This is a genomic window from Rahnella sp. NRRL B-41462, from assembly GCF_003263525.1.
Taxonomy (GTDB): Bacteria; Pseudomonadota; Gammaproteobacteria; order Enterobacterales; family Enterobacteriaceae; genus Rahnella; species Rahnella aceris.
In genome coordinates this window covers 1-43,176 of sequence record NZ_JYDF01000083.1, presented here as the reverse complement: position 1 = coordinate 43,176, position 43,176 = coordinate 1, and the positions used below count along the sequence as shown (strand labels likewise).

Annotated in this window: 46 protein-coding genes; 43 read left to right on the top strand and 3 right to left on the bottom strand. The window is 54.7% G+C overall.

The window, feature by feature from the left end:
* The first annotated feature begins 158 nt into the window (after positions 1-158).
* The 3 genes from UC14_RS19260 to UC14_RS19250 all read left to right on the top strand — a co-directional run bounded on the left by UC14_RS19260 (position 159) and on the right by UC14_RS19250 (position 1,796).
* The gene (locus tag UC14_RS19260; protein ID WP_112198226.1) at positions 159-530 is read left to right on the top strand and encodes a hypothetical protein; all 372 of its coding nucleotides are present in this window, start codon (positions 159-161) and stop codon (positions 528-530) included.
* A gap of 93 nt (positions 531-623) precedes the next feature.
* The gene (locus UC14_RS19255; RefSeq protein ID WP_112198225.1) at positions 624-1,448 is read left to right on the top strand and encodes a DUF932 domain-containing protein; all 825 of its coding nucleotides are present in this window, start codon (positions 624-626) and stop codon (positions 1,446-1,448) included.
* 57 nt (positions 1,449-1,505) lie between these two features.
* The gene (locus UC14_RS19250; RefSeq protein WP_112198224.1) at positions 1,506-1,796 is read left to right on the top strand and encodes a DUF5983 family protein; all 291 of its coding nucleotides are present in this window, start codon (positions 1,506-1,508) and stop codon (positions 1,794-1,796) included.
* Positions 1,797-1,923: 127 nt separating this feature from the next.
* Here the strand turns inward: UC14_RS19250 and UC14_RS19245 are convergent, their stop codons facing one another.
* Entirely contained in the window at positions 1,924-2,466 is a 543-nt protein-coding gene (locus UC14_RS19245) for a lytic transglycosylase domain-containing protein (RefSeq protein WP_112198223.1), read from the bottom strand.
* Between the two features lie 804 nt (positions 2,467-3,270).
* Here UC14_RS19245 and UC14_RS19240 point away from each other — a divergent pair.
* The gene (locus UC14_RS19240) at positions 3,271-3,660 is read left to right on the top strand and encodes a relaxosome protein TraM (protein WP_112198222.1); all 390 of its coding nucleotides are present in this window, start codon (positions 3,271-3,273) and stop codon (positions 3,658-3,660) included.
* A 43-nt stretch (positions 3,661-3,703) separates the two neighbouring features.
* On the opposite strand, the gene UC14_RS19235 is transcribed toward UC14_RS19240, so the two are convergent.
* Positions 3,704-4,264, bottom strand: coding sequence for an Arc family DNA-binding protein (locus tag UC14_RS19235; RefSeq protein ID WP_224266910.1), 561 nt, complete (start codon positions 4,262-4,264; stop codon positions 3,704-3,706).
* A 253-nt stretch (positions 4,265-4,517) separates the two neighbouring features.
* Here UC14_RS19235 and UC14_RS19230 point away from each other — a divergent pair, with 253 nt between their 5' ends.
* The 39 genes from UC14_RS19230 (at position 4,518) to UC14_RS19035 (ending at position 42,404) form a co-directional block, all read left to right on the top strand.
* Positions 4,518-4,943, top strand: a complete 426-nt coding sequence (locus UC14_RS19230; RefSeq protein ID WP_112198227.1) for a type IV conjugative transfer system pilin TraA — start codon at positions 4,518-4,520, stop codon at positions 4,941-4,943.
* A gap of 8 nt (positions 4,944-4,951) precedes the next feature.
* On the top strand, positions 4,952-5,254 hold the full coding sequence (gene traL / locus UC14_RS19225; protein WP_112198220.1) for a type IV conjugative transfer system protein TraL: 303 nt from the start codon (positions 4,952-4,954) through the stop codon (positions 5,252-5,254).
* 51 nt (positions 5,255-5,305) lie between these two features.
* Positions 5,306-5,905 carry a TraE/TraK family type IV conjugative transfer system protein gene (locus UC14_RS19220; protein WP_112198219.1) on the top strand — a complete coding sequence of 200 codons (600 nt, stop codon included), beginning with the start codon at positions 5,306-5,308 and terminating at the stop codon, positions 5,903-5,905.
* A 4-nt stretch (positions 5,906-5,909) separates the two neighbouring features.
* Positions 5,910-6,641: an F-type conjugal transfer protein TraK gene (gene traK, locus UC14_RS19215; protein WP_112198218.1), complete on the top strand. Its 732-nt coding sequence runs from the start codon at positions 5,910-5,912 to the stop codon at positions 6,639-6,641.
* Complete coding sequence (gene traB, locus UC14_RS19210) at positions 6,638-8,029, top strand: F-type conjugal transfer pilus assembly protein TraB (protein ID WP_112198217.1); 1,392 nt, start codon at positions 6,638-6,640, stop codon at positions 8,027-8,029. The genes traK and traB overlap by 4 nt, the downstream gene beginning before the upstream one ends.
* Positions 8,030-8,043: 14 nt before the next feature.
* Positions 8,044-8,583: a transcription/translation regulatory transformer protein RfaH gene (rfaH, locus tag UC14_RS19205; protein ID WP_112198216.1), complete on the top strand. Its 540-nt coding sequence runs from the start codon at positions 8,044-8,046 to the stop codon at positions 8,581-8,583.
* 12 nt (positions 8,584-8,595) lie between these two features.
* Complete coding sequence (locus UC14_RS19200; RefSeq protein ID WP_112198215.1) at positions 8,596-8,799, top strand: hypothetical protein; 204 nt, start codon at positions 8,596-8,598, stop codon at positions 8,797-8,799.
* A gap of 7 nt (positions 8,800-8,806) precedes the next feature.
* Complete coding sequence (locus UC14_RS19195; RefSeq protein WP_157962132.1) at positions 8,807-9,193, top strand: hypothetical protein; 387 nt, start codon at positions 8,807-8,809, stop codon at positions 9,191-9,193.
* 138 nt (positions 9,194-9,331) lie between these two features.
* Positions 9,332-9,718, top strand: a complete 387-nt coding sequence (locus tag UC14_RS19190; RefSeq protein WP_112198213.1) for a hypothetical protein — start codon at positions 9,332-9,334, stop codon at positions 9,716-9,718.
* A complete protein-coding gene (locus UC14_RS19185) occupies positions 9,715-10,104 on the top strand; it encodes a hypothetical protein (protein WP_112198212.1) in 390 nt (129 codons plus the stop codon). The genes UC14_RS19190 and UC14_RS19185 overlap by 4 nt, the downstream gene beginning before the upstream one ends.
* Positions 10,101-10,775, top strand: coding sequence for an adenylosuccinate synthase (locus UC14_RS19180; RefSeq protein ID WP_112198211.1), 675 nt, complete (start codon positions 10,101-10,103; stop codon positions 10,773-10,775). Before UC14_RS19185 ends, UC14_RS19180 begins: the two co-directional genes overlap by 4 nt.
* A 116-nt stretch (positions 10,776-10,891) precedes the next feature.
* Positions 10,892-11,458 carry a type IV conjugative transfer system lipoprotein TraV gene (gene traV / locus UC14_RS19175; RefSeq protein WP_014695879.1) on the top strand — a complete coding sequence of 189 codons (567 nt, stop codon included), beginning with the start codon at positions 10,892-10,894 and terminating at the stop codon, positions 11,456-11,458.
* A 109-nt stretch (positions 11,459-11,567) separates the two neighbouring features.
* Positions 11,568-14,237, top strand: coding sequence for a type IV secretion system protein TraC (traC, locus tag UC14_RS19170; protein ID WP_112198210.1), 2,670 nt, complete (start codon positions 11,568-11,570; stop codon positions 14,235-14,237).
* Complete coding sequence (gene trbI, locus UC14_RS19165; protein WP_112198209.1) at positions 14,230-14,664, top strand: type-F conjugative transfer system protein TrbI; 435 nt, start codon at positions 14,230-14,232, stop codon at positions 14,662-14,664. Before traC ends, trbI begins: the two co-directional genes overlap by 8 nt.
* Positions 14,661-15,281, top strand: coding sequence for a type-F conjugative transfer system protein TraW (gene traW, locus UC14_RS19160; protein WP_112198208.1), 621 nt, complete (start codon positions 14,661-14,663; stop codon positions 15,279-15,281). Before trbI ends, traW begins: the two co-directional genes overlap by 4 nt.
* The gene (locus tag UC14_RS19155; RefSeq protein ID WP_014695883.1) at positions 15,278-15,553 is read left to right on the top strand and encodes a hypothetical protein; all 276 of its coding nucleotides are present in this window, start codon (positions 15,278-15,280) and stop codon (positions 15,551-15,553) included. Before traW ends, UC14_RS19155 begins: the two co-directional genes overlap by 4 nt.
* A gap of 111 nt (positions 15,554-15,664) precedes the next feature.
* Complete coding sequence (locus tag UC14_RS19150) at positions 15,665-16,060, top strand: hypothetical protein (protein ID WP_224266913.1); 396 nt, start codon at positions 15,665-15,667, stop codon at positions 16,058-16,060.
* A 118-nt stretch (positions 16,061-16,178) separates the two neighbouring features.
* Positions 16,179-17,171: a conjugal transfer pilus assembly protein TraU gene (gene traU / locus UC14_RS19145; RefSeq protein WP_112198206.1), complete on the top strand. Its 993-nt coding sequence runs from the start codon at positions 16,179-16,181 to the stop codon at positions 17,169-17,171.
* Between the two features lie 9 nt (positions 17,172-17,180).
* Positions 17,181-17,807 carry a type-F conjugative transfer system pilin assembly protein TrbC gene (gene trbC, locus UC14_RS19140; RefSeq protein WP_112198205.1) on the top strand — a complete coding sequence of 209 codons (627 nt, stop codon included), beginning with the start codon at positions 17,181-17,183 and terminating at the stop codon, positions 17,805-17,807.
* Positions 17,807-19,645: a type-F conjugative transfer system mating-pair stabilization protein TraN gene (gene traN, locus UC14_RS19135; RefSeq protein WP_112198204.1), complete on the top strand. Its 1,839-nt coding sequence runs from the start codon at positions 17,807-17,809 to the stop codon at positions 19,643-19,645. Before trbC ends, traN begins: the two co-directional genes overlap by 1 nt.
* The gene (traF, locus tag UC14_RS19130; RefSeq protein ID WP_112198203.1) at positions 19,645-20,442 is read left to right on the top strand and encodes a type-F conjugative transfer system pilin assembly protein TraF; all 798 of its coding nucleotides are present in this window, start codon (positions 19,645-19,647) and stop codon (positions 20,440-20,442) included. The genes traN and traF overlap by 1 nt, the downstream gene beginning before the upstream one ends.
* Positions 20,443-20,456: 14 nt before the next feature.
* The gene (locus tag UC14_RS19125) at positions 20,457-20,717 is read left to right on the top strand and encodes a hypothetical protein (protein WP_112198202.1); all 261 of its coding nucleotides are present in this window, start codon (positions 20,457-20,459) and stop codon (positions 20,715-20,717) included.
* Positions 20,718-20,813: 96 nt separating this feature from the next.
* A complete protein-coding gene (locus tag UC14_RS19120; protein ID WP_198670090.1) occupies positions 20,814-21,227 on the top strand; it encodes a hypothetical protein in 414 nt (137 codons plus the stop codon).
* Positions 21,220-21,432, top strand: coding sequence for a hypothetical protein (locus UC14_RS19115; protein ID WP_112198200.1), 213 nt, complete (start codon positions 21,220-21,222; stop codon positions 21,430-21,432). Before UC14_RS19120 ends, UC14_RS19115 begins: the two co-directional genes overlap by 8 nt.
* Entirely contained in the window at positions 21,429-22,070 is a 642-nt protein-coding gene (trbB, locus tag UC14_RS19110; protein WP_112198199.1) for an F-type conjugal transfer protein TrbB, read from the top strand. The genes UC14_RS19115 and trbB overlap by 4 nt, the downstream gene beginning before the upstream one ends.
* Before the next feature lie 163 nt (positions 22,071-22,233).
* Entirely contained in the window at positions 22,234-23,601 is a 1,368-nt protein-coding gene (gene traH, locus UC14_RS19105) for a conjugal transfer pilus assembly protein TraH (protein ID WP_112198198.1), read from the top strand.
* Positions 23,594-26,848, top strand: coding sequence for a conjugal transfer mating-pair stabilization protein TraG (traG, locus tag UC14_RS19100; RefSeq protein WP_112198197.1), 3,255 nt, complete (start codon positions 23,594-23,596; stop codon positions 26,846-26,848). Before traH ends, traG begins: the two co-directional genes overlap by 8 nt.
* 21 nt (positions 26,849-26,869) lie before the next feature.
* Positions 26,870-27,439, top strand: coding sequence for a hypothetical protein (locus UC14_RS19095; RefSeq protein WP_112198196.1), 570 nt, complete (start codon positions 26,870-26,872; stop codon positions 27,437-27,439).
* 126 nt (positions 27,440-27,565) lie between these two features.
* Positions 27,566-28,300 carry a complement resistance protein TraT gene (gene traT / locus UC14_RS19090; protein WP_112198195.1) on the top strand — a complete coding sequence of 245 codons (735 nt, stop codon included), beginning with the start codon at positions 27,566-27,568 and terminating at the stop codon, positions 28,298-28,300.
* Positions 28,301-28,522: 222 nt separating this feature from the next.
* The gene (locus tag UC14_RS19085; RefSeq protein WP_112198194.1) at positions 28,523-28,870 is read left to right on the top strand and encodes a hypothetical protein; all 348 of its coding nucleotides are present in this window, start codon (positions 28,523-28,525) and stop codon (positions 28,868-28,870) included.
* A 103-nt stretch (positions 28,871-28,973) separates the two neighbouring features.
* On the top strand, positions 28,974-31,634 hold the full coding sequence (gene traD, locus UC14_RS19080; RefSeq protein ID WP_112198193.1) for a type IV conjugative transfer system coupling protein TraD: 2,661 nt from the start codon (positions 28,974-28,976) through the stop codon (positions 31,632-31,634).
* Entirely contained in the window at positions 31,631-37,426 is a 5,796-nt protein-coding gene (gene mobF / locus UC14_RS19075; RefSeq protein WP_112198192.1) for a MobF family relaxase, read from the top strand. The genes traD and mobF overlap by 4 nt, the downstream gene beginning before the upstream one ends.
* Before the next feature lie 78 nt (positions 37,427-37,504).
* Positions 37,505-38,299, top strand: coding sequence for a DsbA family protein (locus tag UC14_RS19070; RefSeq protein WP_112198191.1), 795 nt, complete (start codon positions 37,505-37,507; stop codon positions 38,297-38,299).
* Between the two features lie 60 nt (positions 38,300-38,359).
* A complete protein-coding gene (locus UC14_RS19065; RefSeq protein WP_112198190.1) occupies positions 38,360-38,629 on the top strand; it encodes a hypothetical protein in 270 nt (89 codons plus the stop codon).
* Positions 38,630-38,649: 20 nt separating this feature from the next.
* Positions 38,650-39,165, top strand: a complete 516-nt coding sequence (locus UC14_RS19060; RefSeq protein ID WP_224266917.1) for a phospholipase D family protein — start codon at positions 38,650-38,652, stop codon at positions 39,163-39,165.
* A 157-nt stretch (positions 39,166-39,322) separates the two neighbouring features.
* Complete coding sequence (gene repA, locus UC14_RS19055; protein ID WP_112198188.1) at positions 39,323-39,574, top strand: replication regulatory protein RepA; 252 nt, start codon at positions 39,323-39,325, stop codon at positions 39,572-39,574.
* Positions 39,575-39,860: 286 nt separating this feature from the next.
* The gene (locus UC14_RS19045; RefSeq protein WP_112198187.1) at positions 39,861-40,925 is read left to right on the top strand and encodes a Replication protein; all 1,065 of its coding nucleotides are present in this window, start codon (positions 39,861-39,863) and stop codon (positions 40,923-40,925) included.
* A 952-nt stretch (positions 40,926-41,877) separates the two neighbouring features.
* The gene (locus UC14_RS19040; RefSeq protein ID WP_167686178.1) at positions 41,878-42,135 is read left to right on the top strand and encodes a type II toxin-antitoxin system RelB/DinJ family antitoxin; all 258 of its coding nucleotides are present in this window, start codon (positions 41,878-41,880) and stop codon (positions 42,133-42,135) included.
* A 2-nt stretch (positions 42,136-42,137) separates the two neighbouring features.
* Complete coding sequence (locus UC14_RS19035) at positions 42,138-42,404, top strand: type II toxin-antitoxin system YafQ family toxin (RefSeq protein ID WP_112198185.1); 267 nt, start codon at positions 42,138-42,140, stop codon at positions 42,402-42,404.
* Positions 42,405-42,732: 328 nt separating this feature from the next.
* Here the strand turns inward: UC14_RS19035 and UC14_RS19030 are convergent.
* Positions 42,733-43,176 (bottom strand): transposase (locus UC14_RS19030; protein ID WP_157962130.1); only part of this gene is annotated, 444 nt, incomplete at its 5' end.

The window sequence follows — 43,176 nt, the reverse complement described above, 5'->3', positions numbered from 1 at the left end:
CGCGGAGGGCTGGGTGTAGCACCGCCGCCCAGGTTAACGCAAGGGTGAAATGCACGCCTGCGGCGCCCTTGCGTTCCCCCGTGCGTCGTCGCTACTTCGCCCTTTGCCGCGAAAGAACTCACCGAGAGATGACATTTAACCTGAAGGGGACCTGAAGAATGCACACACAAAACGTCAAGACCGCCGCTCCTGAATCTTCCGAAAGATGGGGGGCGAAAAGCACGTCCCTGCGCATGGACGGCTTTATCACTGATATTTCGTCAACGCATCCCTTCGATGTGATCCGCGCCGATGCGGTCATTTCCCGCCTGAGTGAAAAAGCCCATCAGGGCTGCGGCCTGCACGCCGAAATCTATGAATACAACCTGATCGTCAGCGCAATGGCGTACCTCAAGCGTCTGCCGGAAAAAGACCATCCGGCCTTTGTACAGGCGGCGGAAAAACAGGGCCTGACGCTGACGGACGCGGCACTGGTACGCAGTGCAAACGCCTACTGCGACCTGCGAAATGAATTGTTTGAAGAGGACTAGCCATTGTGACCGGGCGGCGAAACTTACCGTCCGGTGTTTCCTGCATCACGCCATCACTGACTTAGCATCATCACAAACATCGAGGATATCATTATGCGTTTAGCTTCCCGTTTTGGTTCCAAAAATCAGATCCGCCGCGACCGTCCGCTGACCAATGACGAGCTGGCCAGCGTCGTCCCAAGCGTTTTTTCTGAAGAAAAACACGATTCCCGCAGTGACTGTTATACCTATATTCCCACCATCGAGCTGCTCGACAGCCTGCGCAAAGAAGGCTTCCAGCCGTTCTTTGCCTGTCAGACCCGCGTCCGGGATGAGGCCAGAAAAGGCCATACCAAACACATGCTGCGCCTGCGCCGCGAGCGCCAAATCACCGGCAGCGAAGTGCCGGAAATTATCCTGCTCAATTCACACGACGGCAGCAGCAGTTATCAGATGCTGCCCGGTATTTTCAGATTTGTATGCGCGAACGGCATGGTGTGCGGTGAGGACTTTGGCGAAGTCAGAGTTCCGCACAAAGGCGATGTGACCGGGCAGGTTATCGAGGGGGCGTATGAGGTGCTCGGCATCTTTGACAAGGTCGAGGAGCACATGAATATCATGAAAGACATGCCCCTCAACCGGGATGAACAAGACCTGTTTGCCCAGGCGGCGCTCATGTATCGCTACGGGGAAGACGATAAAAAAATCCCCGTTACCCCGGCGAGTGTATTAATGCCGCGCCGCAGAGAAGACTGCCAAAATGATTTGTGGGTGACCTTTCAGCGGGTGCAGGAAAATATGATCCGGGGGGGATTAATCGGCCGCACCGAAAAAGGAAAGCGCACCACGACGCGTGCGATTAACGGTATTGACGGAGACGTGAAATTAAACCGGGCGCTGTGGATGATTGCCGAACAGTTTAAAAAAATGAAGGCGTAACACTCCGCATTTAAATTAGGGAGGGTGTTCGCTCTCCCTGTGCATAAGGTCAACAGTATGGAAAAGATTAACGGCATGACATGCAGCACGGCACATATAACGCCGGGCGATGGAGAAATTTTATCGCAATACGTCAACGAAAAATTCCCCTGGGTATTTGACACCGGCTATGGCTATCTTTTAATGCTGCGTGAATACCGGTATCCGGTATTGAAATTAAAAGACATGGGGATTTCAAAGCCCGTGAGGACGTTGGTTTTTTGTATGCGCAAACAACACCAAATCGGGATGATCTGTTTTGACCCGGACGCTGATACTCTTGACGGGTACGATGTTTTTGAATGGTAGCGCTTTATCCATCCGGCGCTATTGAAGAACGCCGGATATTTCCCATAATTCCCCGATTATTCCCAAGAGTTATTTCCCTTCCCGCGTCATAAAATCAAAAAACGTATACGCACGCCTCCTGGTTACATTATTGATTGTTTGCTTTAGTGTCTGTATTGGCTGATGCCGTTGACCTGGCCAGAAGCGGATTTTCGTCACGCTGGGCGATTTGTTTATTTTGAATCATTTGTGTGGCCAGCAGGATGCGATATATATTTTTAATAGCGGTTGCGTAGGCGCGTCGTTGCACGATGAGCTTCGGTGACGGACCGGTGTTATACATGCCGACGCTGTCCCAGTTTTTACCGTAAGCCCGGAAATTGTGTGCGAGTACCCAGGCACCGGTGTAAATACAGGTACAGGGTTCTTTCAGTAACCGTTCACGAGTAATATCAAATTTTCGCAGCGCCGCATAATGTGAACTGTTAACCTGCATGCCGCAAACATCTTCTGTTTTATTACGGTTACGGTCATTGATGGCGTCCATTCTCAGCCGCGACTCTTTTATTGAAATTGCGGTCAACAAAAGGGGATCAATACCGTAATCGCGTCCCGCTTTGTTAAAACACATTTCCGGGCTGGCCTGGGCAGAAAACACCGCCGCCAGCGTGAGCAGAGCATACCATTTCATTATTTTATATTCCCCAGGAATGCGCCGGATAAGCGCGGCGTGATTTCTGGCGAAAATACGCTTTCACCTTTCCCGATGCAAGATAATTAGTTACAGACGCGCACAGGGCGCTCTGCGAACGCCTTCTGATGTCACCACGGAATTAAATAAATCAACAGAATAGGGATATTTCACCAGGCCGCTTTTTCTTACAACTTACATCACACCCCACGCAAGATTTCATCTTGCAGTTTTGTTGTTGTAATTCATGATGTTAACTGTAATTTTTAATGAAATTTTACAAGTGTCACTGAAAGAGTGTGCTAATTAGCACACTTTGCAGTGCTGGATGGTGTGTTAGTGAAGTGCCGTATTGTGTGTGATTACAGTGCCTGATAGTGTGTCAATCCGGCACCCTAACCAGCACTGCATGGTGTGATAATAGTGTGTTTAGTTAAATATCAATAAATTAAATATCACCTAATGGTGTGTAGTGCCTAATCAACACACCATTATAATTGAGGTGGTGCCTAATTAACACACATCAAAATACCCGTCAGTGCTGGCGAATACGCCTAAAACGGCATGCGGTGCCTGATTCACACACATGAAATTCTTCCACGGTGCCGGATTAACACACCCAAGCCAAACCGGACAATGTTAATTTGCAGTGCCGTATTGACACACACTGAGTTTCGGCAGAATAATCGCCAGCAACAGAATAACACCTTTCGCTTTATCCTACCCATGCGATTGACTAATACATCGGGAAATAACGCGAACATTACCGGCAATAAATCCCTGCCGGACACACAGGAAAAAGAGATGGCCAGACGCAATATTTATTTCAAAGAAAAAACCGAAAGGGAAGTGCTGGAGCTGGTGCAGATTGAGTTGCAAAACGGCGCCACGCACGGCGAGGTGAACTTTTCCTCCGTGGTCAATGAACTGGTTAACATCGGGCTGATGGTGAAAAAACACCAGGGAGAAGGAAATAGCTTTGACCAGGAAGGGTTTAACCGGGACTTAATACGCAAAGTTTCCGGCAGCCGTGAAGGCATCAGCATTATGATGGCCATGATGTCAGAAATGTATTTGCAGCTGCGCGGTGAGAGCGGGAATGAAAAACTGGAGGAACTACTCGACAGAAATCTCTCCGGCATGAGCGCCGCCGAAGACAGGTCAGAGTCAAAACATTTTATCGCAGAAGAGTGAAGTTTATGCCGGGCTGGTTGCCCGGCATATCTTGTCAGGATAACTAAGATCCCGATTCGTTATTTTCCTTATTCGTTAACGGGTTCTCCGCTACCGCCACCTTCGACACAATGAATTCATCGAACAGCATCGCCAGCGAACGCAGTCGTTTTATTTCCTCATTTTCGGGCAACTGCTGCTCAGTGAAATAATTGAGTGACCCTAACAGGCGCTGAACGATTTCCTGATTCATACTGCGCTGATTAAACCGTGCGCTGATTTCCATGTCCTTTTTTAAATTCACCGGAAAACTGCTGCTGAAACGCCGCATTTTACCGGCCACAAACTGCCGATTTTCATCCACCACCGGCGCTTCCTGGGCATATTTTTCCCGCAGCATATCCAGGTGCGACTGAATAAACTCATCAAACAAACGGGCCAGGGCTAATAACCGCTCTCCCTCTTCCGTTTTAATAATGGGTTTTTTCGGGGTGAAATCCAGCGACTGAATCAGCCGGCCCACCACCTCATCGTTCATGCTTACCCCGCGAACGCGGGCGGCAATACGCAACTCCAGTAGCAGATTTTCAGGCGCCCAGAGTACGCGGTAACGCACTTCGCCCATTGTATATTTTCTCGGACGGCCGCGCCGTTCGTATATCTTCTCTTTTACTTTCATATTTTTGTGCCTGATTGAAATAACACAGGAAATGAGAGTGTGAGCCTACTACCGGTGAATGATAAGAAATATCTTAGAAACCGAAAAAACTGTGACTTGCGTCACAGTTTTTTTTTTTTTGACTCAATGTAAGATAGGGGAGCGTTACGTCTGTTTACGCACGCTGACATTTTTATTACTCAAATCGAGGTTTTTTATAATGAAATCAGTGATGACCGATTCCGGTATGACGGAAGGGGTAGCGGTAGCTTTGCCTGAAGGGGGACATAATCTCCAGAGGGGGGTTATCGGCACTCTCCAGTTTAACTTTAATGTTTTTTATTCTCGTCGTGTTAAACCTATTATTCCGCAGTCTCCCGCCGCCCGGCGAACTCTTATTTTCTTTGCACTGGCCCTCGCGGTGGTTATTTCTCCCCACCTGGTTCACGCAACAGATTTAATGGCTACGCAAAAAGCGGATGCCAATGATACTTTTGGTCACGGCTCGACGGTGGAATGGGTGTTATATGTGGCTGAAATTATCGTGTCGGTGACCGGTTTTATTAAAACCCGTAACCCGATGGTATTTGCCGGCCTTATTATGCTCATCCTTATCACCCGCGCTTTCTTCGCCCTCATCAATTAATTCCTTCTATGGACCAGGACTCGTTGAAATATCGATTCCCGGAAACCCTCAATCAGCAAAAACGCGTTGCCGGACTGCCACCCGAGGAAGCCTTTGTGCTTTTTGCTTGTGGGGTGACGGGGTTCTTCTGCGACATTTTTATCGTGATGCTGTGCGTGGGTGCCGTCCTTTGGCTGCTTATCCGACACCTTAAAAAAGGTCAGGGCTCATGGTGGCTCTTAAACCTTCTTTACTGGTATCTGCCAACGGTGCTTTTCCGGGTGCAGTTCAGGCGGGTGCCTGATTCAGGCAACCGTCACTGGATGCAATAGCGAATGCGCCACTTTCGAGTGGCGCCTTTTCCCTGCCCGAAGGAAGAAACGATGAAGTATCAAGTGAAAGAAACGCGAAACCGGGTGACGTTGCTGGCTCTGGCGTCACTCGGTTCGCTCCTTGCTCTGAGCCTGGTGGGCACCTGCATCACCGGTGCCATGGCCTGGCATTTTGCGACCACGCAAAAAACCATCACCACCCCGATGTTATTTGACCGGTCATTCACCTCCGACGCGTCGCAGGGGGATGCCAACCTGAACAACATGCTGGTGCGCTCGTTTGTTAACTTACGCCTGAGCGTGACGCCTGACACCGTTGACAGTCAGCACGCCGCCCTGTTGCGCTGGGTGCCGCCCGAAGCCCGGTCTGAGCTGAAAAAAGCGCTGGCCGTCGAGGCGGATTACATCAAGAAAAACGGCATTTCCACGGTGTTTCGCATCGAGGATGAAGCGTTCGACCCCGCGACCGGTGACATCATCGTCAGCGGCACGCTCTCTGCCAGTACCTCTAACGGCAGCCTGAAGTTAGACATCCCCGATGTGCATAAAGCCTACCGGCTCAACGTGAAATATGTGGACGGCATTATCCGTCTGACCGCCTTCCCCGAAGTGCAGCCCTCTCAACCCGTGTCAAAACAGCATCAGGGATAACCGCATGAAAGCACGACTTCTTGCCGCGTTCGTCGCCGGCCTCTGCCTCGTACCGGCTGCGATGGCCGACGTCAGCGGCCCGGCGGGCACCGTATTTGAAAATGATGCGCACCTGAAAGCGCAGCTGAGCAATACCAGCCCGAACAAAATTGTCATTGAGGGTGAGCTTATCACCCGCGTCACCGGTCCCGACGGTGCCTTTACCCAGGAAAACACCGAAGACGGGGCACTGCTTATCACGCCGCTGACCGGTCAGAACTTCACGCTCTTTCTGGAAACGGCCAGCGGTATCGGCGCCTCTCTTGACGTGACGCCAAAACCGGGCAGCGGACATACGCTGCACCTTATCCCTGCGTCGGTGCCGATGAAGGCTAATCCGGATGCGAAAGCCTGGGAAGAAAGCCAGCCGTGGGAGAAAACGCTGGTGAGCGTGGCCCGCACGGTGGTGAACGGCGGCGTACCTGACAACTATATCGAAGCCAAAGCGGCGCGCGGACCCGCCTACAATCCGCTGCCGGGCGTCCTGTTGACACCTGAACGTCAGCTGGTTGGCTCGCACCTGCTGGTCATGCGCTATCGCATGAAGAACACCGGTTACATCACGCGATCGCTTTCAGAGAAACAGTTCTGGCAGAAGGGTGTCCGTGCCGTGATGTTGTCCACCCATAACCTTTATGCCGGCGGTGAAGGGTACGTGTGGGTTATCTTCTCCACGGCGACGGAGGGCGGGGTATGAGTAACATCAACACCACGACCCGCCGCAAACAGTGGGTCGTAACCGGCGTGTGTGTCGCGGTGGCTCTCGGCGTCGGGGGCGGGATATGGGCATACACCCACCATCAGGCAGAACTGAAGAACCCGACCAAACCCAAAGCTGTCGATATGACCGGCGGCGTGGTCACCAGCTCCTTTACCGACAACCTGGCGACTGCGGCGCTGGCTCAGCAGCAAAACAAAACGTCGGCGCTGGAAAGCAGCGTGAACCAGCTCAAAACCGACCAGCAGCAGCAAAATGAAGCCCTCAAGCAACAGCTTTCCAAAATCATGGACGCCATGAGTAAGCTGCAAAGTCAGCCGCAGGCGTCGCCTGTGGCCAGCGCACCGCCATCCGGGCCAGCCAACGGCCCCGGTGCAGGCACGACCGGCCCGGTTGCCACCGGCCCTGCTAGCCCCGCGCAGTGGAACGTCACCGACCCCAACCGTGGGCCGGGTGCCGGGCAGGGCTATCCGGGGCAAGGTCAGGGGCAGGGTGCCGGTTTTTACCCCGGCACCGGCTCGGGCCATCTGGGAGGCATGACCAGTAAAACCTTCAGCTATACCTCACTGCAGGCCAAAAAAACCAAACTGCCGTGGATACCGTCCGGCTCCTTCTCGGAAGCGGTAATGATTGAAGGGGCGGATGCCAACGCCAGCGTGACCGGTCAGCAAAACACCTCTCCCGTGGTCATCACCCTGATTGGTGATGTCTCCATGCCCAACGGTAAAACCTACAACATGGACCAGTGCCGCGTCACCGGCGAAATCTGGGGGGACATCTCCAGCGAACGCGGTGAGGTCAGAACCAAAAACATCAGCTGCATCCTGAAAAACGGCAAGCATATCGACATGCCGTTTGACGGACATGTGGCATATCAGGGCAAGCAGGGTATTCGCGGCAAGCCGGTGATGCGTAATGGTCAGATCATCGGCTACGCCGGTATGGCAGGGCTGCTCTCTGGCTTCGGGGAAGGCATCAAGTCAGCCGCCACGCCGTCAGTCGGACTGGGGGCTACGGCGTCAGTGGGTGCCGGCGACGTGTTTAAGCAGGGGATTGGGGGCGGTGCCAGCAAGGCGGCTGACACGCTCAGCCAGTACTGGATAAAACGGGCTGAGCAGTATCACCCGGTAATTGATATCGGCGCGGGTAACAGCGTGACCGTGGTCTTCCAGCAGGGCTTCCGGCTGGAAACCATTGAAGACATTGAAGCGGATAAAGACAAAAAAGGGGACGCACAGAACAACGTGCAGCAGGTGGCCGGTAATGCATCCACGCAGGTGAATAACGTCACCCGCGCTGCTGTCCTCAATCCTGATGACGTGTTGCGTCAGGCGAGCCAGCTGAAACTGGGCGATACCATTAACTGACAGGGGGACGGGATATGGAACACTGGTACGTTGCACAGACGCAGTATGCACAGGAAAAACGCGCACAACAGCATTTGGACAATCAGGGGGTGACATGTTTCCTGCCGCTTTATACGGCACAAGTCATCACCCCCATGTTACTCGGCAGCCCGCAGATTAAAACGGTGTCACCTCAGGCACTTTTCCCCGGTTACATCTTCGTGCGTTTTGATCCGGAGGTCATTCACACCACCACCATCAAAAGCACAAGAGGTGTGTCGTCATTAATCAGTTTTGGCGGCATGCCATCAGTGGTGCCCGATGAGGTGGTGGAGCGGCTGAAAACCCATGACTGCCTGTCACCTGCACCGACGATGCCGATGCACGGTGACCGGGTGGAGGTTCTCAGCGGGGTGTTTGAAGGGCTGGAAGCCGTTTGGGACGAACCCAACGGAGCCAGGCGAGCCATGCTGATGCTGACGCTGATGAATCAGGTTGTACGGGTGCCGGTCTGCGGGCGTCGGGCACCGGAAACGCTGCGTGTACGGGTATTGGGGCGGGGAGCAGCGGCATAAAAAGGGGGGTGTGTGGTGAAAAATCGGGAACAACGTATCCGGCTCGGCGCATTAAAAGTGCGTTACCGCCAGGCCTGGAAGCGCAAAGCGTCATCCTGCGAGTTGTCGGCACTGCTCAGTGACATTGAAAAACTTGAGCACGGCCAGTCTGATGCCGACGCCGGGAATGCGACGCAGCCAGCCAATGGGTTGGGAAATCTCAATCCGGATTTTTGAGGAGAACATGATGTTTCTGAGTGATTGTAAAAACAACCGTATTCCCTATGTCATCCTTTGTCTGATAACCCTCGGATTTTATGGCGTCTGGGCATACGAATTACACCATACAACACAGGCCGACTGGAGTGATTGGCGCTTTGCCCTCATTGCCGGCGCACTTTATCTGTTTCTGATTTATGGCAGCGCGATTGATTTTTCGGTCATCAATACGCTCTGCATGATGGCCGCGCTCTGGGGCGTGATGGCTGTCTTGTTTGTGATGTCTGCCTTTGTCGCCTGGAAATTACCTCATCTCGGCCCATCACAGATTAACGAAATTTTAATGACGCATTGCGCTATTTCACTGATGAGTGCCGTGGGGGGCCGAATGTTTCAACTCGTGCAGTATTAACCAGATGAAATAAGGGGATCGTGATGAAGCTGAGTAAAAACAACCTGTTGCAGCGCCGTGGCCAACGTAACCCAGACGACGTTTTGCGTCAGGCCAGAGTGCTGCATTTGGGCGACACCATCAACTGAGGAGCGCGTAATGAGAGCGGTTAAGGCGTTGTACCGGCCGTCATTTGTGATCTTCGTGCTGTTGTTGGTTACCCAACTGGGGTGCTGGGCAAAATTGATGCACATCGGGGTCATGCCTGCTGAATGGATCATGTGGCGGGTGATCGCCATGCTCACCTGTTTTTTGATCATTGTGGCGTGGGCACTGGCTTACGATGAGTCAAGGGAAGAGCTGTACCCTGAGATTGCCTTTTTTATCGCCCCCTGGGTGCTCTATCTCATCGGTTTTGTGCTATGCAGCATTGCACTCTGGCATCCCTATACAGATATGGTGACGGCCGGTTTTTTTTATGCCGCCGGTGCTATTTCTTATGGGCTCATTCTCATGGGGATGCTTGCTGTAAGGTGGGATGAATGACGTTTATTAGCAAAAACAACCTGTGGCCCTTTGCCATTCTTGTCCTGGCGTTTATCGCCTATTTTGGCGGCTGGGCCGCTATCAATCATTTCGCTCATATACGGGCAGAATGGAGCATATGGCGGTGCACGCTGCTTTTGGGGGGTATTTATCTTGTCAGTGTTTTTTTCGCCGCCAGACGAAAATCATTCAACGGAAAAATCATTCTGACTGCACTCGGGTTCCCCCTGGTGTTGGGCCTATTGGGTTTTACCTTTTGGATCATCGTGGCCTGGCGTCTCCCCGTATTAAACTCTGACGATATCAACGCCCTCTTTTTGATAGAAGCCTGCTGCGTGTTAACGGGGGGAGTGGTGGCAAAGTTATACGAGGTTTTTGGCGTATGACACATAACGAACTGAACGCGATTGCGGCGAAGTGGTGTAAGCGTCCGGCGAGCGGTAATGGCCCCGGCTGTCAGGTGGCATTAACGGAAGTAGGCGGACTGTACGGTGGTGAGCGAGCAGATGTCTTTGCGTACCGGTGGGGGTTTGACGGCGGTTCGGTGGTGGTGGAGTCCAAGGTCAGCCGCTCTGATTTTCTGGCTGACCGGGCAAAACCCCACCGCAGTGGCGAGATAACGGGCATGGGCACTTACCGGTATTACATTTGTCCGGAAGGGTTGATCGACCTTAATGATCTTCCCGACCGTTGGGGACTGCTGTGGGTGAACGCGCGCGGACACGTCAGGGTGAAGGCCGGTCATATTTGTGGCTGTCTCGCATGCGGGTATCTGGGTCACCAGTTGTCGCCGTTCTGGCAACATCCGGCAGACCTGCGTTTTGAACTGGATATGCTGGCTTATGCATTGGCGAAATTTGCTGATCCAGAGGGCGCTAAAAAGGTCGTCCGAAAAGCGGTCAGGGAAAAATCTCGCTTAGCCAGCGAGTGTGACCATTTGCGTCAAAGCCTCAAGAAAACGGAAACAGAAGCATATACGCTCCGCCGCCTGGTGCAACGATATGAAGAAACGTTCGGCCCTCTGCCCGCAATTCCCGCATATGTTCTATCCCGTTAACCTAAGAATCGCGCACCCGTAATTCAGAACACAGAAAGTCCCCCCACTGCACTGCCTACCATTCACTCATTTTTTCTTTCACAAAAGGCGGCATCGCCGCATCCGGAGTAAACACCATGTTCAAAGTCCTTCCTGCCGTGCTGCTGTGCGGCATGCTGACCGGCTGCGCCGGTATGAATTCCGATTTCGACTGTAACAAGACAGCCACTGATCAATGCCTGTCCATGTCAGACGCCAGTCACCTGGCCGCCAAAGGCAAAAGCCTGGACGACCTGACGGCGGAGGCGCAAACCGTCCCAAAGCCTGCCGCTGAGTCACTGGCTTCCACAACAAACATCAAACCCAACGTGTCTCCCGATCGCCCCATCAGCGTCGCCGGCCTGGCCCCCCGGCCGATAGCCGGCACGCCAGTATCCAATAACGACGCCATGCTGCGGGCGTCAACCATTCCGGTTGCAGGCAGTAACACCCGCTCTCTCTCGGCCATCCGCCCCATTACGCCGGCTGACTATGCCGGTCCGGGACAGGTGGACGCCCGTCGTATTCCCGATGCCACGCAGCGTCTGTGGATCGCCCCCTGGGTGGATGAGCAAGACAGCTTCCATCAGCCCGCAGTGGTCGAGTTCGTGAAGAACAAATCCCGCTGGGATGCAGATTTTCGCGTGATCAGTGAAGGGGAATGAGGCCAATGAAGCGGACCTTAACGCCCGAATTTATTGACGCGCAGCCCGTGCCTGCGTCATCCCCGCATCCTCTTTGTTATCCACAACGCATTGAAAAAATGGGGGCGTCATGAGCGATTCCTGGTTAGACCAGCTGGCTAACATTTTTGCCGGTAGTAAAGATGAAGGCGGGGCAAAGACGGCGGCTGACATGTTGCAGCAAAGCCTGAGCTATCCGTCCATCACCAGCCTGTTGCCCTACCGAATGTATGATGAAAAAACTGAACTGTTTATCAACAGTCGATCCATCGGTTTCATCATGGAAGTGGCCCCGCTGGCCGGGGCCAATCAACAAGTTGTGCAGGCTCTCGATGACCTGTTGCGCAAAAAAATGCCCCGCAAAACGCCAATTACTGTGCTGATGGTGGCCAGTAAGTGCGTGGGTGAGATGCTCGACAATGGTCTCAGCAAGGACATGTGGAAAGGCAGCATGTCAAAACCGCTTAACGCCATCACCAAAGCCTACTGGGAGCGGGCGGCTCTGAAGGGGCTCAGTAACGACCGAGAATACCCGCTTTATCTGCGTAACTACCGCGTATTTCTGGTGTATGCCCGCTCAGGGCGAGGCGGTATCCGGGCAATGGACTCCGTTGTGCAGCTGCGGGAGACGCTGCGCGTCTCTCTGATGTCCGCCCATATGGAAACCCGCCGCGTCGGTGCCCCGGAATTCCTGTCGGTCATGCGGGAGCAGCTTAACTACCGGCCTGGGCAGGTGACCCGCAGTCCTGATCACTGGAACACCGACCAGGAACTGCACCGCCAGTGCGTCGATCACAGTACCGAAATGGAAGTGCGTCCGGGCTATCTGCGGCTTACCACCGCGCGTCAGCCGGAGGACCGTATCCTCGGGGACAGCCGCGATACCGCCGTCGCCAGTACTCGTATTGTGAATATGCAGCTGACTAAAGCCCCGGCGAGGTTTGCGCTCTGGCAGGCGTCAGACAATCTGCAGAACATGCGTTTTCCCGATCTGGGTATTCCCTGTCCGTTCATCCTCAGCTGGACGGTATCCGTGGAAGATCAGGTAAAAAGCCAGAACGACGCGTTTCGTAAAGAGCAGGACCTGGGTAAGAAAGCCGGCACGTCCTACGCCAAGCTGTTCCCCGGCACCCAGCGGGCATATGAGGAATGGCGAGACCTGCGGCAGGGGCTGGCCAGTAACGAAATTGCCATGTGCAATTTCTCGCTGAACCTGACCCTGTTCACGCCGGATGACGCCAGCGAACAACAGTCGTGTGAGCTGGCGGCCATCAACGTCTTTCGCAAAAATGATCTGGAAATCTCCGCCCCGCGCTTTCAGCAGTTGCGAAACTGGATCAGCTCCTTCCCCTTCATGATGCAGGAGGGGCTGTGGGAAGACATGGTGGTGATGGGTTCGACGCTGCGTTGTAAAAGCTTTAACGCCGTCAACCTGATGCCGGTGGTGGCTGAGCGGCAAATGTCACCGATAGGCAGTCCGTTGCCGACCTACCGTAACCAGCTGGCATTTTTCGATATGTTCAGCGAAACCAGTGGCAGCACCAACTACAACATTGCGGTGACGGGGACCACCGGCGCGGGCAAGAGCTTCTTTATTCAGGAAATCCTGCGGCAGGTGCTGAACTCCCACGGCTTCGCCTGGGTTATCGACATGGGGGCGAGCTACAAAAACTTCTGTAAACAAGCCGGCGGGAAATACCTGGACGGTGCCACCCTGCGCTTTAATCCCTTTGCTAACGTGGTGGACATTAAAGAGTCGGCAGAAGGCATCACTGGCCTGCTGACCGTACTGGCCAGCCCTAACGAGCCGCTGGATAAGGTCAGCGAAACCATTCTGCTAAAAGGCGTGGTCGCGGCCTGGGAAGCGAAAGCCAACAAAGCCCGAATTGATGACGTGGTGGCGTACATGATTTCGCGAGAAGTCACGACCACTTACGACTCCCAGCCGACCATCCGTGACCGTATTAACGAGCTGGTTCTGCTGCTCGACCGCTGGTGTACCTGGGGGGCGAACGGAGAATACTTTAACTCCGACAATCCGACGCTCGATGGCGAAACACGCTTTGCCGTGCTGGAGCTGCTGAGCCTGGAAAACCAGCCACACCTGCTGTCTGCCATCCTGTATTCGCTCATTCTGGCCATACAGGAAAAAATGTACCACTCGCCGCGTGACCTGAAAAAAGTGGCCATTATCGACGAAGCCTGGCGTCTTTTCAGCGGCTCTAACCCGCATGCCGCACGCTTTATCGAAACCGGCTACCGGACGGTGCGTCGTCACCGTGGGGCCTTCATCACCATCACACAGGGGATTAAGGACTTCACCGGTACCAAAGACCAGGCCGCACCGCCGGCGGCGGCCGCAGCCTGGGATTGTAGCGGGACGAAGGTGACGCTGTTGCAGGATGCCAAAGCCTTTAAAACCTACCTCAATGCCAACCCTGACCAATTTACCGAGCTGGAAACGCAGGTCATTCGCGGCTTCCAGCCGGCGAAAGAAACGGGCTTCAGTTCGGTGATGATTTCGACCGGGGAAAACAGTTCCTTCCATCGCGTTTTCGTCGATCCGGTCACGCGGGCGATGTTCAGTACGCGCGGGCAGGATTTCCAATACATGAGCGAGGCGCAGGATGCGGGGGCCACCAGTGAAGAGGCGGCCTACCTGCTGGCCTGTGAACCTGACATGTATCAGGACGAGATCCGCGAGCTGGAAATTTGGGCAGGGTTGAGTGTGAAAGAAACCGAGGAAATCAACCGTGAATGAAACCGATATCGATGCGCAAAACGTCAGGCAGAGCATCAGCATAACACCGGCCAGTAAGGCCGGTTTTTTCCACAAGAAATTCGTGCGGGCTGGGGCGGTGGCACTGTTGCTGACACTGCTGCTGGTCACGGTGTGTGCCGGTATCAGCGCACTGGTCGCTCAACAATTTCAGCGACGGACGGTGGTCTTTGACATGAAGGGCACTATCGATCTGTTTATGCAGCAGTCGGCTAAAAAACAGTTGGATGAGAACAGCGCACGGGTGTTGACCACCCGGTTTGATCAGGCACTTAAAGCCAGCCTGAACGACTGGCAGCAGGCGCACGATGACTTGATCCTGGTGCCGCCGGCGGTGGTGATGCCCGTACTGGACATCACGCCTCAGATCCAGGCGGACATTGCCCACCGCATGCAGGAGGCACCATGACATCACGGTGGGTTATCTGCCTGCTGGCAGGCTTATTCAGCCTGTCAGCAGGGGCAAAGGATCTCGGCACTATTGGTCATTTGTTTCCGATAGCCGAGCCTGACTTGCTGGATTTTATCGGTCAGCGCCTGCAGGGCATGAAAGACAGCGGTGAGATGGACAGGATCCAGCGCGAAGCCGAAGCCCGGGTGAAAGCCCACGCCGTTCGTCCCGATCCGGTAGTGGGCCTGACCCCGGCGAAAGCCGACCGCACGCTGCACTATGACCCGACGTTTACCGTGCGTGAAACTATTCGTGATATGCGCGGTAACGTGATCGCCCGTGCCGGTGATCAGATCAATCCGCTGGATAAAGTGCCGTTTAGCGAAACCCTGTACTTCATTGACGGCGACAACCCCGCGCAGATGAAGTGGGTGAAACAGCAGCTGGCCGGGCAGGTTAATTTCAAAGTCATTCTGGTGAACGGCAATATCCGGGACAGCAGCAATGCGCTGGATGAACCGGTGTACTTCGACCAGTACGGCACCCTGACAACAAAATTTGGCTTCGAGCATACGCCGGTACGTATCAGCCGCGACGACAGGACGCTCAAGGTCGAGGAGGTGGCACTGAAATGAATCACTGCGTTAAAGACAATCACGACGCGGATAATATCAAACGCTTTGCCACCACCGTGCGGCTTGGCGACACCGATAAAAACGGCCTGCGGGCCATGACCGAAGAACACCCGCTTTACACCGAATCGGTGGTTATCCGCGCGGCTTTGCAGACGCTGCTGGCCCTGAGCGCCGAACTTCGCACCTCATTGATTCTGGCATCACTGAATGAGCACGATATTCGCACGGTACTCCAGCGTCACGGCCCACTGTCTAAAGAAAGGAGTGTGTGATGGAAACGCTGACATACATCATGACAAACCACCGGATCCTTTTGCTCCTTATGGGTTCCTCTTCCTTTCCCCCCTGTCTTTTGACCGACGGACGCGTCCGGGGCGAACATTGTGAACCTGATTAAATCGTGGCTGAAGCCCTTACTGACGTGCGTTATCGGTCGGCATGAAGGCGGGGCGGATAGCGGCGGGCAGGAAGAGGCGCTTTATCTGGCGATGGCCCTTGATTTGGAGCACCTGCTTAAAGACCACGGACTTTTCCTGAGTACCAACCCCCGATTCGAAATCACTGTGCCTGAAATCGTGCTCACACAGCTGGCTAACCTGCTGCTTGACACCTGGATTGGCACACTTCCTGCCCACATCAAACACGACGAGAAAATTGTCCAAATCCGGATGGAGATCGCTGCCGGTGAAAGTGCACAGAAGGTGCACCGGATGCTCAGGCGATTACGTCAGCGCGGATTATACGTGGCCTCTTTCTCACCTTATCAGGAGGTTGAATAAGCATGAGATTATTTGCATTTATCGAATTACTCACACCGACGTTTCATATCCAGCTGATTGACAGCTGTGAACGGCCGGGCGGGAAGGTTATGCCGGTTGTCAGGGAACCGGAGGACGAATGCGCAAGCTCATTCTCTGCCTTACCTTAATCTGGACGGCCTTCCTGTGCACGCCGGCACAGGCGGCCAGTACGAACGCCGGAGACGGTCGCTGGGTAAACCCTATCAGTGACGTCTGCTGGAAATGCCTGTTTCCCATGACGCTCGGCAGCATTCAGCTGGCTTCCGGTTCACACCCGGACACCCCCAATCCGGCATCGCCTATCCAGCTGTGCCCTTACGGCATTTTTTACCGACTGGGGCTGGCCATCGGCTTCTGGGAACCGGTAGCCCTCACAGACGTCACCCGTGAACCCGGCGTGATGGTCAATATGGGCGGGTTTAAAATTGACCTCGGGCGGACAGGAACTGGCACCGGCGGGCAGAGTGACAAGCCGTCACCCGGCGCGTTCTACCATGTGCACTGGTATAAATATCCGCTGATTTACTGGCTGAATATCATCACCAGCACCGGCTGCATGCAGACCGGCGACATGGATATTGCTTACCTTTCCGAGGTTGACCCGCTGTGGAATGACAGCACGCTGTCGATGATCATCAACCCGGAAGTGAGCCTGTTCTCTAACCTGCTGGCACAGGGGGCCTGCGCCGCCGACTCGATTGCCTCTACCGCCGGTGTACCGCTGGATCCGCTGTTCTGGTGTGCCGGTGCGCAGGGGTCGATGTACCCCTTCACGGGCTACACCAGCAACGAGTTTTCGCCGCTTGAGGCGTCCGTACTGGTCAGCGAACGGATGGCGTTCAAACTGCATCGGGAGGGACTCGTGATGGAGACGGTCGGGGCGGACGTGGCGGTGTGCTACGAGTATCCGTCCCCGATTATCCCGAAATCCCGCTGGCGATATCAGATGGTCAACATGTACCCCGAAGCCAGCGACTGCCACCCCTTTGGCACGACCACGCAGCTGTGGGGCTCGGTACATAACGCCCCGACATCCAAAAAGAACTTCGGCTACCTCCTGTGGCGAAAGCGTAACTGCGCTTATCTGTAAGGACCTTCTATGAACAGACCCCTGATGACGGTGCTGACGCTCAGCGCCGCGCTGCTCTGCGCGCAATCCGTGCAGGCAGCCGAGCAGCCCACCGTGTCCGCCGGTGATATGGCGTACATGAAACAAAAACAAACCGAGCTTGAGCAGTTCCAGGCGCAGCTGAAGGGCATGAACATTACCCTGCCACCGGCACAGCAAAATAAGGTGTCTCAGCTGCAAAACGAAATTGCCGCGTCCCAGGCTGACCAGAACAGCGCTGACCGGCCCACGCCGCAAGCGCTTTATTTTGTGAGCCTGGGCATTCCGGAAGAAGGGTTACTGCCCATGCTCGCCGATGCCCGCCGTTTTGGTATACCGGCGACGCTGCGTGGCCTGCTAGATAACGATTTTCGCAAAACGGCCTCGGTGATGTTTGATCTCTCCAAGAAGGACAAAGAGGCGGGGGTGCAAATTGATCCGACGCTGTATCAGCAATACGGCATCAAGGCTGTGCCCGCCCTGGTGGTCACCTGCCAGGGCAACTATGACGTGCTTTACGGCAGCCTGCCGGTTAAGCAGGCACTCGAAGAAGTCGTGCGCCGGGGAGACTGTGCGACCACGGCCACACAGCTGCTGAAAACGGCGGAGGGGAAATAATGAAGCGATTGCTTTTGTCACTGTTGCTGCTGTGTGCCCAGGGGGCACAGGCCGATGCCGTCAGCGATGCCTACAACGCCGGTTCCAGCTACGGAAAATCTAACAGCGGTCAGGGCACCTCGGGGATGAAAAACACCTCACCCTCGACCGTCATTCCAGGGTACACCGCCAATCCGTCGCAGAGCGGTTATTACGGGGGTGTGCAGGGTGGGGACGGCGGTATCAGTGACAAAGGACAGACCGAACTCGGCCAGAACAATGCCGGGCAGGCTGTTATCAGCTCCGGCACGACCAATCCGGCGGTGACCATTGACCCCAAGGCACCGTTCATTACCAACGGCAAGGATGCTGAGAGTACTGCCGGCACGGTCGTCAACGGCACCTATGACCAGTGTACGGACAAAGTCGTCAGTAAAAGCACCTTCCAGAATTACACCTGCGACAAAGATGTGGCGGTGACCCAAAGCTGTAACCGGGCCGTCACGATAGGCGGGACGTATGTGACGACGCAAACCAATCAGACAGCGGTAATAAATACCGGGGACTTCACCTACTCCCGCGACAATCTGACGGTTTATGCGACCTTCATCGCACCTTTTACCGGCGACCTTCAACTGGCTAATTTCAATATGTCGGGATATTTGGCCCGGACAGTGACATGGAGCGTGTTAGGGGACTCAATGGTTGTACCGGACAGGATTTCGGGGACAACGCAAAAGAATCTGTCTGTTTCTGGCTATCACATGAATCAGGGAGAGACAGTCACGCTTTCTTTAACGATTGGGTCAGTGAATCACCAGACGACTTTCCTTGACGGCATCATTAGTGGTTTTGGTAACGGATCTGCGTCCCTGACGCTCAGCATGACGGCTGTCACGACCGTACAAACGTATCAACCCCAGACCAACGTTCAACAGGCGTGTGATGACCAGAGCGTGGGTGGCCAGTTAATCAGCACGCAATGCACGGTGGGCGGTGGCGACAGAACAACCACCGTGAACGGACAGACCTACACCGTTCACAGCGACTGCTGGCAGTACACCGATACCTATCTGACGACGCCAGCCAGTAACGGTAACTGTGCCGCTTTAATGTCTGATGCCAGCTGTACCGTCGTCGGAAGTCACTGTACTGAACAAACGGCAGGGCAATGCTCGCACCAACAGGTCACGTATCAGTGCCAGAAGACCTACACCTCCACGGGCAAACTCTGTGGCGGCAATTACCTGTGCATGTCCGGGGACTGTGACGATACCAACGGCGCCGGAGACAGCGGTTTTGACACGGCGGTGGCCAAACTCGCGGGACTGGCATCAGCCGGTGATGATGTCGTCAACGACCAGATCAACATCAAAGCCTTTACCGGTCAGGCGATGTCCTGTCGCAAGGCAATGGCCGGTTTCTCCAACTGCTGCGTGGATTCCGGCTGGGGGAACAACGCCGGGCTGGCGAACTGCAACAGTGATGAAATGGCCATCGGCAAGGCCAAGGCGAAAAAGGTGGTGGTCAGCGTCGGTGAGGCGTGCAACCGCGCCGTGCTGGGCGTCTGTATTCAGAAAAAACAGGTGTATTGCGTGTTCGGGGGCAAGCTGGCCCGCATTATTCAGGAGCAGGGGCGGCGCGATCAGCTGGGTGTGAGTTTTGGCAGCGGTGATTCACCGAACTGCCGGGGGATCACCGTGCCTGAGCTGCAGGCCATCAACTTTGACCTGATTAACTTTGCCGATTTCTACAGCGACCTGATGACCAACCAGAAAATCCCTAACTCGTCGGTGATGGTTCAGCAGGTGAAAGACCGGATTGCGGCGCAGGTTAACGCGCAGGGCGGAGGGAAATGATGAAAACACTGTGGTTTGCCTGCCTGCTCAGTCTCACAATACCTGCGTGGGCGGACGGTACAGACACACCGGCCGATGCGGTGGTGACACCGGCGGATCCGTTTACCGGCTGGCACTGGTACAACGAACCGAAGAAGCCGGCAAATACGCCGGCCCCAAAACCGGTACCGGCCCCTCAAGTGCCTGATTTTAGCAAGCTGTCACCGTCAGAGCAGGCGGCGGTGCTCAAAGGGTACACGAAGGAGGCGCTGGACCGGGCCATTCTTAATCCGACGAGCGAAAATACCGCCACCTTCCTGCGCTGGCAGAAGTTCTGGACGGACAGGGCATCGTTGTTCAGCCAGTCGTTTGCGGTGGCTCAGCTGGATCATCCCGATCTCGACTACAACCTCGAACACCCACACTACAACAGTACGGCACCGCTACAGCAGGCCAGCGACCAGGCCAAACAGACGCAGGCCATCAGCGAACTGTCCGCCCAGTACGGGATGTTTTACTTCTATCGCGGCAGTGACCCGATTGATGCACAGATGGCCGGGGTGGTGGCTGACTTTGCACGCACGCGGCATATCTCGTTAATCCCGGTGAGCGTGGACGGCCAAATATCCCCGCAGGTGCCGGACAGCCGCCAGGATGAAGGGCAAAGTGCCCGGATGGGCATCAGCCATTTCCCCGCCTTATTCCTGGTTAACCCGGCCTCCCGCGACTTTCGCCCGCTGGCCTATGGCTTTATGACACAGGATGATCTGGCCAGGCGTTTTCTGAACGTGGCAACCGGCTTCAAACCTAACTTCTAAAGTAAGACCCCATTATGCAAAGCATTGTTCTTAATATTGAAAGCATCAGGGATGGTGAAACGTTCACCGGCATTGAGTATGACTTTGTGACATTTTCAACGCTGCCCGGACTGGACTGCGAGAGGCTGGAAAGTGCTTTACAGGCCCACTTCAGGGACGACATGCTGAACTTTAACTATTGCCCACAGCAGGGAACGGGCGATTTCATCTTGCTCTGCACTTTCCTGACTGTCGGTGAACGTATCGTGCCTTACACGGCAGACATCACCGAATAACCCCCCCGTTTACCCCTTCTTCAGAACCAAGGATTTCTCATGCAATGTTCAGCACTTAAATCGGGTGCCGGCGCCTGCTGGGCGACGGTCAGGCTCATGATTGACGTATTGGTCATCGGGCCGGCGTTTCTTTTTTCTCTCTTTATAGTGGTTAATGTCTGGCCTTCACCGGGGGCATTTGTCATCCGTCAGGCCGAAGGGCTGGTGGAGGGTGCCGCGCCGGGTAACGTATGGGGATGTGCCGCTCTCCCGGCGACAGTCAATGAACGGGCGCTACCGCAGTCGGTAACACCGTCACCTAACTTGTGTTTACTCGAACAGGTGAGTCGTGAAACCTATATCACGGGGTTTAATCATAACCTGCTTACTCTCTACGGCCTTATCACCACGCTTTACGCGTGTGTCTATTTGGCCGCACGCTGGCTGATGGTGGGACGTAAAGGCCGGATGCCCCTTGTGGCTTTTGGCATGGTGGTTCAGGACGGGAAACAGGAGCAAAAACATGAATAATTTGCCCGTCGTGGCCGTGTTATTTCTGCTTGGCATCATCGCTAACTGCCTGAGTGAGTTGTTGGCCTATTCGGCGACGCTGACGCGACAGGTGTTGGTTTTTTCAACCTTCACCTGCCTGATTCTGTCGCTGGTCGTGCTCATCGCGTCTGAATACCTCGCACACCGTAAGGCGCGCAGGAAGAACCGGGAGGCAAAATTGTGAAACTCACCTTTCTGTTGCCTTTCTTTTGCCTCATGGCTCCGCTGGCCGTGCAGGCAACCGTGGCCGACCAGATAGCGGCACTGGAAAAGTCCAAGACACAAACCAACTGGTCACCGGCGATGCCTGACCTGGGATTACCGCAGGCGCGTACTCCTTCAGACCGTGCGCCGCACATAATGACGCTCACTGATGGGCGTGAGGTAAACCTGAACAACTACGCCATCGTGGTATTTATGCAGCGGGGGTGTCAGTACAGCGCGAAATTCGACCCGAAGTTAAAGCAGTGGTCAGATGAGGTCGGCATCAAGGTTTATCCCTATACGCTTGACGGCTATGGCGATACGTCCTTTCCGGTGGCCCTTATTCCCCGTAAACGCGGCGCAAATGAGCCGCTGGCGGGTGAAATCATGACGTTTTTTGGCAACGGTCTGCCCATCGCCACGCCCACCACGTTTCTGGTTAACGTCGCCACACCGCGTCCGGACAATACCATTGCGGCTTTTCCGCTTTATCAGGGGGATACCGACATGGGCACCCTGAGCCAGCGCGTCGCGCTGATGATTGAGGCGGATATTGACAAGCTGCCTTCCGACACGCTGGGTCCCGTTCCTTCCAGTCAGGCCGTCACGGCACAGTAAACACTGCCCATCTTTCCGACAATTTTCCCGCAGTAAAATTTTCTGACGCCGTTAGCTGCGCGGGATGTTTCTGCGTTTAACCGTTTGAGTCGGAATAATTTCTAAGATTTAACGGAGTTAACCTCATGACACTCAGTAAGTTGACCGACGGGAGCCTCTCCTCATGAAGCTACGGAAAATAGTAATGTGCACGCTTGCTGCCCTGTGCTTCAGTGCGCCGGCGCTGGCCGACGTACAGGGCGACCTGAACGGTTATTTCGGCAGTCTGGGCTATGACGGCAACGTCTCCAAGGCGCAGGCATGGCAGGGGCAGGCCGCAGGCTACATGACCGGCGGCTCGGTGTATCTGCGAAATCCGGTGAAACAGGTACAACTTATCTCGATGCAGGTGCCTTCCCTGAATTCGGGCTGCGGCGGTATTGATGCCTATCTGGGGGCCTTCTCGTATATCAATGGGGAGGAAATACAGCGCTTTGCCAAGCAAATTATGAGTAATGCGGCGGGCTATGCGTTCGACCTGGCTTTGCAGACGATGGTGCCTGAACTGAAACAGGCCAAAGACTTTCTGCAAAAACTCGCCTCTGACGTTAACTCCTCAAACATGAGTTCATGCCAGGCGGCGCAGGGGATCATCGGTGGCCTCTGGCCCGTTTCTCAACTTTCCAACCAGAAAATCTGCCAGGACATTGCTGGTGACGACAATATTTTCTCTGACTGGGCCGCCTCGCGTCAGGGGTGTACTGTCGGGGGGCAGGGTGACAGCGTCACGGGACGGGCCAGCGACAATGAGAAAGACCAGGTGCTGAAGAACAAAAATCTCATCTGGGATGCACTCGGGCGCAATCACCTTTTCGACGGGAACCGCCAGCTGAAAGAGTTGGTGATGAGTATCGTCGGATCCATCATTTTTAACAGCGCCGGGCAGGTAACTATCCTGACGCCGATGGTGGATAACCGGGACGTGATCACCGTGCTGATGCGCGGCGGAACGGCCAAAATTTACGGCTGTGATGAACCGGACCTTTGCCTCGGACCGACGGTGGCAAACGTCACCATCAGCAGCAATAACGCGCTGGTCACGCTGGTCCAAAACATCATGTTATCCATGAACCAGAAGCTGACCGACGATACCGGTTTATCCGATCAGGAAAAAGGGTTCCTCAACACCACCTCTGTCCCCGTTCTGAAATACCTGACCAACTCTCAAAGTATGGGACAAAGCCCGACCTACCTCATCCAGGTGGCGGATTACATCGCGCAGGATTTAATGATCCAGTACCTGCAGGAGCTGGTGAAGCAGGCCAGTCAGTCGCTGGCCGGGAAAAACTTTCCGGAACAGGCGGCGGGAGAGCTGCGGCAGAACGTGGCCCAGGCACAGCAGCTACTGGCCAACATGAAGCTGCAGTCGGCGGCCGATCAAAACGCGCTGGACGGTATTGACCGCAACATGCAGTACCTCCAGCAGCAGGTCTCGACAATTATTTCAACGTCATACCAGGGCAACTACCGTTGGGGGACAAGCAATGACTGAAATGTATACGATATACGGTGGGGACATGTGGCGGCAGGTGTTAAACGGCGTCGTCACTATTCTGGGTGCCGATACGTTTGATACCTTGCTTCGCATTGTCAGCACGTTCGGCGTGCTGGGGGTGATGGTGTCCTTTATCAAGACCCGTGACCCGCGCGTGTTTATGCACTGGCTGGCCGTATTTATGTTTATTACGTCCGTGTTACTGGTGCCAAAACGGTCGGTACAAATCTTCGATATCACCGATCCGGCCGCTGTGTACGAGGTGGACAATGTTCCGCTGGGGCTGGCCATGATCGCGGGGCTGACCACCGGTGCGGGATTTGGGGTGGCACAGTTATACGATTACACCTTATCGCGTCCGGACTCGCTGACCTATACCAAGAGCGGCATGCTGTTTGGTTCTCAAATCGTGGCGCAAACCTCCGATTTTCGTACGCAAAACCCGCAGCTGGCACAGATGCTGACGGACTATGTCGAAAACTGCGTGATAGGTGACATTCTGCTTAACAACAAATACACCATTAACCAGTTGCTCAACAGCACCGACCCGCTGACGCTGATTACCAATAACCCGAGCCCGTTGCGGGGGATTTACCAGACGGTCAGTGGTGTGAAGCAGTTTGTGACCTGCCAGCAGGCCGCCACGACCATCAGAACGCTGATGGGGAGTGATATTTCCGTAGGGGGTGTCAGCTGGCACGATATGGCGACCCGCATATTCGGCAGCAAGGTGAACGCGGATTCACTGTTGAGTAATGCGATGGATGACAGCTATGGATTTTTCTATGCCGGTGGGTTAAGTGCCTCGCAGATTATGCGTAACAACGTGACCAATGCCGCCATCCGCGACGGCTGGAAAGGGTTTGCCGCCCGCTCCTCGGATACGGCAAACCTGGTGAATCTGGCCACGGAATCGACCCTGACCAAACAGCGCCTGAGCTGGGCGGCGGGCGGGGCGATTGCCTCACAAACGTTACCGATGTTCCAGTCTCTGATGATGCTTATTTTGATTGGTCTTTTCCCGCTGGTGATTGCGCTGGCCCTGGTCAACCACACCATCTTCGGGCTGAATACCCTCAAGCTGTACGCCGGCGGGTTCTTGTATTTCCAAATGTGGCCGGTGATGTTTGCGATTTTGAATTCTCTGGCCAACTTCTACCTCCAGTCAAAAACCGGTTCAACGGCGTTGGTGCTGGCGAATCAGGATCGCATTGCCCTACAGCATTCTGACGTGGCCAATATCGCAGGCTATCTCAGTATGTCGATACCGGTACTGTCCTTTTTCCTGACGAAAGGCGCAGCTTCGGTGGCGTCACAGGTGGTGGGCGGGGTGATGAGTTCTGCTGCGTTCTCTGCGAGCGGGCAGGCATCCACGACAGCTGACGGGAACTGGTCGTTTAACAACATGTCGATGGATAACGTTAATGCCAACAAATTTGACACCAACCTGTCGCAACGTATGGGTCAACAAAGCCACCAGATGGAAAATGGCGGGATGCGCACCCTGACGGCTAACGGTCATAACGTCTATGACACGTCTCAGGCCATCTCTAACCTGCCGGTTAACATGCGACTCAGTTCACTGGCGAGCAGCGGTTTCCAGGAGCAGTCGCGGCAGGCGCAGCAGGAGGCGCAAACGGCGCTCGATGGCTATAACCACAGTGTCACCAGCGGCTTCCAGCAACTGAACCAGCTGACCAGCCAAAGCGGTAACAGCGCCTCCATGACGCAGGGCAGCGAAAACACGCAGGCGACCAATGCGACAGTGGGGGCAAGTAAGATGATGTCGGCCGCTGAAAGCTATGGTAAAGCGCATAACATCTCTACTCAGGAGGCCTACAACCAGCTGATGGACATCACCAATCAGGGTTCAGGGGGGGCAGGTATGTCGGCGAATGTTAAGGTGGATTCTGGCGATCAGCTCGTCGGGAAAGTGGGTAAATGGGCCTCGGGTGTGAGTGTCGGTGGTGAAGCACACGTCAATGCCGATTGGAGACATACCTCTGGCAGTGCACACGGTACGCAGGATACCAACTCGGAAGGAAAAGATTTCCGCCATGACGAAAACAGCCAGACGGTTAAAGATTTCCGTCAGGGTATGGATATGGTGACGTCAGCACGCGTAAGCGAGTCTGGCAACCAGACGGATAACCAATCCAACTCTCAGGTTGAGCAGTATGCTGCGACCCTGAATGATGCCAAAAGTCAGTATCATCAGTACACCGACAGCAGTACCAAAAGCCAGGAATTCAGCCGGATGGCCACGTTGGCACAAAACGAAAGTGCAAGCCTGGATGCCAATTACAATCAGGAATTCGTGGACTGGACGACGGCTAAGTTTGGTAATAATGCGCAGGGTATTCTGACTAACGTTAATTCCGCGCGTGAAGCGGCTACGGAGTTTATGAAGGAGCGTCTGGAACCAGAGATTATGCAAAACTATGGTGCACGGACGGATCAGACAAACACACAACCTTTAACACCATCAAATTCGTTAGAATACGGTGCGGTCACTGAGCAACATACCGCTGCAGGCGACCCAATCCCTGTGCCTTATGGAGCCAGTGCGGTGGTGGGCAGTCAGCAGAACGTTGTAACTGGCTCTCGCGGTGTTACGGAAACTGACCCTAGAGGAACATTAACAACAGGGAACGCTCCGGGGACTACAGCAAGTGGGGGTGCAGATGAAGTTCACGTTACATCTCCGGTACGGGGACCCGGTCCATTATTGACGAGCGGGGGTGAGGAAAACCTGCATAATCAGGAGAGAAATCTTCATGAACCGAGTGAGGTTCACGGTACGTCTCCAGTACGTGGGGCCGGCCCATTACTGACAAGTGGGGGTGAGGTAAACCTACATAATCAGGAGAGAAACCTCCATGTACAAGGTGGCCCACCGTCAGCGTCAATGGAAGATAATTATAATGCAGCTGCTGAGAAAGTGAGGGAGCACGCTGAGGGTGCTGGTATCCCTAATAACGTGGCAGGGCAGGTTGCAGCACAAAGATCTGCTAATTCTAATGTCATTAGAGAAAATGGCGGGAAAATCGATCAAAACGAAACCCCTGTTCAGGCATCCAGTGATATACTCAGAAATGAGCATCAAGGTGCAGTGAAAGGCCAACAGATTGGACGCACTGAAGAAGATATTAGGCAGACTAAACCAGGTTTTGATCACGCAGAAACTAAGAATTTTGAGCAGAAGCTCAAAGAGCTTCGGGAACAGCAGAGAAAAGCCTCGTGATATATTTAAGGAAGAACAGAGATGGGAAACCTAACTGCAGCACAAATAGAAGCAGATGTTAACTTTCTAATAAACGGCTTAGATGCTGGGCGTCGACAAATTCCATCAGCAATGGAATTGATGAAAAGGAGTGCTGCGATTCCTTTTTTTTCTGTTTTATTGAGTATATTGAGCACTGTAATTTTCTATGCCTCTTTTGATAAAGATGACGCTTCAATTAATGGATTCGTAAATTTTCTTATATCAGAAGGCTGGTACTTATTGGCAATAACTGCAGCAGTAGGTCTGTTGGTTTTTTTAATGACGTATAATAACCAACTTACATATATGTCTTTGCCCCTAGAAGTTAGAAGCAATTCGTTGCTCGTAAGCCATCTTGCAAGAATTGTTCGCAAATCGATCATCACATTTTGCACTTTGATGATTATAAGTTGTTTGCTTTCTGGCTTATCTGCTTGGTTTGCCATAGCGGTACCTGTGCTGTTGTTATCACTTTTTTTTGTATCTAGCATATTAGTGTCATTTGAAATCAATCGTTTGGGTGCTGGTCTGGCCCTCGAAAAAATCAGCAAACTGATCAAAAAGATTTAAGTTAAATCCCCTGCTGCCGATAACCCTTCTGTCATTCTAACGGAAGGGTTTCACCCTCCAGATTTATATCTAAATAGCCAATATTTCGGGGCGCGCCTGCCCCATTTTTTGACAAGGAAACAGTAAATGAAAAACCGCAATTCTCTTGTGGCGGCTGTGGTCGTCTCATGTCTGGTACTTTCCGGTTGTAGCGCGATGGGCACTGCCATCAAAAAACGTAACCTCGATGTGAAAACACAGATGAGTCAGACCGTGTGGCTGGAGCCATCCAGCGAAAAAACGGTCTATATCCAGATCCGAAACACCTCTGACAAAGACATGAGCGACCTGCAAACGCTATTAGCACAGGATTTGCGTGCTAAAGGCTATAACGTCACGTCGTCACCGGACTCTGCATATTACTGGATCCAGGCCAACGTCCTGAAGGCCGAGAAAATGGACCTGCGTCAGGCGCAGGGGCTGCTCTCAACGGGCTATGAAGGTGCTGCTGCAGGTGCTGCACTGGGCGCTGGGATCACCGCATATAACAGCACATCCGGTGGGGCAATTCTGGGGGTAGGATTGGCCGCAGGTCTTGCCGGTATGGCGGCAGACGCGATGGTGGAAGACACCAACTACACAATGGTGACCGATCTGCAGATTTCGGAACGTAGCAAAGCGACCGTAACAACAGATAACGTCGCCGCGTTACGCCAGGGTAACTCGGGTGTGAAGGTGCAGACCAGCAGTGAAGAAGGCAATCGCATGAAATACCAGACGCGCGTTGTCTCTAATGCCAACAAGGTGAACCTCAAGTTCGAAGAGGCCAAACCGGTTCTGGAAGCCCAGCTGGCGAAATCCGTCGCCGGGATCATGAACTGACCTGAACGTTTTATCTCTGTTGTTTATTGTCCTGATGGCACACGCCCGTGTGCCATGTTCACCCACTCGTATGACGTCATAATTCAGCGCTCTGCCTGTTAACTCCCAGTGACCGTGCCTGTTTTTCCACCTGTGATATTCCGCTTCCTCGTCCAGACGCAAATCCCCGCGTCCGGACTGTGGCGAGCGTTGCCGTTAAACGCCCAACTGAAGGAATTGCTCATGCTATACAAAAGTGCCCGTGGCCTGATGACCTGGTTTACCCTGTTTTTTATCTGGAGCGCGTTTGTTCTCTGGTATCACGGCGTCGCCCTGTTGCAGTTCATCATGCACGACAGTAATTTTTACGCCTTCTCGCTGGCCTTACGTCAGACCCGCAGCGATATGCTGCCTGATGCTTTGCCGGTCGTACTGCTGATGATGTTGGTGTTGGCGGTGGGTGCATTTTTGTCGTCTGTCACGGTTGCCATGATAAACGCGGTGGCTTTCCTGTTCAGAACGGCCGGTGCACTGATCCAGGCACAGTTCAGTCAAACTCATGCACGCCGCAAAACATCGTCATTCCATTAATTTCTTTACTGCTTTTTCGTCCCTTTCATCCCCGTTTTTTCATTAACCATCCCGAACTGCCCATCAGGGCGGTTTAATCCTGCGCGTTCGCCGGAGCTGAACCATGAGTTTTACACCGAAATACCTCACGCAGGGGGGCCAGATGACGGCCTACCGGCTGCGTATGTTCGCCCAGGTCAACCAGTGGATATTTAACTGGCTGTTCCTGTTGTTTTTGTTATCCACCGGCGGCGTATTTTGGGCGGTCACCTCCGCCGATGTGCTGAATAACGGTTTCTGGTACTGGACCGGCAGGCTGTTTTCCAGTTTTGTGCCGCTGATGAACCCGAAAAGCCCGGCGACCTGGGATATCAGCTGGCACTGCAATAGCGGCATACAGTTGTGCACCACCAAACTGACGCTGGGACAGCTGCTGGCTGACCCCTGGATGCAGTCGATGGGCGGCCAGCTGGTGAACAACTTAAAACTGAGTGCCGCAGGCTGCGGCACGGTGTGTTTGCTGTTGTTCAGCGTGATTGCCTGGTATGTGGGCCGCATTGGCAAGAAGGAGAGTGAAGATACCTATATATCCGGCATGACGCTGACGGATGACGTGGACAGCGTAAACCGTCAGTTGAAAAAGGCCGGTCAGAAATCAGACCTGCAGATCGGCGGCCTGCATATGGTGAAGAACGCCGAGATCATGAACTACCTGATACACGGCACTATTGCAGTCGGTAAATCCACGCTTATCCGCTGGTTGCTCGACTTTATTCGTAAACGGGGGGACCGGGCGATTGTCTACGACTCCGGCGGCACTTTTATTGAAACGCATTTTGACGAACGTATCGACAAAATTCTCAACCCGCACGATAAGCGTTGCGAAAATTGGGTGTTGTGGCGGGAAGCGCGGGAGGTCGTGGACTACGAGAACCTGACGGCCTCGCTTATTCCGGTGGAGGGGGAGTCCGACCCGTTCTGGGTGTCCTCTTCACGCACCATTTTCAGCGATACGGCGATGCAGTTTGCCTCACATAGCGATCGCAGCATTGAGAAATTCCTGACAGCCCTGTTGTCCATCGATCTGAAAAGCCTGCGCGAATTCCTCAAAAACACGCCCTCCGCCAACCTGGTAGAGGAAAAAATTGAGAAAACGGCCATCTCGATCCGCTCGGTGGTGACCAACTACGCCAAAGCCTTGCGTTATCTTCAGGGACTTGATCAGGAAGGTAAACCCGAATTCAGCATCCGGGAGTGGATGACCGACGCGCAATACGACAAAAGCTGGCTGTTTATTTCAACAACGGCCCGTCATCGCAAGTCGGTTCGTCCGCTGATATCCATGTGGCTGTCGATGGCCACGATTTATCTGCAAAGCATGGGGGAAGATCCCGACCGAAGGGTGTGGTTTGTCGTCGATGAAAAGACCAGCCTGCAAAAAATCCCCGAGTTTGCCGAGACATTGGCTGAAGGGCGCAAATTTGGCGGTTGTTTTGTTATTGGCATTCAGAACATGCCACAGCTTATCAACGTGTACGGACGTGAGGTGGCCAAGTCTATTTTTGACCTGCTGAACACCCGTTTCTATGGCCGTTCGCCAAGCGCCGAAGTGGCGAAAATCGTAGAGGAAGAGCTGGGGCATCAGCGCCGCCGTGAGGCGCGGGAGCAGAACAGCTACGGTCTTGACCAAATCCGTGACGGGATTTCCATCAGCCGTGACAAGGTCAATGAGCCGGTGGTCGATTATGACCAGATCATGTCGATGCCAAACCTGCGTTTCTATGCCCGCCTGCCGGGGGAATACCCGGTCGTGAAACTGGATCTGAAGTACCGTCCGCAGAAGAAGTATCACAAGGCGCTGATTGAGCGCGATTTTAAGGACGTGCTCAGTCCCCAGCTGGAACAGGTCATCAGCAAGAACGAACAGGCGACGCGCAGGGCGGGCATTGTCTTCCCGACCGGCGACGAAATTCTGGAAGGGCAGTCAGCGACTGCAGAACCGGAGATTGTCACTCAATCCCCTCAATCCCCTCAACCCCAGACGCCGCCCCCGAAAGACAGCATTTCGTCACAAAGCCCCGTCCGGGAAAGCGTGCCCGTCACGGTTTCGCCGACGCCGCTCACCGTTGAAACACTGAAAACACCGGCAACACCGCCGGTGGCTGAAGACCCTGTCCAGCCCGGCACTGCCGTCTTCCCGGAACCTTCCAGCAACGTGCGTCCCTTTATGCCGCGAATGAGGAGGCCGGAAGCGGCGGGAAACCCCGGAGAGAGGGATGCCGTATCCAGAACGGCGGACAAACATCCGATTACGCCCGCACCGGTCAAATCTGAAGTGTCGGATCCCGCGCTCCCGCGTGCCGTCACTGCGGATTCGGCCGCCGTGCCACCTGTTAGCCCGGCTGTGGCCAAAGCCCCTGCGGTAGCGGTTAAGCAGGTCGTGCCTTCCGCCAGACTCAGCGCACTGGAGATGCTCGCGCAAAAAAGGCGCAAACCCGCGCCGACCGCTGACGGCACCGAAGACCAGGCGGCAACAGAGGCGCAGGGGGAAGCACCGGATCTGCAGATGGACGTGGAAGTGGATGAAAAAGGCGAGCTTGTTTTGCGCACGTTGGGCGCCCGGAAGGAGTCACCGGAAAGCCTGGATGAAGCCCAGGCGACGGAGTACGGCGCGGCAAACCGCGCGATGGCCGAGGAGGAACAGAACATTCTGCGACACCACGATGATTATGACGCGTACCAGCATATGGATGAACACCACGAACCCGGAGGTTTTGAACGATGATGACCGTTGCCTCCGTTGCGTCTGCTGCAGACGCGGCGGGCTATTACAGCAGCAAAGATAACTACTATTTTCTCGATGATCTGCAAAGCCAGTGGCTGGGGGAAGGTGCCCGTGAGCTGGGGCTGGAAGGGAACGTGGACCTTGAGGCGTTCACGAATATCCTGCACGGGCGGTTACCGAATGGCGTGGAGCTGGGAAAGGAGGTGTCAGGGAATCATGTACACCGGCCCGGACACGACTTCACCTTTTCTGCACCGAAAAGTGTCTCAATGCTTATCCTGGCCGGCGGCGATAAGCGCCTGCTGCAGGCCCATATTGAGTCGGTCAAAGAAACGCTGGCCATCATGGAGCAGACGATTTCCGCCCGTGACACGAAGGAAGGCATCACCTCGATCGTCCCCACCGGCAAGATGGTGGCGGCGCTCTTTACCCACGATACGTCACGCAATCTCGATCCGGCCATTCATACCCATGCGGTAGTTGCCAACGTGACCGAGCTGGACGGGAAGTGGAAGGCGCTGGCCACCGATGCCATTTACGGTGCCGGGTTTATTGAGACGATGTACCGCCATCAGGTCAGCTTCGGCAAAATCTACCGCAACAGCCTGAAGGCGAAAACCGAGGCGATGGGTTACGAGACAGAACTCACCGGCGGCAAGCATGAACTTTGGGAAATCAAAGGGTTTCCGGAGGCTGTGCTGGAGGAGTTTTCGTCCCGCCACCGTGAAATCGCCGCCCAGGTCGGGGAAGAGGCGTCTCTGAAAAGCCGCGACGTCGCGGCGTTAGACACCCGGCAGAAAAAGGTCGATATCAGCCGTTACGGACTCGATGAAGCCGATGCGCAGGGCACACGCCCGCCCGCTGCTCCGTCACTGACGCCGGCTGACACTGCCAGCGTGCCATCATCGTCCCCTGCGCGCGTGGATTTACCGTCAGAACCGTCACACGAGGTGGGGAAATCGGGTATAGCCTCTGCCCGCACGCCTGATGAGATGGCCAGTCCGGCTGAAGCCGTCACCGAGTCATCACTGTCCCGTGAACGCGTGGATTTCCCGTCAGAACCTGCAATTGAGGTGGGCGGAGAGGGGAATGCCTCTGTCCACACGACCGCTGAGGCCGTCAGTCAGCCCGAACCCGGACAGGTATCGCCGGAAAAAAGTACGGGTGCAAAGGACGCACCGGCGGAACCACCCATCGCCAAACCAGAGACGCAGGCCGGGCGCAACCGCCTGCAGGCCCGGTGGGATCAGCAGATGGCCGATTTGAATTTCAACATACAAGACGTGATGGATGCCGCGCAAACGTGGGCCGTGACGCCTGAACAGGCGGAAGAACGCCCGATGCCGCCAAGCGTCATGCAGGCGGTGCGTACTGCGATTTCGGTGCTCAGTGACACCCGCACCCGCTTTACCTACGGTGACCTGCTGATGACGGCGCATGAGGCGGGGGAAGGGCAACAGTCCATTCCTAATCTCCGCAAGGCGATCGACCGGGCCATCGGAGAAAACCTGCTGGCCCCGCTGGACGGGGACAAAGGGGTATTTACCTCGCATATTCATCTGCTGGATGAACTGTCGGTGCAGGCCCTGGCGGGCGATATCGTGAAGGAAGGGAAAGTGGTCAGTTTCCGGCAAACCGACATCGACACGCCTGAACGGCTTAAAGCGGTGGAGTTTGCGCCGGTGGCCATCCTGAACGCACCGGCGTCGATTGGCCGTTTGCGCGAGGTGACGGAAGAACTGGTGACAATGTCACGTGAACATGGCCGCGAAGTGAAAATATTGGCCAGTTCCGCCGAACGCGGCCTGAGCTTCGGCAAATCTCCGCTTCTCAAAGACGACATCCTCTATCGCAGCCGCATTTTGGATAAGGGGTTCAGTCTCTCACAGCACAGCACACTCATCGTGGAAAGTGCGGAGCGCCTCGGACTCAAGGAGATGCTGGTCCTGAGCGGCGAAGCGAAGGAGAAAAGCGCCCAGCTTATTTTCCTGGACAGCGCCGGGCGGCAGTCCAACGCCAACGCCCTGTCGGTGTTGACATCCGCTGGCGTGCCCCGTCACGGCCTGACTGAACCCGTTGCGGGGCTGGAAGCGCGGGTGATCAGTATCGGCGATAAGCGCGACCGTTACCGGGCACTGGCCGAACGCTATGCTGATCTGAGTTCACCGGACACCCCCGTCACCGCAGTGGTCACCGGCGCCCGCGAGCAGCAGCACCTGACCGGCATTATCCGTGACGCCTTGCAAAACGCCGGCAAGCTTGAACGGGACGGCGTGACCGTCGAAGCCCGCACGCCGGTCTATGCCAGCGTGAAGGAGCGGCTGCTCCCGGCCACGTACCGGGCGGGGATGGTGCTGGAAGACCGGTCAGACAAAAATGAGACCCGCCACTACACCCTTGACCGGGTGCATGAGGAGACGCGCATGTTGTCACTTATCGACAGCGACGGCGTTCTGAGCCGCGTAAAACTGAGCGACTTGACCGGCGACTGGCGGCTGTTTACCCGTGAACAGCTGCACGTTGCGCAGGGAGAACAGCTGTTTGCCCTGGCCGCTGATAAAGCCAATGGGCTGAAAGCCCGCGACCGGCTGACGGTCACTGCCGTCAGTGAGGGAAAATTAACGGTGCAGCGCGATGGACAGAAAAAGCCGCTGCAGGTTGCGACCGACCGGCCGCTGTATCTGACGCATGGCTACGTCAGCGCACCGGGGAGCCGGGACAATGAGCACGGTATCGTGCTGGCCAGCCTCAACGCGCGTGACCTGTCCGGCAACATCATGAACGCCCTGGCCCAGTCGGGCCATGAGGCGGAAATCTTTACCGGGGAAGCACAAAACAAGGCGGAGGAGAAACTCGGCCGGATGCGCACCACCCGTTCACCGCTGGCGTTAGTCCGCCAGGCCAGTGGCAAGGAAGACGCCGGGGAAGCGCTGGCCGCGTTAAACGCGGGATTACTCACGGATGCGCAAAAAGCCGTGTCGCGGGCGATTGCCCAGATGAAGGAGGTCGCTTTCTCAGAGGTGAAGCTGCTGGAGCAGGCGGGCACGTTCTTCAATAATCTGGGGGCGTTACAGGGCGAAGTGGCCCGGCAGGTTAAAGAGGGGGACCTCATCCCGGTGAAAGTCGGCGGCGGAGGGGGATTTGTGGGGCGGGCGACCTGGGAGATGGAAAAGGCCATCATCCGGGAAATTGATACGGGTAAAAACACCCAGACACCGCTGATGGCCACGATTGACCCGGTCTTGCTCAATGGGCTGACCGCCGGGCAGAAGGCCGCCACGACGCTTATCCTGCAAAGTCCCGATCGCTTTACCGCCGTACAGGGCTATGCCGGCGTCGGGAAAACCACCCAGTTTCAGGCGGTGAAAGCCGCGATTGAAACCCTGCCGGAAAGTGAACGGCCGCTTGTGATTGGTCTGGCACCAACGCACCGCGCGGTAAAGGAAATGCGTGATGTTGGCATCGAGGCGCAGACCCTTAAATCCTTCGTGGTGGACTGGCAACAGCGCACGGCGGCGGGTGAAGACGTGCGTTATGCCAGGACGCTTTTTCTGATTGATGAGTCCTCGATGTTGGGGAATCAGGACACCGCTGCCGCCTATCAGGCGATATCGCGCGGGGAAGGGCGTGCCGTGCCGGTGGGCGATACCGGTCAGCTGCAGTCGCCGGAAAGCGGGGCACCGTTCACGCTGATGCAGGAGCGCAGTACCATCGACGTGGCCGTGATGAACGAAATCGTTCGCCAGCGTAATCATGACCTGAAGTCTGCCGTTTACAGCGTCATTGAGAACAAAGCCGGTGCTGCCCTCGAGAAAATGGAGAGAGTGTCGCCGAAGACGGTGCCCCGGCTGAGGTCCTGGGAAGCCCCTGGCTACTCGGTGGTCGAAACCGAATCACCGTGGACACGTATTACGGTGGACTACATGAGCCGGACACCGGATGCCCGTGAGCGCACCATGATTGTGGTGCAGCTGCATGAGGACCGGCAGAAGATCAATAAATACATTCACCAGGCCATGTTAAAAGAAGGGTCGTTGGGGGAGAAGGCGGTGACCGTCCCTATACTGGATCGCATTACCGGTGGTCGTCATGATTTTAACCGCATTAATGACTGGAAGGCGGGGCAGGTGGTGCTTACCAACGAGCGATATCTGAGCGTGACCGGCGTCGATTTGGGAACAGAGCGCGTCTTTTTGCGCGATGAAAATGACCGCATGCACTATTACTCCCCGAAAGAGTTAAATGCCACCGAAATTGAGGTGTTTGAACGGCGTGAGATTGAGCTACGGGAAGGTGACAGCGTGCGCATGAGCAAAACGCAGAAGCAGGCTGGCCATGATGCCCATGAACAATATCGGGTAGAAAAGCTGCGGGACAACGGCGAGGTGGTGCTTAAAAACGCCGGCGGCGAAAAGGTCATTACACCGGGCATGACGCTGGCAGACCAGCACATCGATTATGCCTGGGCGGTGACCGGCTACGGCGCACAGGGGGCCAGTACGGACTATGTGATAGCGCTGGAGGGGACGGAAGGTGCACGTAAGCGAATGAGCGGCATGCGGGCCTTTTACATTAACGCCTCCCGTGCCCGCGAACATGTACAGATTTACACGGACGGCTTGCGGGACTGGATGGCTACGCTGCGGCAAAAGGATAACGGTCCGCAGACCGCGCATGACGCCCTGAAGCCGGAATCAGAGCGGGCACAGGCCCGGAGCATCTGGGCGATGGGGCAGCCGGTGGGCAAAACGGCAATCGGGCGAACCTACCTGCGGGAACAGGGCTTAAAAGATAACCCCGTGACGGCGCGGATTATTCCGCCGACCAGGAAATATCCGATGCCGCACCTGGCCTTGCCCGTCTTTGATGGCAATGGCAAAACGGCGGGTCTGACGATGTTTCCCCTTCAGTCAGACACCGGCCAGATACAGACCGGGCCGGTACGCCAGCTGACGACCGAGGGCGCCCAGGCGGCGGTGGTGCAAAAAAGCCGCAACGGTGACACGATTGTGGTCAGCGATATGACGCAGGCACTGACGGCGGCGCGAGGCAACCCAGCGGCAGGCGTATTGCTGCTCACCGGCCGGCAGATGCCGTCCGCGCAGCTGCTGAAAGTGGCGGGCGGGGTGACTGACCGGACTGTCAGGCCGGATGCCACGTTGCTCAGGCTGGTCCAGTCTGAGCTGCAGGAGATCCTGCGGCATCTGCCGGCAGAAGAAAGGCCGGCGGATGAGTCTGCCCTGCTTCGCCAGGCACTCCGGGCTATTGAAGAGACGCGACATCCCCTGTCTGAAATTCAGCTTCCAGAGACTAAAGGGCAGGATGTGCCAGCTTTGTCAGCACAATTGGTTGAGCGTGTAGTTCAAAACATGCAGCAGGAAATACCGGTGCTACCGGGTGAGAAACTGCCGGACTACGCCGCGCTTATCCGTCAGGCGTCTGGCCTGCTTGCCCAAAATGAAGCCCTGCAGGACAACAACGGTGCCATTCGGGCCGTGCTGGCCACCCTTGCCGGGGCGGGTCAGTTTGCCAGTGCAGTATTGCCGGCTGAAAACGCACAGGGAAGCATGGTGTCAGCAGAAACACTCCGCTACGTGCAGGCCGAGCAGGATAAAACGCACGGCACCGCTAAAAACCCACAAAATGACCTGTCAGAGCGGGCGCTGGCCAGCGCAGCGCGTGAACTGGAAAAACAGGGGCAACTAACGTTACCGCCCGAAAGCCGCGGTCGGGAACCGGAGCGGGAAGAAATTACCCACGAAACTGTTCGAAATATTCAGAAAGAACGTTAATCCGCACCGTTTACATACCGTCAACGGGCACCTATTTCTTTACCGGCAACTCCGGTATTCCTCTTCAGAGACATCATCATGACAAACCGTTTTAAGTCGGCGGCGCTTTCGCTCGCCCTGAGTTTTACCTTCGCCTCCATCCACACAGCCTTCGCAGAACCGGTAGATTTCACACCGGCACAGCAAACCCGTATCGGCGAGATTGCCGCCGACTACCTGGTGGCCCATCCGCAGGTGCTCATCGAGGTGAGCAAAAAGCTGCAGGCACAGCAGGCAGCCATCAAGGCACAGCTGATGGCGGAGTCTGCTCTGAAGGGGCACCGGCTACTGATGCAACTTGACGGCGTACCGGTGAAAGGTCCGCAAAATTCGAAAGTGATTGTGACGGAGTTTTTTGATTACGAATGTATCGCCTGCAGCATGATGGCCCCGGTAATGGAGCAGGTCATGGCCAGCAACCCGGATGTGCGGTTTGCTTTTCGCGACTGGACGATTTTTGCCGGGCATTACCCCGAGTCTACGCAGGCGTCACGCCGGGGTCTGGCAATCTGGAAACAGAAGGGGGCTGATGCCTATATGGCGTACCACAACGGGATTTACGGCACCGGCCATAACGAAGGAAAACTGACGTCAGACGATATTGAAAAAGTGGCCACGGCAGCGGGCGCAGGAGAAGAAGACGTCGCGAACCGCACAGCGGCAGATGCCCTGATCGCGGGTAACAGTGCGCTGGCAGAGCTATTGGGATTAACCGGGACGCCGGGGATCATCGTGATGCCGGCAGAGAACGCGACCGCTGACAACACGACCGTCATTCCGGGCGTCGTGTCCGCTCAGGTGATGCAGCAGGCCATCGATAATGCGATGAAATAAGGTTAAGTCGTGCAGGCCACCAGGTATGAGGTGGCTTTGCGCGGTGTCAGGAGAAAAACGATGAAGGGTGAAAAAGCACTGTCGATCCACTTTTTTGACCTGCATGGCTTTGTGTTCAGCGATGATGATATCGAGCATCAGCGGGTGTGTTTCAGAACGCATCCGGGATTGCACCATGAGGCACTGAAGGTGGCCATTACCTGTCTGACCAAGTGCGTGCCGGAAAACCTGACCTGGGACGCGTCTTATGGCGAAGGTTCCTTTTGCCTGCTGACCGCCAGCGTGTCATCAGGGATATATGCATTGCCCTACCGTGAGGAAATAGACTGATGAAGAACAACAGATTGCGGATGGCCTTACTGGCCATGTTATTGAATATGGGCGTTTGCACCGCCAGCGCGGCCCCGTCGGTACAGGTGGGATTCTCACCGGAAGGCAGCGCGCAGCAGCTGGTACTGCAAACGGTGAATGATGCCCGGCAAAGCATTCGCCTGATGGGGTACTCGTTTACCTCGCCCGACATTGCCGGGGCCCTGGTCGAAGCAAAGAAACGGGGCGTCGACGTCCAGGTGGTACTGGATGAAGGCGGCAATCGCGGGAAAGCCAGTGTGGCCGCGATGAATTTATTGGTGAATGCGGGGATCCCGGTGCGCACCGTCAGTCAGTTTAAAATCATGCATGACAAGGTGATTATCGTTGATGGCCAGACGGTCGAAACCGGATCATATAACTATACCCTGTCTGCCGCGCGGTCGAATTCAGAGAACGCTCTGGTACTGCACGATGTGCCTGACCTGGCACAAACCTACCTGACCCACTGGCAGTCGCGCTGGGCGTTAGGGAAAGACTGGGTGTCATCGTACTGACAGAGAGCCTCCGGCGTTCTGAATGGCGAATGTTACCTCTTTCGCATTTTCGTCTTATCCCGCGCCAACGGGAGTGAAAATGCTTTTTATGCTGCTGATTTAATGAATCTATAGTAGGCTTTCCCAAACGATATATTCAGATCCTTGGGGAGGCAAAATGTCACCATCCACAAAAGTAGCTCCTTCCTCAGCGAAACCAAAACGTGCTTACAGAAAAGGCCAACCTTTGTCGGGAACAGAACGACAACTCGCTTCAATTTCTCGGAAACGGTTAAGCCAAAAAGAAATTAAGGTCTTTGTGGATCCTGAGATAAAGTCGATGTTGATGGGAATGTGCAAAGATGAAGGTGCTACGCAAGCCGAAGTCCTTCAGCGACTAATAAAGAATGAAGCTGAACGAACCAGATAAGGGCGTGGGTTGACATTCTTGCATGTAACCACCGGTAGTGCTAGATTGCTGATCAGTTAGAGAATTTATGGTTGGCCACGCCGCAAGGTGGCAGGGAATGGGTGCTGTGTAGAAGATTTTACAGGCCCAGAAAAGCAAAAACCCCGAATATCTTCTCATTTCTTGGCGGGAACGAAAGATAGTCGGGGCTCACTAAAACTGTATAGAGTTGTTGCTCTATGCAGGGAGTATAGATTTATGCCTTTTAAAGGTCAACTCCTCCGGCGCAACATAAGCGTTGGGAGCCGTGTCTGAACAACTGTTTCCGTTTTCACCGGTAGCAAACAGTGTTTCTGCCAGTGTTTATCGTCCTTCGCGCCGGGGTGAAGCTAACCGTCTGCGCAAAGGGCAGTCGAAGACGCACCGCAACAACCAGCCGGTCTACACGGGCAAAACGCCGCGCGGCATGGCTGCAAAAGTGGTGGCCTGCTTCCGTCAGCATGACTGGCGTCGAAATGCCGATCTGATCGCGCTTCGCCGTACTGGTTACACGCCGTACTCCCGTGCGTCTGACCCCTCCTTTACTCCTAAACCTATGCGCATTACCCCACGCTCTGAGAGCCGTGAGGCGCTGACTTCTCTGTCTTTGGTTCTGGCCGCAAATTGTGACTACAGCCCGGACAGCGATTATCTTTTCGAAATGATGCTGCCGGTGGAAGAGATTGCCCGCCGCATGAATGCGCTGCACGTTTATGAGAACGGTCGTAAAGCCTATGACGTGTTGTTGCATGCCTTGCGGGTGATGGAGCAACTGGACTACGTGGTAATACACCGTGACCGCGACGCCGATTCTGGCCAGAACAAGCCCATGCGAATTTTTCTCACCGACAAATGCTTCACTTCACGCGGCATCGCCGTTGAAAGCATCCGGGAGTGGTTGCATAAATATCGCCAGTGGGCGGTAGCCAGCGGACTGGCGGAGTCAATGCAGCAGAAATATCAGCGTCACCTGCTCAAAATGGCGCGTCTGGGTATCAGTATTGACCGCCACCATTCACTTAAAAACCGTTTGAGACAGATAAAACGCTGGGTTGTCAGCCCGGAGCTGCGCGATGAAAAAGCGCGAACTGAGGCAGATATTGGCGCCGTTCTTGACGAACAGGCGCGTAAAGTGCGGCAGCTGCGTCCAAAAAATAGCACGGCCAAGCATGAGAACGCGTGGCGGCGATTTACGGCTAGTGGTCTGCTCACCACGGTTGCGCAGATGTCGCTGGAAAGTGCCCTTAAAGCCGAGTTCCCGACGCTGCTGGCCACGGATGCTGAGACGTTTTATCAGCGGCTCCTGGAGCGCGCCGGCGTTCCACTGTCTTAACCACATTCCTCTCTAAACCTTTCCCCTTTCTGCGATTCTCGCGGGCCTTATGCTGGCATTTTTCCGTTCGCGGATGCCTGGCAGGCTTCCCCACGTCTGTTATCCGTCAAAATGTGCACCGGCGACGGTCGGGGCATTCTCACCCGGCAGCGCTGGCCAACGTCTGATTAAGAAATAATCGTTTAAATTCGAAGAGATAATTCTCCCGGTCGAGGCATCCCATTAACTTCGAAAACCCCTCTTCAGACAGGATTAATTTCGAACGTTACTTCTGAACAAAACAAGCTTTCTAAAGAAAGAGTACTCCTGAGCCAGCCTACGGCCCGGCATCTGGAGTAGCTCCCTTCGCTATGCTCAGGGCAACCACACCTGAACAACGGCATCATTTGCCAGGGCAAAAGAAGAAGTAGCTCCCCGGACAAGCCGGGGCATACCACCGTTGATATTAGTTACAACATTCACCAAATCTCACCCACATCAACCCCCAGCACCGAGCACAAACGCACCCCCTCCGCCCACCTGAAAAGCCGCCCCGCCCCGGGCCAACGGCCCGGAACAGAGTGGCTTTAAAAGTGAATGTTGTAACTACTAAATTGGTATCGCTGGAAGTAGCTTTGCTGAACGTTCTGAGTACACGCTCGTAGCTTCGCTAACGCTCGCACGCGGAGATACGCCCCGACTGCGGCCATAGGCCTTGTCGGGACCACTCCGACCGCGCACAGAAGCTTCTACGTTACTTTGAGCGGGTTTAGCTTTGCAGGGCGAAGGGGGGAATTGATGAAACCTATTAACTTAGGGCGGCTGCGCCGCGCTTCGGCGACACTTACCTCTATGAACCTTTTTGGCTTAGGTTGTCGCCTTCTATGCGCTGCGCGCATAAAACTAAAAAGTACGAAGTTTGATTAGTGGCTACATTGTAGCTACAATAAATGGACTGAATATGGAGGGTAATATGACTGATACCGTTGTTCGTGCAAGAGTATCGCCGGCTTTGAAAGCCGCCGCGATGGTTAACGCAAAAGCGCTTGGCTTAGATCTATCTACCGTGATCCGCATGGTGGTTAACCGGTTAGCAGTGAACGGTGAGCTACCGAGAGACCTGCTTCAGCCGAACCAGGAAACCTTACAAGCTATTCGCGACTTAGAAAATAATATCGAGGTAACGCGCGTCGATACGGTTGATGAACTTAAACATGATCTTGGCTGGTAATAATGCTGACTATTGTTTATCAGAGCCGGTTTAAAAAAGACGCAAAACGATATGGAAACAATAAGAAAGCGCAAAAGGTCATCTTAGAAACGATTGCGCTTCTTCAAAAAGGTGAGCCTTTACCTGAAAAATATAGAGAACATCCGCTGATTGGTAGCTATATAGGCTACCTAGAATGCCATGGAATGCCTGACTTACTCTTGATTTACCAACGTACAGATTCAGAACTAAGGCTGTATCGTGTGGGAAGTCATTCAGAATTATTTTAACTTTGAATTTATAAGTGGAAATTCTGAATTTAATCCAAAAACATCAGAAAAGGGGTCCGCATGGAAAACGGAATCTATGGTCACTCCCGTTTTTGCAACACCGATTTTGACGATAAATTGGCTTGCTTGAATCTATCCGGCGTCTGAATGGGATTTTATTCCCGCGCCTCGATGAGTTCCGCGCCTGATGAACCTCCAGAAAATATACGGCTTCAATGAGCCTTTCCGTTTTACAGGTTCCTCAACAGGCCGGTGGGCCGTTAGTATCATCAATATCAGTATTCGCAAAACCAGATGAGTGATTGTTTAAACTGGTGTATTTCTGCCTTTATGCTTCGTAAGTTTGCTGGCGCGCCGTAAGTGCCCAGGCTATTCTGGCCAGCTTGTTTGCCAGAGCACAGGTGACGACAAAGTTGCTTTTCCGACACAACAACTCCCTGACCCAGTCGGCCAATTTACCAGACTGGTGTTCCAGTTTTTGTATGAATACCCTGGCACATTGAACCAGCAAGGTTCGGATCTTTTTGTTGCCTCGTTTACTAATTCCAAGCAATGTCGTCCGACCTCCCGTGCTGTACTGTCGGGGAACCAGCCCTGTTGAAGCCGCAAAGTCACGGCTGCTGGCGTACTGCTTCACGTCGCCAATCTCAGTTGAAATAGTACTCGCTGTCAGTGTTCCGACGCAGGGAATGCTCAGCAAGCGCTGTCCAATCTCATCTTCGTCCAACTTTCGTTTCAACTGGGATTCCAAACCTTTAATCTGCTCAACAAG

Excerpts from the sequence above, each read along its gene's own strand:
- UC14_RS19260 (WP_112198226.1), top strand. The coding sequence starts at position 159 with ATGCACACACAAAACGTCAAGACCGCCGCTCCTGAATCTTCCGAAAGA.
- UC14_RS19255 (WP_112198225.1), top strand. The coding sequence starts at position 624 with ATGCGTTTAGCTTCCCGTTTTGGTTCCAAAAATCAGATCCGCCGCGAC.
- UC14_RS19250 (WP_112198224.1), top strand. The coding sequence starts at position 1,506 with ATGGAAAAGATTAACGGCATGACATGCAGCACGGCACATATAACGCCG.
- UC14_RS19245 (WP_112198223.1), bottom strand. The coding sequence starts at position 2,466 with ATGAAATGGTATGCTCTGCTCACGCTGGCGGCGGTGTTTTCTGCCCAG.
- UC14_RS19240 (WP_112198222.1), top strand. The coding sequence starts at position 3,271 with ATGGCCAGACGCAATATTTATTTCAAAGAAAAAACCGAAAGGGAAGTG.
- UC14_RS19235 (WP_224266910.1), bottom strand. The coding sequence starts at position 4,264 with ATGGGCGAAGTGCGTTACCGCGTACTCTGGGCGCCTGAAAATCTGCTA.
- UC14_RS19230 (WP_112198227.1), top strand. The coding sequence starts at position 4,518 with ATGAAATCAGTGATGACCGATTCCGGTATGACGGAAGGGGTAGCGGTA.
- traL (WP_112198220.1), top strand. The coding sequence starts at position 4,952 with ATGGACCAGGACTCGTTGAAATATCGATTCCCGGAAACCCTCAATCAG.
- UC14_RS19220 (WP_112198219.1), top strand. The coding sequence starts at position 5,306 with ATGAAGTATCAAGTGAAAGAAACGCGAAACCGGGTGACGTTGCTGGCT.
- traK (WP_112198218.1), top strand. The coding sequence starts at position 5,910 with ATGAAAGCACGACTTCTTGCCGCGTTCGTCGCCGGCCTCTGCCTCGTA.
- traB (WP_112198217.1), top strand. The coding sequence starts at position 6,638 with ATGAGTAACATCAACACCACGACCCGCCGCAAACAGTGGGTCGTAACC.
- rfaH (WP_112198216.1), top strand. The coding sequence starts at position 8,044 with ATGGAACACTGGTACGTTGCACAGACGCAGTATGCACAGGAAAAACGC.
- UC14_RS19195 (WP_157962132.1), top strand. The coding sequence starts at position 8,807 with ATGATGTTTCTGAGTGATTGTAAAAACAACCGTATTCCCTATGTCATC.
- UC14_RS19190 (WP_112198213.1), top strand. The coding sequence starts at position 9,332 with ATGAGAGCGGTTAAGGCGTTGTACCGGCCGTCATTTGTGATCTTCGTG.
- UC14_RS19185 (WP_112198212.1), top strand. The coding sequence starts at position 9,715 with ATGACGTTTATTAGCAAAAACAACCTGTGGCCCTTTGCCATTCTTGTC.
- UC14_RS19180 (WP_112198211.1), top strand. The coding sequence starts at position 10,101 with ATGACACATAACGAACTGAACGCGATTGCGGCGAAGTGGTGTAAGCGT.
- traV (WP_014695879.1), top strand. The coding sequence starts at position 10,892 with ATGTTCAAAGTCCTTCCTGCCGTGCTGCTGTGCGGCATGCTGACCGGC.
- traC (WP_112198210.1), top strand. The coding sequence starts at position 11,568 with ATGAGCGATTCCTGGTTAGACCAGCTGGCTAACATTTTTGCCGGTAGT.
- traW (WP_112198208.1), top strand. The coding sequence starts at position 14,661 with ATGACATCACGGTGGGTTATCTGCCTGCTGGCAGGCTTATTCAGCCTG.
- UC14_RS19155 (WP_014695883.1), top strand. The coding sequence starts at position 15,278 with ATGAATCACTGCGTTAAAGACAATCACGACGCGGATAATATCAAACGC.
- traU (WP_112198206.1), top strand. The coding sequence starts at position 16,179 with ATGCGCAAGCTCATTCTCTGCCTTACCTTAATCTGGACGGCCTTCCTG.
- trbC (WP_112198205.1), top strand. The coding sequence starts at position 17,181 with ATGAACAGACCCCTGATGACGGTGCTGACGCTCAGCGCCGCGCTGCTC.
- traN (WP_112198204.1), top strand. The coding sequence starts at position 17,807 with ATGAAGCGATTGCTTTTGTCACTGTTGCTGCTGTGTGCCCAGGGGGCA.
- traF (WP_112198203.1), top strand. The coding sequence starts at position 19,645 with ATGAAAACACTGTGGTTTGCCTGCCTGCTCAGTCTCACAATACCTGCG.
- UC14_RS19125 (WP_112198202.1), top strand. The coding sequence starts at position 20,457 with ATGCAAAGCATTGTTCTTAATATTGAAAGCATCAGGGATGGTGAAACG.
- UC14_RS19120 (WP_198670090.1), top strand. The coding sequence starts at position 20,814 with ATGATTGACGTATTGGTCATCGGGCCGGCGTTTCTTTTTTCTCTCTTT.
- UC14_RS19115 (WP_112198200.1), top strand. The coding sequence starts at position 21,220 with ATGAATAATTTGCCCGTCGTGGCCGTGTTATTTCTGCTTGGCATCATC.
- traH (WP_112198198.1), top strand. The coding sequence starts at position 22,234 with ATGAAGCTACGGAAAATAGTAATGTGCACGCTTGCTGCCCTGTGCTTC.
- traG (WP_112198197.1), top strand. The coding sequence starts at position 23,594 with ATGACTGAAATGTATACGATATACGGTGGGGACATGTGGCGGCAGGTG.
- UC14_RS19095 (WP_112198196.1), top strand. The coding sequence starts at position 26,870 with ATGGGAAACCTAACTGCAGCACAAATAGAAGCAGATGTTAACTTTCTA.
- traT (WP_112198195.1), top strand. The coding sequence starts at position 27,566 with ATGAAAAACCGCAATTCTCTTGTGGCGGCTGTGGTCGTCTCATGTCTG.
- UC14_RS19085 (WP_112198194.1), top strand. The coding sequence starts at position 28,523 with ATGCTATACAAAAGTGCCCGTGGCCTGATGACCTGGTTTACCCTGTTT.
- traD (WP_112198193.1), top strand. The coding sequence starts at position 28,974 with ATGAGTTTTACACCGAAATACCTCACGCAGGGGGGCCAGATGACGGCC.
- mobF (WP_112198192.1), top strand. The coding sequence starts at position 31,631 with ATGATGACCGTTGCCTCCGTTGCGTCTGCTGCAGACGCGGCGGGCTAT.
- UC14_RS19070 (WP_112198191.1), top strand. The coding sequence starts at position 37,505 with ATGACAAACCGTTTTAAGTCGGCGGCGCTTTCGCTCGCCCTGAGTTTT.
- UC14_RS19065 (WP_112198190.1), top strand. The coding sequence starts at position 38,360 with ATGAAGGGTGAAAAAGCACTGTCGATCCACTTTTTTGACCTGCATGGC.
- UC14_RS19060 (WP_224266917.1), top strand. The coding sequence starts at position 38,650 with ATGGCCTTACTGGCCATGTTATTGAATATGGGCGTTTGCACCGCCAGC.
- repA (WP_112198188.1), top strand. The coding sequence starts at position 39,323 with ATGTCACCATCCACAAAAGTAGCTCCTTCCTCAGCGAAACCAAAACGT.
- UC14_RS19040 (WP_167686178.1), top strand. The coding sequence starts at position 41,878 with ATGACTGATACCGTTGTTCGTGCAAGAGTATCGCCGGCTTTGAAAGCC.
- UC14_RS19035 (WP_112198185.1), top strand. The coding sequence starts at position 42,138 with ATGCTGACTATTGTTTATCAGAGCCGGTTTAAAAAAGACGCAAAACGA.